The 45,349-nt window shown below is 44.3% G+C and carries 39 protein-coding genes; 17 read left to right on the top strand and 22 right to left on the bottom strand.

The genetic code is table 11. The features are described from left to right. Positions 1–113 precede the first annotated feature (113 nt). Complete coding sequence (locus SWH54_15815; protein ID MDY6792729.1) at positions 114–1,484, bottom strand: sigma-54 dependent transcriptional regulator; 1,371 nt, start codon at positions 1,482–1,484, stop codon at positions 114–116. Between the two features lie 756 nt (positions 1,485–2,240). On the opposite strand from SWH54_15815, the gene SWH54_15810 reads away from it, so the two are divergent. The 7 genes from SWH54_15810 to SWH54_15780 all read left to right on the top strand — a co-directional run bounded on the left by SWH54_15810 (position 2,241) and on the right by SWH54_15780 (position 11,343). Further along, positions 2,241–3,110: a methylenetetrahydrofolate reductase gene (locus SWH54_15810; GenBank protein ID MDY6792728.1), complete on the top strand. Its 870-nt coding sequence runs from the start codon at positions 2,241–2,243 to the stop codon at positions 3,108–3,110. Positions 3,111–3,120: 10 nt separating this feature from the next. Then, on the top strand, positions 3,121–7,563 hold the full coding sequence (locus SWH54_15805) for an FAD-dependent oxidoreductase (protein ID MDY6792727.1): 4,443 nt from the start codon (positions 3,121–3,123) through the stop codon (positions 7,561–7,563). A 10-nt stretch (positions 7,564–7,573) separates the two neighbouring features. After that, a complete protein-coding gene (locus tag SWH54_15800) occupies positions 7,574–8,005 on the top strand; it encodes a hydrogenase iron-sulfur subunit (protein ID MDY6792726.1) in 432 nt (143 codons plus the stop codon). Between the two features lie 156 nt (positions 8,006–8,161). Continuing rightward, the gene (locus SWH54_15795) at positions 8,162–8,830 is read left to right on the top strand and encodes a methylenetetrahydrofolate reductase C-terminal domain-containing protein (GenBank protein MDY6792725.1); all 669 of its coding nucleotides are present in this window, start codon (positions 8,162–8,164) and stop codon (positions 8,828–8,830) included. Further along, entirely contained in the window at positions 8,827–9,759 is a 933-nt protein-coding gene (locus SWH54_15790) for a methylenetetrahydrofolate reductase (GenBank protein ID MDY6792724.1), read from the top strand. Before SWH54_15795 ends, SWH54_15790 begins: the two co-directional genes overlap by 4 nt. 115 nt (positions 9,760–9,874) lie before the next feature. After that, a complete protein-coding gene (locus tag SWH54_15785; protein ID MDY6792723.1) occupies positions 9,875–10,267 on the top strand; it encodes a response regulator in 393 nt (130 codons plus the stop codon). A gap of 35 nt (positions 10,268–10,302) precedes the next feature. Then, positions 10,303–11,343 carry a shikimate dehydrogenase gene (locus tag SWH54_15780; GenBank protein MDY6792722.1) on the top strand — a complete coding sequence of 347 codons (1,041 nt, stop codon included), beginning with the start codon at positions 10,303–10,305 and terminating at the stop codon, positions 11,341–11,343. A 17-nt stretch (positions 11,344–11,360) separates the two neighbouring features. On the opposite strand, the gene SWH54_15775 is transcribed toward SWH54_15780, so the two are convergent. The 12 genes from SWH54_15775 to SWH54_15720 all read right to left on the bottom strand — a co-directional run bounded on the left by SWH54_15775 (position 11,361) and on the right by SWH54_15720 (position 23,488). Continuing rightward, entirely contained in the window at positions 11,361–12,851 is a 1,491-nt protein-coding gene (locus tag SWH54_15775; GenBank protein ID MDY6792721.1) for a response regulator, read from the bottom strand. Next, positions 12,841–14,328 carry an ATP-binding protein gene (locus tag SWH54_15770; GenBank protein MDY6792720.1) on the bottom strand — a complete coding sequence of 496 codons (1,488 nt, stop codon included), beginning with the start codon at positions 14,326–14,328 and terminating at the stop codon, positions 12,841–12,843. The genes SWH54_15775 and SWH54_15770 overlap by 11 nt, the downstream gene beginning before the upstream one ends. A gap of 290 nt (positions 14,329–14,618) precedes the next feature. After that, on the bottom strand, positions 14,619–15,437 hold the full coding sequence (gene mutM / locus SWH54_15765) for a bifunctional DNA-formamidopyrimidine glycosylase/DNA-(apurinic or apyrimidinic site) lyase (protein ID MDY6792719.1): 819 nt from the start codon (positions 15,435–15,437) through the stop codon (positions 14,619–14,621). A gap of 687 nt (positions 15,438–16,124) precedes the next feature. Then, on the bottom strand, positions 16,125–16,622 hold the full coding sequence (locus SWH54_15760) for a ferritin family protein (protein MDY6792718.1): 498 nt from the start codon (positions 16,620–16,622) through the stop codon (positions 16,125–16,127). A 245-nt stretch (positions 16,623–16,867) separates the two neighbouring features. Then, the gene (locus tag SWH54_15755; GenBank protein MDY6792717.1) at positions 16,868–17,284 is read right to left on the bottom strand and encodes a secondary thiamine-phosphate synthase enzyme YjbQ; all 417 of its coding nucleotides are present in this window, start codon (positions 17,282–17,284) and stop codon (positions 16,868–16,870) included. A 152-nt stretch (positions 17,285–17,436) separates the two neighbouring features. After that, positions 17,437–17,916 carry a hypothetical protein gene (locus SWH54_15750; protein MDY6792716.1) on the bottom strand — a complete coding sequence of 160 codons (480 nt, stop codon included), beginning with the start codon at positions 17,914–17,916 and terminating at the stop codon, positions 17,437–17,439. 14 nt (positions 17,917–17,930) lie between these two features. Beyond that, a complete protein-coding gene (locus tag SWH54_15745) occupies positions 17,931–19,034 on the bottom strand; it encodes an FAD-binding oxidoreductase (GenBank protein MDY6792715.1) in 1,104 nt (367 codons plus the stop codon). A gap of 13 nt (positions 19,035–19,047) precedes the next feature. Beyond that, positions 19,048–19,653 (bottom strand): Rnf-Nqr domain containing protein, encoded by a 606-nt coding sequence (locus tag SWH54_15740; GenBank protein MDY6792714.1) that lies wholly within the window; start codon positions 19,651–19,653, stop codon positions 19,048–19,050. Positions 19,654–19,663: 10 nt separating this feature from the next. Continuing rightward, the gene (rsxE, locus tag SWH54_15735) at positions 19,664–20,272 is read right to left on the bottom strand and encodes an electron transport complex subunit RsxE (protein ID MDY6792713.1); all 609 of its coding nucleotides are present in this window, start codon (positions 20,270–20,272) and stop codon (positions 19,664–19,666) included. Between the two features lie 4 nt (positions 20,273–20,276). Further along, positions 20,277–20,957 carry an FMN-binding protein gene (locus tag SWH54_15730; protein MDY6792712.1) on the bottom strand — a complete coding sequence of 227 codons (681 nt, stop codon included), beginning with the start codon at positions 20,955–20,957 and terminating at the stop codon, positions 20,277–20,279. Then, positions 20,954–21,997, bottom strand: a complete 1,044-nt coding sequence (locus tag SWH54_15725; protein ID MDY6792711.1) for an RnfABCDGE type electron transport complex subunit D — start codon at positions 21,995–21,997, stop codon at positions 20,954–20,956. The genes SWH54_15730 and SWH54_15725 overlap by 4 nt, the downstream gene beginning before the upstream one ends. Before the next feature lie 147 nt (positions 21,998–22,144). After that, positions 22,145–23,488 carry an FAD-dependent oxidoreductase gene (locus tag SWH54_15720; protein MDY6792710.1) on the bottom strand — a complete coding sequence of 448 codons (1,344 nt, stop codon included), beginning with the start codon at positions 23,486–23,488 and terminating at the stop codon, positions 22,145–22,147. A 251-nt stretch (positions 23,489–23,739) separates the two neighbouring features. Between SWH54_15720 and hrpA the strand changes: the two genes are divergently transcribed. The 6 genes from hrpA to SWH54_15690 all read left to right on the top strand — a co-directional run bounded on the left by hrpA (position 23,740) and on the right by SWH54_15690 (position 33,393). Continuing rightward, the gene (hrpA, locus tag SWH54_15715) at positions 23,740–27,624 is read left to right on the top strand and encodes an ATP-dependent RNA helicase HrpA (protein ID MDY6792709.1); all 3,885 of its coding nucleotides are present in this window, start codon (positions 23,740–23,742) and stop codon (positions 27,622–27,624) included. Between the two features lie 184 nt (positions 27,625–27,808). Next, on the top strand, positions 27,809–28,663 hold the full coding sequence (locus tag SWH54_15710; GenBank protein MDY6792708.1) for a glycosyltransferase: 855 nt from the start codon (positions 27,809–27,811) through the stop codon (positions 28,661–28,663). Positions 28,664–28,889: 226 nt separating this feature from the next. Next, entirely contained in the window at positions 28,890–29,894 is a 1,005-nt protein-coding gene (locus SWH54_15705; protein ID MDY6792707.1) for a TAXI family TRAP transporter solute-binding subunit, read from the top strand. A 246-nt stretch (positions 29,895–30,140) separates the two neighbouring features. After that, positions 30,141–32,213, top strand: coding sequence for a TRAP transporter permease (locus SWH54_15700; GenBank protein ID MDY6792706.1), 2,073 nt, complete (start codon positions 30,141–30,143; stop codon positions 32,211–32,213). 92 nt (positions 32,214–32,305) lie between these two features. Continuing rightward, the gene (locus SWH54_15695) at positions 32,306–32,800 is read left to right on the top strand and encodes a universal stress protein (GenBank protein ID MDY6792705.1); all 495 of its coding nucleotides are present in this window, start codon (positions 32,306–32,308) and stop codon (positions 32,798–32,800) included. 98 nt (positions 32,801–32,898) lie between these two features. Continuing rightward, positions 32,899–33,393: a DUF1566 domain-containing protein gene (locus tag SWH54_15690; protein ID MDY6792704.1), complete on the top strand. Its 495-nt coding sequence runs from the start codon at positions 32,899–32,901 to the stop codon at positions 33,391–33,393. 75 nt (positions 33,394–33,468) lie between these two features. Here the strand turns inward: SWH54_15690 and SWH54_15685 are convergent, their stop codons facing one another. The 8 genes from SWH54_15685 to SWH54_15650 all read right to left on the bottom strand — a co-directional run bounded on the left by SWH54_15685 (position 33,469) and on the right by SWH54_15650 (position 39,157). After that, positions 33,469–34,659: a cyclopropane-fatty-acyl-phospholipid synthase family protein gene (locus SWH54_15685; GenBank protein ID MDY6792703.1), complete on the bottom strand. Its 1,191-nt coding sequence runs from the start codon at positions 34,657–34,659 to the stop codon at positions 33,469–33,471. A gap of 179 nt (positions 34,660–34,838) precedes the next feature. Beyond that, a complete protein-coding gene (locus SWH54_15680; protein ID MDY6792702.1) occupies positions 34,839–35,051 on the bottom strand; it encodes a dodecin family protein in 213 nt (70 codons plus the stop codon). A gap of 375 nt (positions 35,052–35,426) precedes the next feature. After that, positions 35,427–35,897: a periplasmic heavy metal sensor gene (locus tag SWH54_15675; protein ID MDY6792701.1), complete on the bottom strand. Its 471-nt coding sequence runs from the start codon at positions 35,895–35,897 to the stop codon at positions 35,427–35,429. Continuing rightward, positions 35,891–36,457 carry a hypothetical protein gene (locus tag SWH54_15670; protein ID MDY6792700.1) on the bottom strand — a complete coding sequence of 189 codons (567 nt, stop codon included), beginning with the start codon at positions 36,455–36,457 and terminating at the stop codon, positions 35,891–35,893. The genes SWH54_15675 and SWH54_15670 overlap by 7 nt, the downstream gene beginning before the upstream one ends. After that, complete coding sequence (locus SWH54_15665; GenBank protein MDY6792699.1) at positions 36,454–37,080, bottom strand: RNA polymerase sigma factor; 627 nt, start codon at positions 37,078–37,080, stop codon at positions 36,454–36,456. Before SWH54_15665 ends, SWH54_15670 begins: the two co-directional genes overlap by 4 nt. A gap of 48 nt (positions 37,081–37,128) precedes the next feature. Next, entirely contained in the window at positions 37,129–37,443 is a 315-nt protein-coding gene (locus SWH54_15660; protein MDY6792698.1) for a hypothetical protein, read from the bottom strand. A gap of 228 nt (positions 37,444–37,671) precedes the next feature. Then, positions 37,672–38,592: a hypothetical protein gene (locus SWH54_15655; GenBank protein MDY6792697.1), complete on the bottom strand. Its 921-nt coding sequence runs from the start codon at positions 38,590–38,592 to the stop codon at positions 37,672–37,674. Between the two features lie 397 nt (positions 38,593–38,989). Then, positions 38,990–39,157 (bottom strand): hypothetical protein, encoded by a 168-nt coding sequence (locus SWH54_15650; GenBank protein ID MDY6792696.1) that lies wholly within the window; start codon positions 39,155–39,157, stop codon positions 38,990–38,992. A gap of 246 nt (positions 39,158–39,403) precedes the next feature. On the opposite strand from SWH54_15650, the gene SWH54_15645 reads away from it, so the two are divergent. The 4 genes from SWH54_15645 to SWH54_15630 all read left to right on the top strand — a co-directional run bounded on the left by SWH54_15645 (position 39,404) and on the right by SWH54_15630 (position 44,443). After that, a complete protein-coding gene (locus SWH54_15645; protein ID MDY6792695.1) occupies positions 39,404–40,126 on the top strand; it encodes a hypothetical protein in 723 nt (240 codons plus the stop codon). Between the two features lie 33 nt (positions 40,127–40,159). After that, on the top strand, positions 40,160–40,990 hold the full coding sequence (locus tag SWH54_15640) for a hypothetical protein (protein ID MDY6792694.1): 831 nt from the start codon (positions 40,160–40,162) through the stop codon (positions 40,988–40,990). Positions 40,991–42,039: 1,049 nt separating this feature from the next. Next, the gene (locus SWH54_15635) at positions 42,040–43,926 is read left to right on the top strand and encodes a hypothetical protein (protein MDY6792693.1); all 1,887 of its coding nucleotides are present in this window, start codon (positions 42,040–42,042) and stop codon (positions 43,924–43,926) included. Positions 43,927–43,978: 52 nt separating this feature from the next. Next, positions 43,979–44,443: an MFS transporter permease gene (locus tag SWH54_15630; GenBank protein MDY6792692.1), complete on the top strand. Its 465-nt coding sequence runs from the start codon at positions 43,979–43,981 to the stop codon at positions 44,441–44,443. A 468-nt stretch (positions 44,444–44,911) separates the two neighbouring features. Here the strand turns inward: SWH54_15630 and SWH54_15625 are convergent. Further along, on the bottom strand, positions 44,912–45,349 hold a 438-nt coding region (locus tag SWH54_15625), incomplete at its 5' end, for a PLP-dependent transferase (GenBank protein MDY6792691.1).

The following is a 45,349-nucleotide window of genomic DNA, read 5'->3' as shown; positions in this document are numbered from 1 at the left end:
TGAGCATATGCTCATTTTCGGAACGAATTCGATCCCGACTTTGTACTATTCTGAACCGGCATCTTATTTTGACCTGTCGTTCAGTAGTAAATTTGTCTATTTATGGATCGACACTAGTTAACACCATAGGCCTTTAGTTTTCTTCTAAGTGTGTTCAGACCAATCCCTAACAGTCTGGCTGTTTGAGATTTATTTTGGCCGGTATGGTTATAGGTATGGAGAATATGGTTTTTTTCAATCTGTGAGAGCTTGGCCACTGAGGGTTTTTCAGGCGAATCGGCACAGGGTGACACCGCCATATTTTTTTTCAGATGATCCGGCAGGAAGTTCGCTGAAATCGGCTTTCCCTGAGCCAGGTTCACCGCAGACTGGATGATGGCTTTAAGTTCTCTTATATTTCCGGGATAATCATAATCCATAAGCAGTCGGATGGCTTCTTCCCCAATATTTTGTGAGTTACCTGTTCCGTTGTACTCCTGAAAGAATTTTTTTACCAGCAGAGGAATATCCTCTTTTCTTTCCCTGAGAGGAGGAAGATGAAGCCATCCACAGCGGATTCGGTAATATAGATCCTTACGGAACATCCCCTTTGCCATTAGCTTATCTAAGTCTTCATTGGTTGCAGTGATTAAACGAACATCCGCTGTCTGATGGCTGCTCGAGCCCAGCTTAAAATATTCTCCGTCCTGCAGAACGCGCAACAGTTTTCCCTGGAGTTCAAGGGGAAGATTGCCAATTTCATCTAAAAAAAGAGTTCCCTGGTTTGTGTGTTCCAGGAAACCTGCGCGTTGGTTTTCCGCACCGGTAAAAGCGCCTTTGGTATGTCCGAAAAATTCGGCCTCGAACAGGCCAGTAGTCAAAGAGGCCATATTTACCGGAGTAAATTTAAACTTGGACCTTGGGCTGGTGCAGTGAATCGCCTTAGCCAAAAGCTCTTTGCCGGTGCCACTTTCACCGGTAATCAAAATCGGTACATCGCTTTTTGCATGGAGTTCCGCTTCTTTTAATATCCTGAGCATCTTATGTGACCGGGTGATGATTGGCTTAAAGGTATCGGCGTAAATCAGTTTTGGCAGGGAGGCTTTCTTTTTAACATCCAGAATGTCAAGCAAGCGCTTTCTTTCCAAAGCACGGTGTATCGACAGGACAAGATCTTCTCTTTCAATCGGTTTGACCAGATAATCATAAGCCCCCTTTTTCAGACAGTCCACTGCTACCCTGGCATCGTTTACTGCAGTCACCATGATACATTCAGTGCCGGGCGAAGTGTTTTTTATTCGTTCAAGCAGCTGGATACCATTCAAGTCGGGCATGGACATATCTATCAAAGCCACATCAAAGGTCTGCCCCCTTTCAAAAAGGGAGGCGGCTTTCACCGAATCAACTTCGGTACGTACATTGGTAAAACCGATTCTTTTTAATTTTACTTTTAATATCTCAACAAAATCCGGATCATCATCCACTAAAATGATGGTGTTATCCATTTTTTACCGCCCTCTACATTTTGATAAAAACCACGTTGTTTTGTTTAACATAAATTTTCATGCTCGACTGGGCACAACGAAGCATGAAACCTAAGGTTCGACCGGGAAATCGCCGATTGGCCCGCTACCAGACTTAACAATCTTATCTATAAATGAACGTACGGTCTGCCTGAGGCAGACTTCAATTAGATTTGAGCCAGCCCCAGCGGACAGAATCTCACGGCGGCGTTGATCGTCTCTGCCTGTATCGGTTTAACTGAGAAGATAGGGAGCGTGTACGATACCGACCTCATTTGTTAAGTCTGGTAGCGGGCCAATAGGCGATTTCCCGGTCGAACCGAGCTAAGATTGAAAAACGACCGTTTATTTCTAATGAAGTAATTCAGTAATAGCTCTTTACCACAGTTCATCGCCCATAACTTACAGTCCAGCCTTGTTTCAAGAAGGATGAAATCCTTTTTTTACCGTGAGCTAACAGTTATGAGCTGAAGTATCATCCAATATGGACTATCCCATAATGGCATAGCGTCAGTAACAATTTTAAATTTAAATGTTTTTATTATCACATATGCCAAATCGGCACAACCTTCCGGTGAATTTATTTAAATTTAATTTTGATACACAAAAAAATAAATAAGCGTAACTTACTAAAAAAATAGATTTAATTGACTATTGCCCAATTCTATATCAAATCGGCATAAAAGTTGCTGTAAAGATGGAATCAGCAGATAAAGAAAAAAAGCCGGAGGTAAACTTATGCATTTAAAAAACAAATTTAACGCAGGGGAATTTGCCATCCTTGCAGAAATGGAGCCACCCAAGGGGGTAGATATCACCGGGATGGTTGCCGATGCTCAAAGGGTTAAAGGCGAAGTGGATGCTTTTTTGGTACCGGAAATGAGCAACGCTGTGATGCGGATGAGTTCCCTGGGTGCTGCCATGATTTTGCAGGCAAAAGGGATGGATACGGTCATGCAGCTCAATTGCCGGGACAGAAACAGAATTGCCCTTCAGGCCGATCTTCTTGCTGCCTTTGGCTGTGGTATTACCAATGTAATGGCAGTGAAAGGAGAAGATCCGGGATTTGGAGATCACCATCAGGCAAGATCGGTGTATGACATCGATTTGGAGCAACTGTTGCAGGTCATCAGCGGTCTTCAACAGGGGAAGGATATGGCCGGAATTGATCTTTCAGGTTCTCCGCAGTTTCTGGTCGGTTCCACGGTTGATGCAGGTGCAAAAGGGAAGTCTCCGGATTTGGTACTTGAAGAGATGAACAAGAAGATCAATGCAGGTACCCAATTTTTCATCACCCCGCCTTTATTTGATCTTTCTGCCATCGAGCCTTTCATAAAAAAGGTGAACACTGAAAAGGCAAAGATTATTCCCACCGTGCTGCTGCTTAAATCACTGGGTATGGCCCGCTATATGGTTCGTAACGTGGATAATGTTTTTATTCCCGATTCCCTGATTAAACGGATCCAAAAATCACCCGATAAAGTTCGCGAGTGTACTCTTATTGCAGCTGAAATGGTCGCCACGTTAAAAAAAGAGGGATTCAGCGGGGTTCTTCTATCCACCATCGGATGGGAAAGCAAACTTCCACAAATACTTGAAAGGATTTAAGGAATAAAAAATGAGCGACAAAAATAATAGCAAAGAAATTATTGGATCAGTCATGGTTGTTGGCGGAGGGATTGCCGGAATGCAGTCCGCCCTGGATCTTGCCAACTCAGGATACTACGTTTACATGCTTGAAAAGTCTTCAGCCATTGGCGGAATGATGTCTCAGCTGGACAAGACCTTTCCAACCAACGACTGTGCCATGTGAGTGATTTCGCCTAAACTGGTCGAGGTCGGCCGGCATTTGAACATAGAACTTTTAACCAATACGGAACTTGAAGAACTCAATGGCGATGTGGGACATTTCACCGCAACGGTAACTCAAAAGGCGCGTTATGTGGACATTTCGAAGTGTACCAGCTGTGGCGAATGTATCGGTGTATGCCCCATTGAGGTTCCCAACGAGTATGACAAGGGACTTTCAAAAAGAAAAGCCATTTATAAGCAATACGCCCAAGCCATTCCCGGCGCTTTTGCCATCAGTAAGATAGGAACTGCACCCTGCAAGGCCACTTGTCCGGCCCATGTAAGCATACAGGGCTATATTGCCCTGATCAATGAGGGGAAGTACCTCGAGGCGTTGAAGCTTTTTAAAGAGGATCACCCCTTTCCCGGCATCTGTGGCCGGGTATGCCACCATCCCTGCGAAGAGATCTGTACCCGCAACGACGTGGACCAGCCATTGGCCATTCGTGAACTGCATCGCTTCCTGGCCGACTGGGAATTGGGACAGGATACAAGCTACATCCCGGAAACGGCTGAGCCGCGCAATGAAAAGGTGGCTATTATTGGTTCAGGTCCGGCAGGACTGGCGGCCGCTTATTCTCTGGCAAGAAATGGCTACCAGGTGACTATTTTTGAAAAATTGCCGGTAGCCGGCGGTATGATGGCTGTGGGCATCCCTGAATACCGTTTACCGAGGGATATTCTGCAAAGTGAAATCAGAGTGATCGAAGAAATGGGGGTAACCATTGAAACCGGGATTACCTTCGGCAAAGACATCACCATGAAAAGCCTTAAAAAAGATGGTTTTTCGGCCATGTTTATGGCCATCGGCCTGCACGGCGGGCGCAGTTTGGGCGTTGAAAACGAAGATGGGGAAGGTGTTCTCCAGGGCGTGGATTTTCTCCGCGATAGTGCCATGGGCAAAGATGTGCCTATTGGCGACGATGTCATAGTGGTTGGTGGCGGCAATGTGGCCATCGATGTGGCGCTGACTGCCAAACGCAAGGGGGCCAAGACCGTCACCATGATCTGTCTGGAAAAACGCGAAGAGATGCCCGCCTGGGAGCATGAAATCGAGGAAGCCCTGGAAAGCGATATCAAGATTATTAACAGTTTCGGACCCAAGGCCTTTTTCATAGACAAAAGCAACAAGGTCTCCGGGATAGAGTTTAAGACCTGTACTGCTGTTTTTGACAGCGACGGTCGCTTTAACCCGTCATATGATGAAAACGAGTGCCAACCGGTGTTCGGCGACACGGTGATCATCTCCATCGGCCAGAGCACCGACCTGTCATTCATCAAGGAGCAAGGTATTGCTGTCACGAGGGTGGGCGGTTTGGAAGCCGACCCGGTCACTTTACAGACACCTATTGACTGGGTATTCGCCGGCGGTGATGCATTTTACGGTCCCAAATCGGTGGTGGAAGCCGTTTCATGCGGCAAGGAAGCTGCCGAGAGTATTCACCGTTTTATCAATGGGATGGATCTTAAAAAAGATAGGGAAAAGACCTGGGAATTTGAAAAGCCGGATGTCTCTCTTGAATCCCATAAACCCAGAACTCCGGTTCGCTGTCTGGATCCGGCTGCTCGAGAGTGTAATTTTCTGGAAGTTTCCTACGGCTACGATGAAAACGAAGCGAAAAACGAGGCAGAGCGGTGTCTTAAATGCGGTATTTGCTCAGAGTGTTATCAGTGTGTGGATGCGTGCCTTGCCGGAGCAATTGATCACAGCATGGAAACTGAAAGAAGAGAAATCGAGGTCGGGTCGGTGGTTCTCTGTCCGGGCAACGATGTCTTCGACCCCACCATGCTGCAGGAGTTTTACCATTATAGCAGAAATCCAAATGTAATGACCAGTCTGGAATTCGAACGGATCCTCAGCGCATCAGGCCCCACCATGGGCCATCTGGTAAAGCCGTCGGATAGTCAGGAGCCTAAAAATATTGCCTGGTTGCAGTGTATCGGGTCAAGGGATATGAACCGGTGCGGTAACGGCTACTGTTCGTCTGTGTGCTGTACCTATGCCATTAAAGAAGCGATGATCGCAAAGGAGCATTCCGCGGGTGATCTCGATTGTGTGGTTTTTAACATGGATATCCGAACCTTTGGCAAGGATTATGAGAAATATTATAACCGGGCAAAGGATAGGGAAGGGGTTCGGTTTGTAAAGGCCAGGGTGCATACCATAGATGAAGTTAGGGATACCGGTGAACTGCGTATAAAGTATGTGGATGAAAGCGGTCGTATTCAGCTAGAGGATTTTGACATGGTGGTCTTGTCGGTTGGACTTGAGATTTCGCAATCGACGGTGGAACTTGCCAAGCGGCTTGATGTTAATTTGAACCGATACAGTTTTGCCGAAACTCTTCCTTTTACACCTGTGGAAACCTCGCGTCAGGGTGTTTATGCCTGTGGGACCTTCCAGGGACCGAAAGATATTCCCAGTTCGGTTATAGAGGCCAGTGCGGCGGCCTGTGCAGCCGGGAGAAGTCTTGTTGAAGCCCGAAACACGTGCACCAAAAGCGTTGAGATTCCGGAAGAAATCGACGTGGATGGAGAGGAGTTACGGGTGGGTGTATTTGTCTGTAAGTGTGGTATTAATATTGCCGGGGTGGTGGATATAGAGGCCGTAGAGGAGTACGCGGCTTCCCTTCCACATGTCGTCTATACCAGCAATAACCTTTTTACCTGTTCCCAGGATACTCAGGATCAAATGAAAGAGCAGATTTCGGAACATGATTTAAACCGGATCGTGGTGGCTTCGTGTACGCCGAAAACACATGAAGGTATTTTTATGGATACGCTGGAGGCTTGCGGTCTTAACAAATATCTTTTTGAAATGGCCAACATTCGAAACCAGGATTCCTGGGTTCATTCAGACGACCCGGTTGCAGCCACGGGAAAAGCAAAGGATCTTATCAGAATGGCAGTGGCCAGAGTCGCAACCCTCTTTCCATTGCATGAAAAGAAGATTCCGGTCAACAAGAGGGCTTTGATCATCGGCGGCGGTGTGGCCGGGATGAACACTGCACTGGGTCTTGCCGATCAGGGGTTTGAAACGGTCATAGTAGAAAAAGAAAAACAGCTTGGCGGCCTGGCAAACCGTCTTACCAAAACTATAGACGGAGCAGATGTAAAAAAATACCTGGCAGGGCTGATCGAAAAGGTCACCTCCCACTCTAAAATCCAGGTTTTAACGCAATCACTCATTGTCGGTTTTACCGGATTCAAGGGAAATTTTACCACAGAAGTCCTGGTGGGTCCGGGGATGTACGAAAGAAAAATCAATCACGGGGCTGTGGTGGTTGCAACGGGTGCCAACGAATACCAGCCCGGCGAATACCTGTATGGGGAAGATTCGCGAGTGATGACGCAAATCGAATTATCAGAGCAACTTGAGAAGAACGATCTGGACGATTTGAATCAGGTAGTGATGATCCAGTGTGTGGGCTCAAGAAATGATGAAAACCCCAATTGCTCCCGTGTTTGTTGTCAGAGCGCCATCAAAAATGCCCTTCACATAAAAGAACTGAATCCGCAGGCGGACATCTATATTCTTTACCGGGATATCCGCATGTACGGGCTTTTAGAGGACTATTACACCGAAGCCAGGAAACTCGGAATTATCTTTTCCCGTTACACCCCGGAGGATCCTCCAAGGGTGGAGGCTGCGGACGACGGATTGAAGGTCACCTTTAAGGACCATATCCTGGGTCAGCCTCTTCAGGTCAGTGCGGATCTGCTTGCTCTGAGTGCAGGGGTAAAAGCCGAAGACACCGAAGAGCTGGCCTCCATACTGAAGCTGGCCAGAAATACTGAAGGGCACTTTCTGGAAGCACATGTAAAGTTAAGGCCGGTGGATATGGCCACTGAAGGCATATTTGTATGCGGTACCGCCCACAGTCCCATGCTTCTGTCCGAAGCAATCGCTCAGTCCCTTGCGGCGGTATCAAGAACAACTACGTTTTTATCACAGGATGAGCTTACCTTGTCTGCAATTACGGCCAGGGTCAATACAGATGTATGCGCTTCCTGTCTGGTATGCGTCCGGTCATGTCCTTACGGAGTTCCGGTGATTAATGAAGAAGGCGTGAGTGAAATTGATGACGCTTTGTGCCATGGATGCGGAATTTGCGCGGCTGAATGCCCCGCCAAGGCCATTGAACTTAACTGGTACGAAGACGATCAGATACTGTGCAAAGTCGACGCTTTGCTTGAGGGAGTTATGTAGGAGGAATTTTATGGGAAAAGATTTTGAACCGATCATCATAGCATTTTGCTGTAATTTCTGAGGTTACACTGCAGCGGACCTGGCAGGTTCAATGCGATTGAGTTATCCGACAAACATCAGGATCGTCCTGGTTCCTTGCACCGGGAAGGTGGATATTCTTCATATGCTGCGCGCATTTGAAAAAGGGGCGGACGGTGTGTACGTGGTCGGGTGTATGGAAGGGGATTGTCACTATAACAGCGGCAATTTCAGAGCCCGGAAACGGGTCGAGCAGGCGCAACAAATTCTTGATGCTATCGGTATCGGAGGAGAACGGGTACAGATGTACAATCTGTCGTCAGGGGAAGGTCCTAAGTTTGCCGAATATGCGGTGGAGATGGATAAAAGAATTCAAAAATTGGGTCCAAATCCTATAAAATCGGCCAAGAAAAAGGCAGCTTGAAACAATAACAGTGCTGGATATGTGCCACATTCAGGCAATCCGATATTCAGAAGCCTGGGTGACGGATTGTATGAATGATCCTTTGGCAGGCAGATTTTTCAAAGATCAAATAAATTTAGATTTTCAAATTCCAATTTAGAATGAAAGAGAGGTATTATGATTGTCGCGGATAAAAAGCCGATTGAGGAGATTATTGAGGAAATCAAAGATAAAGAAAAAATCCTCATTTTAGGTTGCAACGAGTGTGTGACGGTCTGCGAGGCAGGAGGAAAAAAGGAGGTGGGTGTCCTATCTTCTGCTCTTAGAATGTATTTTCTAAACCAGGGCCGGGAAGTCAGGATAGATGAAAGGACTTTGGAACGACAATGCGATCACGAATACCTTGAAGAGGTTCGTGATGTGATTGATCAGTACGATGCGGTCGTCTCTCTAGCCTGCGGGGTCGGCGTCCAGTTCATGGCCGAAAAATATCACACCACCCCTGTTTTTCCGGGGGTGAATACATGTTTTATGGGTGTGACTGAAGAACGGGGTGTCTGGACTGAAAGGTGCCAGGGTTGCGGAGAGTGCATTTTAGCACGTACTGCCGGAATTTGCCCGGTTTCCCGCTGTGCCAAAAGGATCCTTAACGGCCCCTGCGGCGGCTCAACAAATGGAAAGTGTGAAATTAATCCGGAGTTGGACTGTGCCTGGCAATTGATCATTGACCGTCTCAAGGCATTGGGAAAACTGGATGACTATGAAAAAATCACCCCTATAAAAGACTGGTCAACTGAAAGGGCCGGTGGGCCCAGAAAAGTGATAAGGGAGGATGTGCAGCAATGAAAGCAAAGACACCGAGTAAACTAGAAAAAATTCTTGCCGCCGGGCATCTTGCCGTTACCTCCGAGTGCGGCCCCCCGCGAGGAAGCGATCCAGAGGTAATTATCAACAAGGCCGATATGATCAAGGATCATGTGGATGCAATCAATATTACCGACAACCAGACATCAGTCACACGCATGTGCAGTCTGGCCGCCTGTATTCGACTTAAACTGATTGGCCTGGAACCGGTGCTTCAGATGGTTACCCGCGACCGGAACCGTATTGCCCTGCAGAGCGACATTCTCGGAGCGGCTTCTTTTGACATAAACAATATTCTCTGCCTTTCAGGTGATCATCAGAGCTTCGGGGACTGCTCCCAAGGCCAGAATGTTCATGATATTGATTCGATGCAACTTATTCAAACCGTCCGGCACATGCGGGACGAAGGAAAGTTCTTAGGGGGAGATGATATCAAGCGTCCTCCGAAGATGTTTGTGGGAGCGGCCGCAAATCCTTTTGCCGATCCGTTTGAGATCCGTGTGCCCCGGCTGGCGAAAAAGGTTGCCGCAGGTGTTGAGTTCATCCAGACTCAGTGCATATACAACCTTGATAAGTTTGAGGAATGGATGAAGATGGTTTGCGACCGCGGACTCCATGAAAAGGTTTATATACTGGCAGGAATGACCCCGATGAAGAATGCCGGCATGGCCAGATATATGAAAAACCGGGTTCCCGGCATGGACGTACCTGACGAAGTGGTTAAACGTCTGGCGGACACCCCCAAGGAAAAACAGGCTGAGGAAGGCATTAAGATCTGTATTGAGGCAATCCAACGACTCAAAGAGGTTGAAGGAGTTCGCGGTTTTCACGTTATGGCCATTGAGTGGGAGGAAAAAGTGCCTGAAATTGTGGAACAAGCGGGCCTGTATCCCAGGCCTGAGGTGGACTAGTATCTTGGCTGTCATTCTGGTGTATTTTGTCGGAAAAATTTCATAGAAAAACAACTGCTTGTTTCCGGTTTTTCCGGATTATGGGTTTAATAAAACAAAAAACAGGGAGGATATCATGAGCGAAAAAAAGAGAATTCTGGTGGTCGATGATGAACCTGATTTCGCTTCCATTGTTCAGGGAAATCTGGAGAAGGAAGGCTTTGAGGTTGAAATCGCCTATAACGGTGTTGAGGGGCTGGAGAAGGTACAGGCCAATCCACCTGATGCCATCGTACTTGATGTAATGATGCCTGAAAAGGACGGGTATGAAATGTGTGCGGATCTGAAAGGGGATGAAAAATACCGTGACATTCCCATTGTCCTGCTGACTGCTGTCGCATCACATGTGACTTCAACACGCTATTCACACGCGGATGGAATGAGTACGGAGGCGGACGACTATATTGCCAAACCGGCGTCTGCAGAAGAGATTACCCGGAGCGTTAAAGATCTACTCGAAATTGAGTAAAAGGTTAATACTGGTTTCTGGATACTGGATGCTCGATGATTGATACTGGATACCCCGCTTTCAGCGGGATTTTCGCTTCGCTCAAACTGGCTTTGCTGAATACTGAATCTTTAAAAGAAGATGCTCGATATTCAATCCAGAATCGACCAGGCTTCGCGCTTTACAAGCTACGCCCTGACAAGACACTGTGGCAAGGCAAACGAGTAACAAGCAACGAGTATCCAACATCGAGCATCCAGTATCGAGAATCGAGTATAATGATGGTTTTTTGCATATTAAGTGATGAGCGGGCTTTTCGTTTAAAATCGCCGGACATGTTTTCCTTGGTAATGAAACGATTAGGTATAAAAGGAAGATATGTACCTTTTGCAGTTAAACCGGAAGACATCGGACAGGCCATTCAAAGTATCCGAATTTTAAATATCGCAGGCGCAAACATCACCGTACCGTATAAAGAGAAAGTCATTCCTTTTCTTGATGTTCTTTCCGAAGGAGCAAATATCATTGGCGCGGTCAATACCATCGTTTGTGACGGAGACATATTAAAAGGTTACAACACCAATGCAATCGGTTTCATGGATGCCCTCAGTGAAGTGGATTTTGATGTTGAAGGCAAGCAGGCTCTCGTTTTTGGCACAGGCGGTGCAGCAAAATCAGTTGTATTTATTTTAAACTGGCTTCGAACAGACTCCATTATGGTTGCAGGCCGAAGAAAAGAAAAGGCCCTGGAAATAGTCGATCGTTTTAGTGGAGACGCGATGCCGATTTACGATTTGCCGAATCGGCCGTTTCCAGCCAATATTGTGGTCAATACCACTTCTGTTTCCAGCATCGATGAATCACCGGAACTGGCTGCAGTTGTGGAAAGGTTGGAAATTCCGCAATGCGAACTTGTGTTGGATCTTAACTATGGCCATACAAAAAATTTTTGGCAGGATATGGCCAAAGCGAGAAATATTCGTTTCATGGACGGTCTTTCCACCCTTGCCTTTCAGGCAAGACGAACCTTTGCTCTCTGGACAGGCACCCAAGTCCCACCGAAGGAGTTTCTCAAAGCACTTGATGAAAATTCGTAAAATTTAAAAGGCCTGAATTACTCTTTTACCGGGAGAAGAACGGTGAAAACGGTTCCTTTTCCGGGAGTGCTTTCCACCTCGATAAAACCGTTCAAAGAATCCACCAGTCCTTTTACTATGGGAAGGCCGAGTCCTGTACCGGTAATATACCTGGTGTTTTCATCTTTGACCCTGTAGAACCTTTCAAATATCTTTTCAAGGTGTTTATCTGCGATGCCAAATCCGTTATCCTTAATCCTTACACGGATGTTTATCCCTGCCAGGTCAACATCTATTTTTATTTTTCCGTTTTTATGGGTATAACTGATGGCATTGGCAATCAGGTTGCCAAATATGCTTTCCAGGGCAATGGGGTCGGCTATCAGTGAAGGAACAGGATCTTTGGGAAGATTCAGGATTAAAGACTGTTTCTTGCTCTTTGCACGGGTTTGCAGAAAATCCACTATATTTTTCAGGGTTTCTTCCAATTTTACCGGTTGCGGCTGGTGACAAATAATCCCTTCCTCGATGCGGGAGAGATCGAGCAGATCGCCTATCAGAGCGATCAATCCCTGGGTCTTTTCCTTGGCACGGGTGAGTATGTGCTGGTCATCCATGGTTGTTTTTCCCACCATGTCCCTGATAACGAGCGCCAGTTGTTCATGGATGGTTGACAGGGGAGATCGAAGTTCGTGGGAAACCTTTGCCACGAATTCCGATTTAAGCTGATCCAGCACCTTCATATCTGAGATATCCATTACATTTACCACCGCACCCAGGCATTCTTGTTTTTCGCCCAGTACCGGCTGGGCTTTTGCCAGAAGATATTTTTTGTCTGAGAGAGCAAACTCATAATCCGGGATATCATCATAATCGATATGTTTGCCCTGGGAAATTTCCTTAACAAGATTGCAAAGGCTTTGGTCCGGCATATAGTCTTCTATGGGGTTACCCGGTTTCAAATCAGAGTCTATTTCGAGGAGTTGCCGAAAAGCCGGATTCATCAGAACCACCTGTCCTCTGGTGTTGGTCACCATGGCCCCATTGGGAAAAGATTCAAGAATGGTATGGATACGGCTTTTTTCGGTGTGCAGATCCAGCAGGGTTCTTTTCCTTTCCCGTTCCAGCTTTTCTGCCTCGCGGGTCAGGCGAATTTTTTCCCAGGCACGGTTCACCACGATACGCATTTGATCCGGGTCAAAGGGTTTGGAAATAAAATCATAAGCCCCCTGTTTCATGGCTTTGGTCGCCGTTTCCACCGTTGCATATCCGGTGATGATGATGACCAGTATGGTTTCATCTATTTCCCTGATTCGCTCCAAAACCTCCATTCCACTCATGCCAGGCATTTTTAGATCGAGAAAAACGATAGATGGTTTTTCTCTTTCCAGGATATTGAGGGCTTCGTCGCCACGGGATGCGGTCACGACTTGGAAACCAATCTTGGAAAGAATTCGCTGAGATCCGTCGCGTATGTCCTTTTCATCATCCACAACCAGTATGTGGGTGGTATCAACACTATCTTTCAATTTGATCTCCTTTATTGCTCTGAGTTGCAATGGGAAACTCGATGATAAAAATAGAGCCCTGACCGGGCTTGTTTTTGGCCATAATTTTTCCACCGTGGTTTTCTACAATTCCGTATACCATACTGAGTCCAAGACCGGTCCCTTTTCCTTCTTCTTTGGTGGTAAAAAAATGATCGAAAATATGGGGTAATATATCTCCGGGTATTCCCGGACCGGTGTCTGATATGGTTATTTTAATCCACTTTTCCTGTCGCGACCTGCAGGTTTCCAAAGTCAGTTTTCCCTTTCCCTCCATTGCCTGGGCCGCATTTATGATCAGGTTCATAAACATATGATTCAATTGCTGGGTATCAGCCATAATAGGAGGAAGTGAAGAAGCCATCTGCTTCTCTATTTCGATATTATGGAAGAGGGTCTGGTTTTCAAGGAGAAAAAGGGTTCTGGAAATAGATTTGTTTATATCGTGGGGCTGCATGACATTTCGAGTCTGTCTGGTAAACTCAAGAAGTTCTTTAACGGTATCGCGGCATCTTTCAGCATCTTTCAAAATGCGTTGCAAATCATCCCTGGCTCCTTCTTCGAGGTCGTATTCCTCCAAGACAAGCTTGGTGAAGAGAGTGATTCCTCCCAAGGGGTTGTTTAACTGGTGGGCCACACCTGCTGCCAGTTTACCGAGGGAAGACATTTTTTCCGATTGCATGAGTTGAAGCTGGATCTTTTCCATTTCGTCTTTTATTTTAAGTTCTTCCCGTAAATCGTGGAAAAAACCGATGGTGGCCACTTCCTTTTTACCTTCATAGACGATTGAAGCATTTAAGCTGATCGGAATGGTTTCGCCGTTTTTAGAGAGCACATTCACCTGATATGATCTGAGTTTTCCCTTTCCGCTGTTTTCAGTGTTTCGGAGTTTTTTCATCACCTCATATTCTAAGTTATCCGGATAAATATCCCTGATATTAAGAAGATTGAGAGCTTCATCTTCAGTGTAGCCAAAAACCTCCGATGCCGTCTCGTTAAAAATGAGGATTTTGCCTTTTTTGTCTGCGGCAATGACACCGTCAACCGCACTGAGGATAAGATTCCGCAGAAGCGCATTGGACTGTTTCATCTTTTCTTCGAGCCCGCCAATGGCCGGCAGATCAAAATCTATACTTACAAAGGCTTCAATGTCTTTTCCGGAATAGATAGGATAGGAATAGTAACATGGCATCCGGCTTAAATCTAGAGAATCGTCCGGTTTGGGCATTAAGGCCGGCTTGCCTGTCTTAGATGCTTCTTTAACGGCACAGTTGATACATGGAGATGAACGATTATGAAAGACCTGGTGGCACTGTTTCCCGATAATTTCAGTTCTGGGTTTTCCATCGGTCCCATGACTGGCAGCCAGGATCTTAAATTCCGGTGAAACTACAATGAGTCTTTTTTGAAATGTATCTATAACCTTAAGGAGATAGTCCTTTTCATTATCGTCCCGCATTAAACCCCTCCATATAGCTTAAATATTTAATAAACATCTTAAAAAAATACAACCCTTAATTATAACTCAAGTTTCGCACCCCTTATCTACGGTGGAGCATAAATTCTTAAAGCGACGGTTGGAGTTGAAGGTGTGAATCGAAACAGTTATATTTTTTTCTGCCGAATCTTGCCCGATTAAATCCGCCTCGGCAAATAAGAAAAAAAACGGCCTGATGGCAGAAATTAGATAAAAAGACCAGACATCTGATTTCAAAATGAAAAATCAGGAGAAAAAAACCAATGTCGGGGTCATCGTTGGCATTGAGGACAGAAAAATGTGCTGCGTTGGTATTGGACGATTCGTTGAATGGGGTGATCGCACTTCGGACACGGCTGAGCTGTTTTACCATATACATTTAAGAAATTTTGAAATTTTCCCATTTTATTATCCACACGTCGAAAGTCAGAAACCGAAGTGCCCTGTAGTTGAATGGCTTTCTTAAGAATTGTTTTTATCGCATGGATAATTTGCTTTCTTTCCATGTGGGTGAGAAACTTTGCTTGGCGTTCAGGATGGATGCCTGCATGGAAAAGAATTTCTGAGGCATAAATATTACCAATTCCGGCAATTTTGCCTTGATCCATTAAAACAGCCTTGATGGGGCGAATGGTTTCATTACAGCATTTGTTAAAGTAGGAAGCATTTAGTTTTTTCGACAGCGGTTCTGGCCCCAGTCGGTTTAATTTTTGGCAGGTTGCTAAATTTTTAACCAATTCCATTTTTCCCAGACATCGAATGTCTTCAAACACCAACAGCTTGTTTTTCCCCAAGGATAACCAAATCCGGTGGTATTTTCCCGGGGATTGCAAGTGATTGGTGAGAATAAATTTTCCGGTCATTCTCAAATGCGCTAACAGGCACAACTCAGGTGTTAAATGAAAAATCAAGTATTTTGCACGGCGCGTCACATCTACAATTTTTCTGAATTCAACCGCCCGAATGAATTCTTTAGCTTTGAGGGGTAGGATCGGAAGGGATCTAAAGATGCTTATGTTACGGATTGTTTCTCCCACCACATGGGGTTTTAATTCCTCAACTAAAGTTTCCACTTCCGGCAGTTCAGGCACAAACAGAATCCTTAAATATCATTTACTCAAGTTTTGCATCCTTGCGTTTATTCAACGGCATAGACGATAAGGGATAAAAATAAATTTTAAAAGCGAAATATACTTTCCGTGATTTTAACGCCGGCGCCCATCCATACATATAACATGGATGCTTAATCCTCTATTCAAACCAATATGTTGTATCTTTAATGCGCCTGATCCAATGTGAGGATTCGTTCGGTGCCGTTTGCAAAATACAGCAAATTGATTTCGCTTTAAAAATGTTATTTTTACCCCTTACCGTCTTAACCACGGCGGAAATCAGGGGTGCGAAACTTGAGTCATTTATAAAATTATCGTTATAACGCACAATCTGGGAATGAATTTTCCAACTCCCTTTAAGTAAAAGCAAAACAAATTACCTGCATAATCAATATGTGCGATGTCTTATTCTATAGTTAAGTCGTTACCAACATTTCTGACCGTGGATTTAATTAACAGTCTGTAGCTGCCAGCGAAATGACTGCTCAAATAAGTTGTGCCGGGTTTCGGCGTATTAGGGTCCAAAATGGTGTTTTCTGTTTTTCAATAAAAGTTGATGCGTTGTTTTAAGGACCAGCATTACACTCAAAGCAGAACTCAGAGGCACTGTTTTTATAGACATCTTTGGTGCCCAAGCATAACTAGGAAGACACTTTTTAGGCCCGGCTATTCGGCCACTATTTTTCTATGAAGGGTGGTCAGCTGTGCGATGTGTTTCCGTTCTTCCCTGATGATATCGTCTATTTTTTCCCGGCCCAATTTCGGGGGTACCATGTCCCTGAGACCCAGGTAAAAGAGGATTGAATTTTTCTCAAGACCGATGGCAATGGATATGATTTCCTCCATGGTTTCTTTACCGGTAAGGGAATCGGCTGCAGCAGGACTACCCTCCCCACCGTGGGAATCTGCCATTGAGGACAGATAAAGTGACAGCTCGCCATGGGGATCGAATACGGTTTGGCTTTTTTCCGCTTCAGTGATACGGTCTTTCATCTCAACGAATGTGACCTTATGGACATCTTCCATGGACGCCAATTTTCCTAAAAAATCTTGGTTGGATGCATCTGCTTGCAACTGGGCAGCTTTACGGTAAAAGGCGGCCCCATTTTCTTCAATTCGAATTGCCACTTCGAAGATTTCAGCGGCATTAAAATCATAGGCCATTTGTTTCCTCCTGTTGGTTCATAGATGGTAATAAGTTGGTAAAAAACTGAAAATAGTATGTGGATTTCACAATTTCACCACAGATCGGAATCCATTCTATTTTACCAAATGTGGTGATCTGTTTTTATTGAAATCATGGGTTTATAACGTTCCGATCACAGTGTATAACTTATTATAATCATTTTAAAATGAATTTCAATAAGCGGCGGTTGCTTTTATTTTACATTGAAAAGCATTGAAGCTTCTCATTCTCCGATTATTTTTACCAGTACCCTTTTTTGCCTTCTGCCATCAAATTCACCGTAAAATATTCTCTCCCAGGTTCCGAAATCGAGTTGGCCTTCCGTTACAGCCACCACCACTTCACGACCCATTATTTGCCTTTTCATATGTGCATCTGCATTGTCTTCACCCACATTGTGTCGGTAGGATGATACCGGTTCATGGGGAGCCAGTTTTTCAAGCCATACATCGTAGTCGTGATGGAGACCCGATTCATCATCGTTGATAAAAACAGACGCAGTGATGTGCATGGCGTTTACCAGTATCAGCCCCTCGGTGATATTGCTTTCTTTCAAACAATCCTCAACCTGTGGAGTAATGTTGATAAACGCCCGTCTGGTGGGTATCTCAAATAACAGTTCTTTTCTATAGGTTTTCATTTTGTTATTCCTTTTTTATTTTTTAGCCACAGATTAACACGAATCTTCACAAATTTTTTTATAAAACAAGTCTTTGATACTGCAATTTGTCTTTAGCAAAATTCAGGAACATTGCTAAACGCATTTGGGTCGCTTTTGAGTGGTTCGATAGATCATTCGAGCTGAGAGTTGGGTGGAATCAATGCAAGCAATTGGGCCGCTAGCTCCGGATTGATGCGATAGCGGCTTCCTACTCCTTGAAAAAAATGATGTTTTTTGATAAGTGCGATTCCCAATTGGGTTATAATCATTCGTTGGCCAGATTTTTTTTCGCAAACAACGGCTTCACCCTTCTCAAAAACACCTTCTCCTTTAAAAGGAGAAGGAACTTTTCCTCTCGACTCGAAAAAGGACGCGAATACGCCGGGTTGAATTTCAATTTCACCCCCCATAGCCTGTTTTGCCTTTTGATAGGCTGATTCTAACGCTTCAACCATAATTTGAATGGAAATGCCCAACTGGTCAAGTTTTCTCAGATCAGCAGAGATAATTTCATCGATGGGCCGGGAATCATGTCCGATAAAACCTTCTGCGGAAAATTTTGACGGCCGCAAATTTTTTAAAAGGGTCTGTTCCTGAGGACTTTTTTTCATATTAAAATCAACACCTAAGCAAATTTATCATAATAAATTTTATTTTCAGGCATTCCCCCCGATTTAAGCACAGAGACGCATGCGTCGATCATACCCGGAGATCCACATAAATACGCTTCGTGCGAGGATGTGTCCGGAAAATACCTTTTCACAATGTCTGTAATTAATCCCCGTTCTCCCTGCCAATCCGAATTTTCAGCCTCTCTTGAGAGAGCGGGTATAAAGGTGAACCAATCCTGTTCGCGGGACAGCTTGTCCAGTTCTTTTGTATAAAACAGGTCTTTCTGGGTGAGGGCGCCAAAGAAGTAACTTGTTTCTCGTTGAATCCCTTTTTCAATCATATCTTGCAAAATGCCCCAGATGGGGGCCATACCGCTTCCACCGGCAATAAAAATAATCGGTGCATCCGTATCCGTCAAATGAAATTCACCATAGGGGCCTGAAAAATATAGATCCTTACCTTCCTTAAGATGGTCAAATACCCAAGTGGTGCATATCCCTTCGGGAACCTTTCGAATCATAATTTCAATGTGCCGGTTATCAGACGGTGCTGAAGAAATGGAATAGGCACGCATGACGGCTTCTCTACCTTTATATTCTTCGGATTCAAGTTGTATATATTGACCCGCCAAGAAATCAATTGTTCGGGGTTCGATGAGCTCGATGCGCAGTCCTACAATATCATAGGTTAGCATTGTTTTGCTGATGAGCCTTGCGCGGTAGTGCCTTACGGAAAAAAGCGCTTCGGGGATTTCAATACGAAGATTATTGCGGATTTTAACCTGGCAGGATAGCCGTACACCTGTTTTTAATTCCTCGGGTGTCAGATGCGGGGCTTCAATCGGCCCGACAAATCCGGCCCCTTCTTTAACCTTCAGTTTACAATATGCGCAGCTTCCTTTTCCACCGCAGGCGGACGGTATATAAATACTGTTTTCAGCCAGGGCGGATAAAAGGGGCACACCGCCTTCCACCGTCAATTGCCGATTACTATCATTGATATCAATTTCACAAGGTCCATAATTAAGAATCTTTTTTTCAGCAATGACCAGCAGAGATGCCAGTAAAGCGCCGCATGTCGACAGAAAAACCACAGATATTATGACTGCATATAGCATATCGCCTGCATGATTAAATTTTGATCATTCCGGAAAATCCCACAAACCCAAGCGCCATGATACCGATAACAATTAAAGTAATTCCCGGACCTTCTAATCCCTTAGGAACAGCGGCTTCGTTTATCCTTTCACGTATTCCACCTACGATGGTAATGGCAATAAACCAACCCAAACCAGCTCCCAAACCGAATGTAAATGCCTCAAACAGGTTATAGGGTTTATTGAGCATAAAAAGTGAGGTTCCTAAAATGGCACAGTTGACCGTTATCAATGGAAGAAAAATACCTAAAGCACTATAAAGCTTCATTGATAGGCGTTCTATCACCATTTCCACAAACTGAACGAAGCCAGCGATAACAATGATAAAAACGATAAGCTTCAAATACGCCAATTCGAGGGGAACCAGCAAAAATTCATACACCAGGAAATTGATTGCTGAAGTACAGGCGGTAACAAAAATGACCGCCGCGCCTAAGCCGATACTGGTATCCACTTTTTTGGATACCCCTAAACAGGAGCACATTCCGAGAAAACGGGCCAGTAAAATGTTATCCGTAAGTGCCGCTGATATGAGAATCAGCAGAAAGTTTTGAAATATGCCTGTGTTTAAAATGTCCATTAATTTGAATTTATGAAATCTCTTCTTTGGGTTCAAATTTTGCTCTGGCAATCCAGGTGACGATAGCCAGCATGAAAAATGCACCCGGCGGCATGACCATAATCGTCCATTGGTGCCACCAGATTTCCTTTCCAGGCAGCGAATAGCCGAGGATGGTGCCAAACCCCAACATTTCACGAACCACGGCAATCGTAATCAATACCATGGAATACCCCAGCCCGCAGGCCATACCGTCCAAGAGTGATGGAAGGGGTTTGTGGCTACTGGCAAATGCTTCGGCACGCCCCATAATAATACAGTTGGTAATGATCAGCCCCACATAAGGGCCGATAAATCGATGGATTTCCGGTGCTAGGGCCTTGATGATGATATCGACCATCATGACATAGCTTGCAATAATGAGAACTTGGACGATCATCCGTATTCTCTGAGGGATGTAATTCCTCAGCAGAGAAACCGTTACATTGGAAAATGTAGTGGTAAAAATGACGCCAAAACACATGAAAAGGGTGTTGGCAAGAAGGTTGGTTACGGCCAGCGCTGAACAAATACCCAAAACCTGGCGATAGATTGGATTGTCGCTAAAAAGACCCTGCGTGAATATTTTTTTTGCGCCCATGGTGTTAGAATTGCTTTTTATCTTTTTTGCTGACTGACTCAAGCCAGCCAGATTTTTCCAGTTTGAATGTACGAATACGTTCCAGTTCCTGGTTTAAAAATCGTTTCAGCGCCATGGAGGTCTGGGTGGCACCGGTAATGGCATCTATCTGATAATCCGTGCTTCCTGCAGAAGCCGCTCCGAAGATTACCCGGTCTGGAACGGCTTTATCCCAGGCAACGCGAATGCCTTTAAATTGATCGGTAAACCATTTTTCCTCAATACGCGCGCCTAGTCCGGGGGTCTCTTTGTGATCAAAAAACTGGATATTGATAATTTTTTCTAAATCCGGCGTAAAAACAATAATGCCGTTGATACGATCCCAAAATCCCATGCCGCTAAAATCAAAGCCCACGGCGACCACCTTGTTTTCAACATCGATTTGTCTATAAAGATTTCTAACCCGGTCACCTTCCAGATTTTGTGCTATCTGAATCTGTTTGGCGATAGCCTCGGCATATGCTTCTGGCGATTCATCCATGGAGGTGATTAAAAATGCCCGGCATATGATTCGGTTCAGATGAAACCTTTTGTTCTTTTCCAGCATGTCCCGGGTGGCATTATGCACCACGGATACACCCGTACCGAAGACCACACAAACCACCACCATGAAGCCTATAATATATAATGGGCTTTTTTTATTCATGGTGCAGAGACCTTTGCTTTATGTTTTTGGTATCGCTTTAACCAGAGATCCAGTGATGGTGCCAGCATGTTCCCCAGCAGGATGGAAAAGGCAACCCCCCCGGCAAACACTGCTTTATACCGAAACAGCACAATCATCATACCGATAAATATGGAGTATATCCACTGAGACGTTTTACTTTTTGGTGCGGAAACCGGATCGGTTACCATAAAGACTGCGGCGTAAAGAAGGGCTCCGGAAAACAGCGTAAACCAGAGAGGGGGGACCTTCTCAAGGCCGAGGATGTTTCTCAACAGGATATTTAAAAACATGGCGCCGATAATGGTGCCGGCGAACAGGCGATACTGAGCGGTTTTTGTATAGAACATGTAGATAGCCGAGAGCAAAATAACAATGGCACATCCCTCACCCGCTGATCCGGCGGCAATCACATATGGGTTACCCGCATGGGAGACAACCTCGCCGATATTGCCGGCAACCAAGTTCATTAGATCCGTGGTAATCCCATAGTCGCGCCTTGACCACATGGGTGTTGCAGCACTAATGGCATCAACCATTTTAACACCCTGTTCGACCAAATAGGTTGGAGTTTTATGCAAGGCAGTAAAGCTCCAGTGGGCAAATCCACCGGGAAATCCGTGAAAAGCCAGCACGAATTGAGAAGTTAATTCAACCGGAAAGCAAACATAAACAAAAGCTCTGCCCACAACGGCCGGATTAAAAACATTTTTTCCGAATCCACCAAAAACTTCTTTGCCAAAAAGGATTGCCACTACTGCTCCCACTGCTGTGATCCAAAACGGTGTGGTCGGTGGCAATGATAATCCATAGAGGCTGGCGGTTACAAAACAGGCATAGCTCACTTTGCCATTTCGATAAGAAGCCATCGTCCATTCGGTCACAAAGGCAAAAATTAAAGAAACCGCCATAATCGCAAGGATCCGCCACCCGAAGTAGTAAATCGCCACCAGAAGCACCGGTAAAAGTGCGTACAACACCCGCAGCATAATCGCTTGTTTCTGGAATCTTGGTTTTTTCATTCTTTTACAAAAGAAATTTCAGGTTTTTTCTAACTGCTTTTAAAATTGGGCGGGAAGTTAAATGTCTTTATTTTTAAAAAAAAACATAAAAATTGTCAAATTATAAATGCCGGAAGAAGATCTTTTCCATTGGTGTTCATTTGTGGCTTAAAATTTTTTAAGCAACTGATTGGCTGTGGTCAGCAAAGGATCCCATACCGGGCTAAAGGGTGGCGCATATGCCAGGTCCGCCTGACCGAACAGTTCGACAGTCATATGGCCGTGAAGCGCCACCGCAGGAGCATTGATTCTATGTGCCACCCCTTCCTTGCCTAACATCTGAACGCCAAGGAGGCGACCGGTTTTTTTGTCTGCTGTCATCCGCAGCCAGATGGTTGATGAACCGGGATGGGCGTGGGCACGGGAACGGGTTTTAATGATAACTTCAACAGGGTCGAATCCGGCCTTTTCGCCCTCTTGCATACTCAGGCCGGTTCGAGCCACTTCTAGCTCAAAAACCTTGAAAACCGATGTTCCGGCAATACCGGGAAGCTGAACATCCTTTCCGCAAACATTATCTGCAACTGCCCATCCCGCGCGGTTTGCCCTTAAAGCCAGCGGAATCCAGGCTTTTCGGTCTGTAACCACATGAAAGGCATCGGCGCAATCACCGGCAGCGTATATGTTTTCATGCGAGGTCCTCAGCCTCCTGTCCACCGCAACCGATTTCTGTATACCAAGCTCTATTCCTGCTCTTTGAGCCATATCACTGTTCGGAGTGACACCGATGGCGACGAGCACCATATCTCCTTCCAGCGTCAGATCAGGGCATACCACCGATAGCCTCCCTGTGGTTGACTGTTCGATTCTTTCCACCTTATGTCCGGGATACATGGCAACCTGATTGGATTCCAACTCCTTTTTTATCACCTGTGCCATCTGTTCATCCAGCCACGGTAAAAAAACGGGGCGAGGTTTCACCATGTCCACTTCAATATCTCGGGCACGCAACGCTTCGGCCATTTCAAGGGCAATATATCCCATGCCGATTACGATCACCTTTTTCACAGAGCGGTCTTTTAAAAACTGCTTGATCTTTCTGCCGTCTTCCAGACTTTTTAAGCCCAGAACGCCGGGGAGGTCAAAACCGGGCAGATCAGGAATAATCGGCGATGCACCGGTGGCAATGAGAAGTTTATCATAGGGAAGTTCAAATCTTTGGTTGTCTTCAGAAACACCGCCCACGGTTTTCCCGGCAGGATCGATATGATCCACACAATGACCGGTCAAAAGGTTAATATCCTGCTTTTCCCTGAAAACATGGGCATGCCTGACCACCAGATCGTCAATTTTCCTGTGCGGTTCGGCAATATTGTACGGCATCCCGCATGCGCTGTATGATACATCCTTGGTTTTTTCCAAAACAGTCACCTTTAAATCAGGCATGGTTCTCTTTGCCCTGCTTGCCGCACTCATACCCGCTGCATCCCCGCCGATAATTACAAAATTCATGATTTTCTCCTTTTGTTTAAAAAATGCTATTTTTTAAGGGATATAATGATAGTCAAATTTAGCACCTCTTTTTACCGAAAATGATGCCCTGATGGCGCCTAACATATAAGATCAGGTGTGAATATAGCCGTCTCTATTCACATCCTCGATACGAATCAACTCATCATTTATTATTGAAAAAAGTGTTGTATTCGACAATAAAAACAGTAAAAATATTGATTATAAGAGATTTTTATCACGAAAGCATGAAAATGAAAAGCCGTCTAAAAAAGTCTAACATATCAATCAAGAAAAGAAAATGGCGGAAACAAAACCTGCCCCGGTTTTCTTATAACCCGTCCTTGCCGATCACGGATAGAAAAGATGACATTATAACTGCCATTTCCAACAATCAGGTGGTGATCATATCAGGTGAGACAGGCTCGGGAAAAACCACCCAGATACCCAAATTTTGTCTTGCGGCCCAAAGAGGCATCACCGGTAAAATCGGCTGTACCCAACCCAGAAGAATCGCCGCTGTAACGGTGGCCCATCGCGTTGCCGCAGAACTGGGAGAAAAAATCGGCAGATCGGTGGGCTATAAAATACGTTTTAAAGATAAAACCCGCCATGATTCTTATATTAAGATTATGACCGACGGCATTCTTCTTGCCGAAACCCTCAGTGACCCGGATCTTAACGAATACGATACCATCATCGTTGATGAAGCACATGAGCGAAGTCTGAATATCGATTTTGTGCTGGGAATTTTAAAAAAACTGGTTAAAAAAAGAAGAAAAGACCTGAAGCTGATCATTACATCGGCCACCATTGACACGGAGAAATTTTCCAAAGCCTTTGATGCTGCACCGGTCATTGAAGTGTCAGGTCGTATGTTTCCTGTTGATGTTCGATATTTGCCGACTGATCTGGAGTTAAAAAAACAAAAATCGGAAGAAAAAAACGATCTCACCCATGTCGAAATGGCGGCAGATGCGGTTGACACAATAAACAAGGAAGGTCCGTACGGCGACATCCTTGTGTTTATGCCGACAGAGCAGGATATCCGTGAAACATGCGAACTGCTTGAAGGAAGAAATTATAACAATGCCTTTATCTATCCTCTGTTTGCAAGACTTCCGGCATCTGAACAGTCAAGAATTTTTTCACGCCCTCCCGGCAGAAAAATCGTGGTGGCAACCAATGTTGCCGAAACTTCAATTACCATACCGGGTATCAAGTATGTGGTCGATACAGGGCTTGCAAGAATCTCACAGTACAGCCCGCGATCCAGAACCACCGCGCTTCCTGTAATGTCGATATCTAGAAGCAGTGCCGACCAGAGAAAAGGCAGATGCGGTCGTGTGGAAAACGGCATTTGTATTCGTCTTTATTCAGAAAAAGATTTTCTTTCCCGTCCCCTCTTTACCCTTCCGGAGATACTCAGATCAAACCTTGCACAGGTCATTTTAAGGATGATTGCTCTGAATCTGGGTGACATATCCGATTTTCCTTTTATCGACCGACCGGCCAAAAAGAGTATTAAAGATGGGTTTGATCTTCTTTTAGAACTTGGAGCAATCAGCAAAGAGCATGGAAGAGGGTATAAAAAAGGCACCCACCGTTTTAATCTCACTGAAAAGGGAACGTTGATGTCTAAGATTCCCATCGATCCCAGGTTGTCACGAATGCTCCTGGAAGCTCAGCTAGAAGGGTGCTTGAAAGAAGTCACTGTTATTGCATCTGTTTTAAGTATACAGGACCCCCGTGAACGGCCGACAGAAAAGGCCAGGGAAGCTGATGAAGCGCATTTGCAATTTACCGATCCAGCATCCGATTTTATAGCTTTCCTGAATATCTGGGAGACTTATCACCGTACCTGGCGGCAAGTAAAAAGTGCCAACCGGATGAAAAAATATTGCAGGGACCATTATTTGTCTTTTAAGCGGATGAGAGAATGGCGAGACATTCATTCACAGATTTCAGCCATCCTGGAAGAAAACCGATTAAAGGGGAAAGACAAAAAGAATGTTTTACCACCAGAGCAGAATAAGCATGGGAAAGACCGGCAGGAGATATTTACTCCTTTTTACAATGCGGTTCACAAATCGATTTTAAGCGGTTTCCTTTCCAATATTGCGCTAAAAAAGGAGAAAAACTTTTTTCAGGCCGCCAAAGGAAAAGAGGTGATGATTTTTCCCGGTTCCGGACTGTTCAACAGGTCGAAAACATGGATCGTGGCAGCAGAAATGGTGGAAACATCCAGACTCTTTGCCAGGACGGTGGCAAATATAGATAACAGCTGGCTGGAAGTTCTGGGCGGAGATCAATGTAAATATACATATCTGAGCCCTCATTGGGAAAGAAATCGGGGTGAAGTGGTGGCCTTTGAACAGGTCAGCCTTTTCGGACTGATCCTTGAACCTGGCAGACCGGTTTCATATGGAAAGGTCAATCGGGAAGAGGCAGCTGAGATTTTTATTCGCAGCGCACTTGTGGAAGGCGACATGAGACGATCTTTTGATTTCATGAAGCATAACCAAAGATTGATTGATGAAATTAAAGACATGGAAAACAGGCTCAGGCGAAGAGATATGCTGGTCGGCGATCAGGAGATAATCGAGTTTTATCAAGAAAGGCTGAGCGGAATATATGATATGCGAACCCTGCGGAAACGATTAAAGAAAAAGGGTGGTGATAACTTTCTGCAAATGAGCAGGGAAGATCTTTTCCTTTATTCACCGGATGAAAATGAACTTTCTCATTTTCCCAATTGTATTGATATGGGAAATAACTCGTTTGAATGTCTTTATCAGTTTAATCCGGGAAAGGCTGATGATGGTGTCACCGTTAAAATTCCCTCATCCATTGCGCCTGTGGTTTCCCCCGAAACTGTGGATTGGCTGGTTCCCGGCCTTTACCAAGAAAAGATCACTGCTCTGATAAAGGGGCTTCCCAAAACATACCGAAAACAGCTTGTCCCTGTGACCGATACGGTTGATACAGTTATCAGGCACATGCCCAAAAGCAATCATTCTCTGATAACCGCTCTCGGACAGTTTATCTATGAGCACTTTGGCGTTGATATCCCGGCTGCGGCATGGGATGAGGATGTGCTTCCTGATCATCTCAAGATGCGCATATCGATTACGGGCACTAACGGCGAAGAACTGGTTTGCAGTAGAGAAAAAACTATTCTCTGCCAAAATTTTGCCGGAAGTATCCGTCCGGATGAACTTGGAACTGCCGGACAAAAATGGGAAAAGACCGGTATCACCAGGTGGGATTTTGGAGACCTTCCGGAAAAAATTGAGGTAAAGATAAAAAACAAGGGGACCTGGACTGCGCACCCGGGACTTGAAATCGATTCCAAAACAGCAAGAAGCGTAAATCTCCGTCTTTTCTACGACCATGATAAGGCGATCAAATTACATAAAGAAGGGGTTGCTGGTCTTTATGCCATTTACTTTGCCAAAGATTTAAAATTTTTAAAGAAAAATCTGGTGATTCCGCCAGAGGCGGTTCATTATGCCGATTATTTCGGTGGCGCAAGGCGTTTTGTAAAAAGGCTATACGCACGCGTGACCAAACAGCTGTTTCAAAAAAATTTGAGGACTGAAAAAGCCTTTTATTCCCATGCCGAAGCAGTAAAACCGGTTATCATTTCAGCAGGCAGGAAATTATTAGAGTCCGCCATACCGGTTCTTGAGGCATATTATAACACAAGATCTTCGATTTACCGCCTTGAAAGAGGCGACAGGATTCATCAAGAGGTCCTTTCTTTTTTAGGCGACTTAAAAGAAGAACTGGCAAGACTTGTGCCGCAAAATTTTTTAGATCTATACGACGCCAAGCGGTTTGTTCATCTGGCAAGATACATAAAGGCGGTAGAAATCCGTGCACAAAGGGCAGTGATGAATTTTGAAAAACAGAAGGCAAAAGCAAAAGAATTAAAGGTTGTTACCGACAGCCTGAATGATCTGCTTAAAGGCCTTTCGCCTTTGGTATCAAAAGAAAAGAAAAAGGCCGTCGAAGAGTACTTCTGGTTAATTGAAGAGTATAAAGTCTCTCTTTTTGCCCAGGAATTGAAAACGGCCATTCCGGTTTCCCAAAAGCGACTTGAGAAGAAGTTAAGCGAGATAGAAAGAATGGTGTAGGATAAAGGGGCATAAGTGACAAGTTATTATTGCACCAGATGGACTGAGGAAGGGTTGCTGAAAGAAAGGAACGTCGAACATCGAACGTTCAACATCGAATGTTGAATAAGGTATTCTACCCATTTATAAGCCAGCCGAGCGAAACGATTTCAGCATTCGATGTTTAGTATTAAAAATCATAATAATGAAGAAAATTGATAATCAAAACCCCACTGTCAGTGTCATTATCCCAACGTACAACAGGGGCTGGATACTTAAAGAGGCCATTGATTCCGTCTTGTCACAGCACTTTGACAATATTGAACTGATTGTGGTGGATGACGGGTCCACGGATAACACCATGGATATCCTTGATGCATATGCCCGGGATATCATCGTGCTCAGGCAGGACAACCGCGGAGTAAGTGCGGCCAGAAATGCGGGGATATCTTGCGCATCCGGGCAGTTGATTGCTTTCCTTGACTCGGATGACCTTTGGTTATCGGGGAAAGTGTCCAGCCAGGTTGATTTTTTCCACTCAAATCCCGCTGCTTTGATATGCCAGACCGAAGAGCTGTGGCTCCGAAACGGCAAGAGGGTAAATCCCAAGAAACGCCACCAAAAATTTTCCGGAATGATTTTTAAACACTGTTTGCCCCTTTGCATCGTGAGTCCTTCTGCGGTCATGATGAGAAAAAGAATTTTTGATAAAACAGGGATGTTTGATGAAAGCCTTCCTGCATGTGAAGATTACGATTTGTGGCTTAGGATAAGCCGGAAATACCCTGTTTTTTTAATAGACACCCCGCTTATAGTTAAAAGGGGTGGTCATGGGGACCAACTGTCAAAAACACCGCAACTTGATAAATACCGGATACGTTCACTGAAAAAAATAATTCAAAGCGGACAGCTTTCAAAGGATCAGCGCATCGATGCAGTGAAAATGCTAAAAGAAAAATGCCAAATATATGCCAAGGGGTGTTGGAAAAGAGGACGCAACGAGGAGTCAAGATACTATTTTGACCTGGCGCAAGCATTTACACCAAATGGCAAAAAATAACCTCAAGAACGGTTGGGCTTTTTAATAATCTGAAATTATTATGATTCATTCACAATTTGCCGGTTTTATAAAACTGTTGCATTGGATAATTTATTTTGATAGACAGGACCAATACTTGAATGAAACTCATTTTATTTAAGTATATGAAGGGGGGGATAAAAAAAGGAAGATGAGAACTTGGGCGTATGTCATTTAAAAAATCTTTAATTAAAAAAAGGAGGTAATGATGAAAAAAATACTCATTTTGGGTGTGGTCCTGATGTTCGGATTTGCGCTTGTTGTCGGGTGTGGGCCTTCAGGTGAAAAACAGGCAACAGAAGAGGCGGCAGCACCAAAAACCACTTTTATAACCATAGGTACCGGCGGGATTACCGGCGTTTATTATCCCACTGGCGGTGCCATTGCCAAGATTGTGAACAAGAAAAAAGATGTGTACGGGATTCGTTGTACGGTGGAATCTACCGGCGGATCGGTCTTTAATGTAAACGCAGTTATGGCGGGCGATCTCCAGTTTGGTGTGGTGCAGTCGGACAGGCAGTATCAGGCCATTAACGGTCTCGCGGAGTGGAAAGACAAAGGCAAGCAGGAAGACTTAAGGGCGGTATTCAGCATCCATCCGGAGTCCATCACCCTGGTGGCTGCGGTTGATGCCGGCATCAATGATATCGCCGACCTCAAAGGTAAAAGAGTAAATATCGGTAACCCGGGTTCAGGCCAGCGTCAGAACTCCATCGATGCCCTGGAAGCGGTTGGAATCGACTACAAGGCAGATATGACTGCCGAAGGAATTAAAGCTGCAGAATCGGCCAGCCTCCTCCAGGACGGTAGGATCGATGCATTCTTTTACACAGTGGGGCATCCCAGTGGGTCAATCAAGGAAGCAACCTCGGGCGCAAGGAAAGTACGCTTTGCCTCAATCACCGGTGTAGACAGCCTTCTGGCAAAATATCCTTACTATGCCAAGGCATACATTCCGGTTAATTTGTATCCCGGTGCTGAGAACACGGAAAATGTGGACACTTTCGGTGTGAAAGCGACTTTTGTCACCTCTGCCAAAGTGCCGGACGACGTGGTATATGCAGTGACCAAAGAGGTTTTTGACAACTTTGACGCTTTTAAAAAGCTGCATCCCGCTTATGCGGTGCTGACCAAAGAGGGTATGCTGGAAGGCCTTTCCGCAGAATTGCACCCTGGTGCATTGAAGTACTATAAGGAAGCCGGCCTTAAATAGTCGTTTTAAAAAATACCTGCCCTTCAGGCAACGGGACCGATATGAATCACCGGTCCCGTTGCCTAATACTGATTTCACCGGCACCATTTCGGCTGTGCTATTTGTACCTGCATTTTTCTTCAACCCATTCTTTATTCAGACAACCAGCCAATGCCGGTAAGCTTTACTCTCTTTAAAATATTCAGGTTTTAAGTATCCAGGCGATGATAAAATCGCCTTCTACTCTTGACTGATTAGGTGATAAATATGAGTAATAATGAAATGATTGAAAAGGATGATGGTCTGGAGTTAGCAAGAAAGATGGCCGAGGAAGAAGAGGGTATCGGGCGAAAGCCCCGGGGACCTTCAAAGTATGTGATTCCCACCATTGCGGTAATCTGGAGCTTTTTTCAGCTGTCCATCGCCAGCTGGCTCATTCTCGATTCCACATTCATCAGGGCCATCCACCTCGGTTTCGCACTTCTTATTGTTTTTCTAAATTATCCCCTGTTTAAGAAAACACATTTCGGCCTTAAATTTCTGTCCACCAAAACAAAAATTCCCATATTCGATTATTTGATAGCGATCCTGGCGGCTTTCTCCGCCCTTTACATTGCCATCGATTATGCAGGCATGACCACCCGTTATGGCTCACCCATACTAAGGGATCTTATTTTTGGAGCCATTCTGGTGATCCTTTTGCTGGAAGCATCCCGCCGGGTGATCGGGCCGGCCCTGCCTTTTATTGCAACGGTTTTTATCCTGTATTCGTTTTTCGGTCCTTATATGCCCGATGTGATCGCATTCAAAGGGGTTTCGCTCAACCGGTTCATGGGGCAGATGACCATGTCCACCGAGGGAATTTACGGTATCCCCCTGGACGTTTCTGCGACCATTGTGTTTCTGTTCGTGCTTTTCGGAGCGATGCTGGACAAGGCCGGCGCAGGCCATTATTTTATCCAGCTTGCCCTGGCCCTTTTGGGTGGGTTTAAAGGCGGACCCGCCAAGGCAGCCATTGTGGGCAGCGGTTTGACCGGAATGGTATCCGGGTCCAGTATCGCAAATATAGTCACCACCGGGACATTTACCATACCGATGATGAAAAAGGTGGGGTATCCACCCACCAAGGCGGCGGCGGTTGAAGTTGCAGCAAGCACCGACGGCCAGCTTGCCCCGCCTATTATGGGTGCGGCGGCATTTATAATCGCTGAATATGTAAATGTGCCGTATATTGAAGTCGTCAAGGCAGCCGCAGTCCCTGCCTTTGCCTCATATGCAGCCCTTTTTTATATCACCCACATAGAGGCATCCAAGCTCGGATTGAGGGGTTTATCCCGCCAAGAGCTTCCTCTTTTCTTCAAAACATTAATCAGTGGCATTCATTTTCTCATACCGCTGGTCATGCTCCTGTTTGAGTTGATTGTGGTCAGACACTCACCGGAGCTGGCCGCTTTTAACGCCATATGGGTGATGGCAATTATCATGTTTTTACAGAACCCGGTAAAGGCATACATTAAAAAAGAACCGATCGGGCCTGCGTTCAAGCAAAGTGTAATTGATATTTTTTCCGCCATGGCTACCGGCGCAAGAAATATGGTATCTGTGGCCCTGGCCACTGCCGCGGCCGGAATAATAGTGGGGGTGGTGGCACTGGGTCTTGGCGGTCTTATTACCCAGATCGTTGAAACCATATCCGGGGGCAATATCTACCTGATGCTCATCATCACCGCAATTGCAAGCCTGGTGATAGGAATGGGACTTCCCACCACGGCCACTTACATCGTTATGGCATCTTTGACGGCACCGGTTATCGTTCATATCGGTGGTGCCGCAGGCTTTATTGTTCCGCTGATGTCCGCCCATCTGTTTTGTTTTTACTTCGGAATTCTGGCGGATGACACCCCACCGGTGGGATTGGCCGCATACGCGGCAGCTGCCATTGCCAAGTCTCCACCGATTCCCACCGGCTTGCAGGGCTTTATGTATGATATCCGTACGGCAATTTTGCCCTTTATGTTTATTTTTAACAGCGATCTGATACTTCATAAAATTACCAGCTGGCCCCAGGGGATTCTTATTTTTCTGATGGCATGTTTGGGGAACTTTGCTTTTGCTTCAGCGACCCAGAGGTGGTTTGTGGCAAAGGTTAAGTTCTATGAGATCCCGTTGCTTTTATCTGTAACTGTGGCCCTTATGCGTCCGGATGCGGTCTCGAGTTGGATTGGTATCCCCCATGACCAGCGTTACTGGGTATATCCCATCGGTCTTGCTATTTTCGGGCTGATATACCTGATACAAAGACCGCGAATTCCCAAACGGGGTAATGTTCCGGCAACCTGACCGGTTGGGTTACCCAATACGTAGTGAATCCGCCGGAGCTTTCCGGTATAAAAAAGGAGAGCCCGGCGGAAGACAAAAAGGAAAAAAGCATTATGGATGGTATAAATAACATACTGGTGGCTTTGGGTTTTTCAGAATATGCTGAAGGTCTATTCGATTATTCGGCGAAACTGGCAAAAAGTCTGGATGCACAACTCATTGTGGCAAATGTGATAAACTCACGGGATGTTGAAGCAGTGGCCTCGGTGGCATCAATGGGTTATGAAGTGGATGGCGATAATTATGTGTCAACGCTTAAGGAAGAACGCAAAACTATTTTGCAAGAAATGCAAAACAAATCCGCCCTTAAAGGCGAAAACCTAAAGGCCATCTTTAGAGTCGGTAATCCCATTGATGAACTTTTAAAAATTATTATCGAAGAAAAAATCGATATGGTGGTTATGGGAATCAAAGGACGTACGGACCTGGAGAGTGTCTTCATCGGGTCGGTGGCAGAAAAAATGTTTCGTCGTTGCCCCGTGACCTGCATTTCTTACCGGGATGAAAAAAATGCCGAGCGGTTAAGAAAGCGTATTCATCTTAAATAGCATTCGGTAAAAAACAACGCTGTGCAACAGACCGGCAGTTCGTTTTTTTGCTGGCCAGTGGGTCATCATACGTACAGGCTTTATATAGGGAGGAAAAAATGTCCCAAAGGATATCATCAGCAATCATTTTTATAGTTGCCATGTCACTGTTCCTTCTTGCTGCTCCGGCTCTCGCCGGTGACCGTTTTACCGATAACGGGGATGGCACGGTTACGGATCATCAGCTGGGTGTCATGTGGGCCAAAACGGATAATCACGGCGATATTAATTGGAAGCAGGCGGAAAAATGGGTAAAATACACTTTTCCGCTCACCCTTGAAAAGAAGTATGACAACTGGCGCCTTCCGACTCTAAAGGAGCTGGAAAGTCTCAGCATTAAAGATAAAAAATATCGGGGTTATGAGACTGCCTGTGGCCAGTGGGTTAAAATAGTGCCTGAGATACGACTTACCTGTGGATGGATCTGGACGTCGGAGGTCAGTGAAATCGGGCCAACCGCCAGTATTTTCAACTTTGACAACGTTTATCACTATACGGTTAGAAAAGCCCACAAGCGCGCTTACCGCGCTCTACCGGTGCGTGATCTTAAATAAACCTGATTTTTATCGATCACCGCCCATCCGGTTTTCAGTGGGTGGGCGGTGCCTTCATGTGAGCAATATCCTCCATTATATTTCACGATAAACGTGGGCTCGTGTCGGTGGCAGTTCATTATTTAGTCCATTGGAGAAAAGAACTTGAAACAGGCGGGTATTCCCATATCTGAATCCCGCAATTGATCCGTTTAAAAACAGACGCCACCGCCTCACAAAAGATTCATCAAACATTTCTCGGACCTTTTCGACATTTTTCTCATAGTTCTCTGTCCAGTGCTCTAGTGTTTTTGCATAGTGTTGGCGCAGATTTTCCACATCGAGAATGGAAAAGCCGGTTTTTCCCATTTCCTGTACAATTTCACTCAAACAAGGAATATATCCACCGGGAAAGATATATTTTAATGTCCAGGGATCACCCGGAGACGGTGTGTCTTTTCCAATGGTATGCAACAGACCCAGCCCTTCACTTTTTAACAAATCCGATACCTTTTTTATAAAAATCGGAATGAATTTTTTCCCCACATGTTCAAACATGCCGATGGAAATAATTTTATCAAATTTTCCGCTTAACTGCCGATAGTCCTTGTATATGACCTTTATTTGATCCTTAAGTCCCAACTCCTCGATTTTTTGATTGGCATATTCATGCTGATTTTTTGAAAGGGTGATTCCAACACCGTTTATTCCGTAGTTTTGAGCAGCATAGATCAGCATCCCTCCCCAGCCGCATCCGATGTCCAGAAGAGATTCACCCGGTTTAAGCAAAAGCTTGCGTGAAATATGTTCATATTTATTGAGTTGTGCCTGGTTAAGAGAATCGTCCTTTTTATTAAAATAAGCGCAGGAATAAGTCATGGTGTTATCGAGAAAGAGGGTATAGAATTCATTACCCAGGTCATAATGATGAGAAATATTTTTCGGTACGCGACGAAGTGTGTCACGATTTAGCAGTGAAATGATAAAAAACCTCAGTTTCTCTACCAAAGAGAGCCTGCTTTCATCAAAATTAATGGAAAATCCCATGTAAAAAAGCTTCAGCAAATCTCCCTTTATTTCAATTGCTTTATCCATATAGGATTCTCCAAACCCACAATAGCCGCTCTTAATGATTCTTTTTACACATCCCTCGTCTTTCAAACGCAGTGTAACACAAGGGGTCTCTCCAAAAGAGATTTTATCCCCGTCCCAGAAGTCTATGGCAAAACATTCATCCGGACAGGAATGATGCATCATTTCAGCAATTTTTTTAAATGTTGTTTTCATAATGAGAATCTTTTAAAAAAATGTAAACCTATCTATGTTACAATTCAAAATAAAAAAAGCCTCCATGGTGATACACAACTTCCATGGAGGCTTTGAATAGAAATATTATTTTTTAATTCTGTCTTACTGCCTCCGGAAAGTTAATTCTACCAGGACAACAAGAATGGTTGGCAGGCTGATTATTCCGTTACGTATTTAAATGAAAGCTGCACTTTTGCGCGAAAGGCTGTCACTTTGCCATCTTCTACTTTCATATCCAGTTTTTCAATCTCTGCGACCCTTAAATCCCGGAGGCTTTTCCCCGCTGTCTCTACTGCGTTTTTTGCCGCTTCTTCCCATGAATTGGGGCTGCTTCCAACCAGATCGATGATTTTATATACACTTTCGCTCATTTTTCCCTCCTTTGTTATTGGTTGAAATTAATGTATGAGTTTCTGCCGCTATCCAGCCCTATCTCAAAGATTAGGGTTGTTAAAACGCAAAAAGCCTCCAAAGGGATAGACTAACCTGAGAAGGCCAATATAGGTAATTTCAAACACTCCTTTCGCATCGTTTTCTCCAAAAGGTTGTTTATTAGTTTTAGTTATACCCTACACCACTAAAAAGGATAAAGTCAAGACAGAAAAGGCAAATAAAAACCATCCTTGCGGGATTTACCAGGGAAGATCAAAAAATATTTAACAAAAGAAATGCCCTGCAAAACAGCCGCTACATTTCACAGGGCAAACAGGCAAGTAAACCGGAAGATGATCACAAGGCTTTTTCCATTAATCGAAGCTGGACCTTTTCTTAGGACGATCCCGCCTAGATCCCAGCTCTTTACGTATCTTCTGACGTCGCAATTGTTTGTATTGTTTCAGTTGTCGGAAACGGTCCAGACCCAAAATCTTTCTTATCTCAAGTAAAAATCTAAACTGTTCATTGGCCAGATCGGTTCGCGCTTGCTGCAATCTGGCAAACTGTTTGACAGTTGCTTTTTCGTCGAGGTGCTCGTTTTCCAGCAGATTGTCGAGTTCAAACTGTTCGCTCCTCAATGCACTTTCAAGCTTTATGAGCTTTCGCCGGCTGTCAACAAATTGTTCGTCCAGCTTGTTTATTTCTTCTTTGCTCAGGTTGAGTTTTTCAGATGCCTGCGGGCGGTGCCACCATTTCCCTAAACCTGTATTTTTTGCGGTGACTGTGGCAGGTGAAATAAGGAAAACAAACAATAGGGCTACATAAAAAACCTTTCTTAACATGGCTTAACTCCTTTCCTCTCCTGATAGTAAGACAGGGAGTCTGTTTCAGTGGATGGAACAACAGATTTAATAAATTCATCGTCTGTGCCTAAGTAAGATTCCTCAATGATATCAAGATAGACCTGGGGAAGAACGTTTTCGGCAAGTGCACTGATTTCTGCCATAAAATTATCGTCCCTCCATGATATCTGCGAGATGATATCGAGTGAATCTTCATCTGGGATTGAGCTTGGTAGCGACAACCAGACTACTATTAAAACCATTGCGGTTGCGGCAGCGGTTGCGGCAACTGCACCGAAAGAAATCCGCCAGTCATGCATCCATCTGTATATTATTGAAGATTTTTCCACAGGCAAAGAGATCTTTCTGTGCATCACAGGGGCCAGTTGCCTTGCTTTTTGGCTCAGGTTGTTCAAATCTTGTTCGATCATTTTGATATCGGCGCGACACCTGGGGCATACTGACAAATGCTTACGAATGGAATCAGGCAGTTTGGTCTCATCAACGATTGCCAACAGCAGCTGGCTTTCATCCGGATGTGGTTTTTGCTTAAAACTCATGCCAATTCTTCCTTAAGTATATGTAATGTTTTCGAATTGTTGCGAAATTTCACCAGCGCACGGTACAGATGTGTTTTTACTGTACTCTCACTTTTTTTTAAAGCCTGGGAAATTTCTTTTATGCTGAGATGGTCCATAAATCTAAGCAGAAAGACTTCCCTTTCCATGGGTGGCAGCTGATCTAAAATCAGGCCGATCTGTTTCCAGAAATCCTGCCTCATCAGTTCGTTGATCGGTTCAGTTTGGTGGTTTATTGGTGTGTCTGTTATTATTTCATTGCTGGTGCCGGTCATTTTAAAAAGCGACCGGAAATGTTTTTTACGATTAAAATCCCTGATCCGGTTGATCGCAATGGAAAAAAGCCAGCTTTTAAACCGCTCAGCCTTTTTAAGGCCAGACAATTTACTAAAAGCCTGCAGGAAAACGTCCTGAGTGATATCTTCCGTATCCATTTGCGTTCGTAGGCGGTAGAAAATCATTTTAAATATATCGTCTTCAAACAGGCCCACAAGTTCGGTAAATGCGCTTCGGCTACCGGCTTTGGCCCTCTTTACCAGAGGGATCCACGGGGGAGCGATTCCATCGGTAAGGGGGCGGCATTTTTGTTGAATCCTCGGAGACATAGGTGCCTATATTAACCGCTGGGCAGGTGTCTGTCCATGATTTCCGTCCTAGTTGTTCTTTTTATTGTGTTTTAAGCGGTAAATATGTTTATTGGCCTTATCTTGCTGATGTTCCAACCGAAATCGTTCTTTTTGTGTCAGTTTACCATCTTTCAATGCCTTCTGTTTTGTTTTTTGAATGCGGCGCTGTTCCCGTTCAAGCCGGAGAGCCTCCTGTTTGGTCAGTTCTCCGCTTTTTAATCCCTGATGGATTCTTTTTTGCTGTTTAATCTGTCTGTTACCCGATATGCCTGCCTGAACAAAATCGATGGTCGCATAAAAAAAGACCGGCATTACTGATATCAATAGGGCTATTTTTTTCATTGCCGTGTCTCCTTTTTCTTATCTTTTAAAACCATAAGACGGATGACCCTTTAAAATAGTTTACAACTCCTATAAAAGAAAAAAGATGTTTTTAAGCCTTTTGAAGCGAGATAGCTGTCGTAGGTTCATCTCCAGATAGGATTGTTAAGTATGGTAACAGGCCCATAGGCAATTCCCCGGCCGAACCTTAGGTTTCATGCGTCGTTGTGCCCAGTCGGGCATGAAAATTTATTGAGAAGTTAGGTTTGGATTTCTATCGGTGTGTTTTAAGAACGGATTTTTTTTCTTAGGAATAAATTCTTTAATAAAGTCTAAAGAATGGAGAATGGAGATTGCTTTTACGAAAAGAATGGCGAATGCATAGATGATCAGAGAAAAAATACCATTTTTATCACCATTGAGTGTATTAAGCCAAGATATCACCAGATAAATTGCGAGGATTGCCTCTGTTAAAGCAGCAATTATTCCCAGAAAATACTGTCGGGTGAAAAAATAGCCACCACCGGGAAATAATATAGAAATGATGACCGCAACAGCGTTTGTTTTAAACTTCAGTTTACAACTTTCGCAGATATAGCTATCAGCAGGAAGCTCATTGGTGCATCGTGGGCAAAGGTGTGTTCTGGTAGAAGTGTCACCCTCTATTGGCTCCCATCGTATGGTTTTGAGCAGTTGTTTGATTTTATTTTTTTCTTTTCCGGCTATACCGATAAATTTATCTTTACTCCCATGTTTTGCGTACCTGACCACGAGGGATTTCCCCTTCATGTATATCGAGTTGCATTGTGAATAAAGGATCTGTGCGATCGAATTTCTGTATGAATAAATCGGAGTGGTCGGTATATGAAAAATGCGCTTGTTGGTGAAAATAAATAAAGATCTTTTTAGATAAATAAAAAGCCAGCCGATAAGGTATTTTTCGATAGTTGAAATCGGTGAATATCCGGTGGTGATCAGAAGTACTCTTTCGTTTTCCTTTATAAAAGGTTTGATAAAGGAAATCTTGACAATCAGCTTTCGCTGCCGCTTCTCAATTTTTTTCTTGTAAATATTTTTAGGGTTGGAAAACAGTATTTTCCGATCAACCGGAATCCCGAAAATACGCTGTCTGATAACACCAAATACCGGAGGTTTTTTTTGCTCTGTCACTAAAAGAGGCTCCTTGTTTAACTTGCTGTTTTTCAAAGATATCAAACCATAAAACAGAATTGGCCCGGATAGCAGAACCATAAAACCATAGCAGGAAAAGCTGATTCAGTAAAGATTTTAAAACAAAAAAGTTTATACAAAAACCAGCCGGGGTTCGCTCAAAAACGATGCTCTCCGCCGCAAGCAGATGAGGTATTCAAAAGATTATATTGACGTTTTTTTTCAATCTAAGCCGGAATGATGTTTTTAGATTGCAAAGATGTAACGTGATATGGTCTTATAAACTGTGTCGTAAGGTTAAGCAATCAATAGTTTTTATCTTGACACTCAAATATAAAAATACTATAATGTTTCAATATATTGCTTTGGCTACCATGCGAAAAAAGCGTTCTATATCCTATCGAAGTTTATATGCTGCTACCTGTTCTGCTGACAAATCATAGCTGTTGGCAGCAACCGGGTATTTTGCTCCATCAACTTCATAAGCGATAAGTCGCAGTGGTTTTTTGCTGGTTGATTTCGGCAGTTTTGAGCGATACGACGGAATCGATAAAAGTGACGCCATCAAATCAACCATGTTGGCTTTAGCAGATGATCTTAAAATCTCATCCCCGAAGGCATCATGTTTAGGGATTCAAGCGGTTGGTTTTGAATCATCAAGTCCATAACTGGTTAGAATAAATTATCCGGGGATGGCGCATATCGGTTCTTAACCTGATCGAACGCACCCAGTATATTTATGACCTCATCATATTATGATATAGTAAAAAGCAATTAAACAAAAACATAACACCAAGGAAAGGAAAGAATTATGGCAAAACAAGAAAAAGATTCAACTACTACAGACCGGGAAAAAATTTCAAGTAGTCAGGGCGTGAAGCAATCCATTTCAGATACAGAAACCAGGGTTCTGCATCAGTTAATGTCTGCGCGAACTGTTGAATCGGTGGAAGCTTCTGTCAGTTATGCGAGATTTCTCAGAATGTCCGGGCTGACTTCTGAAAATTATCCACTGTTTCTGAAAATGCTGGAAATCGAAAATCACTGGGTACTGGATGCCTTGATTGGAGACCAAGATCCTTTTTTGCTATTGTCAACCATTCCACCCAATAATTACTTGGTTTCCAGATGTTTTCGACTGCTAACAAGGTGGCGAGCAGGTGGTATCTATCCGAAGACTCTGGCAATCGTGCTTGGTGTGCTGCAAAACTCGTATAGCTCTCCACGTGATGGATATAAAATTTATCCATTAACTATTTCAGACATCGACAACCTGGGAAAACATCTGGAACAAGAGAAGGGACAGGCCGACCCAAGCAATAGGTGTATTCTGGATATTCTTGAAAAAATTGGGAATCTTGCAGGATTGCAGCTGGATGACAACATGGAACAGGTGGCGAGACAAGCCTTGAAGATTAGAACCGCCCTTTTCGACAATACCAAAATGTTAGAAGACATAATCCCACAGGTTCTGATTGTGCGTGGGGATTACCGTGAAGACGAAGTGCCGCCGCGGTATGTTTTTGCAGACTAATACTGGTGTTTAACAGTACACAAGGAGGAAAAGATGACAGCTTTTGAATATACTGAAAATTGGACGGAAGAACAAATCCAAGAAATTGAAAACAGGCTATTGCAGGGAATTTTCCAATGCAGAACCACTGAGGCGGTTGAAGCCGCAATTACTTATGGCGGTTTTCTTAGCACCGTAGGAATAACACCAGAAAATTGTCCCCTCTTTTTAAAGATCCTCGAGATTGAAAACCATTGGGTGATAGATGCACTGATCGGAGAACGCGACCCGTTTTTGCTGTTATCTGCGGTGCAACCCAACGACTATATCGTTCATCGAATTTTCGGAATGATGACCAAGTGGCACAAGGGAGGTATTTATGAAAAAAACCTTTCCGTCATTCTGGGAGTACTTCAATCCGTATACAGCTCACCGAAAGAAGGATACAGGATTTATCCCCTGACGATTGCCAACCTCAATGCGATGGGTAAGCATTTGGACAAGGAAAAAGGGCAGGATGACCCGCTGAACAGAATCATATTGGAGATTCTCGATAAAATTTCCCAACTTGAAGGCAGCGGCAATTCGGATATGGAGGAAATTTCCATTCATGCCAGTAATATCAGGAATGCGTTTTTTGATGAGCGCTTAAAGATGGATGGAGTTATCCCTCCGGTACTTTTGGTCACTTTTGATGAACGCAAAGAAATTCCGCCCAGAAAACGCAAGAATATTACGGTCGAAGCAAGAAAATCAGAAACAGGCGCCGGAGGATCGGTAAGGGTTGCCGGTGCGACGAGTGAGAAAAAAGAGCCAGCTGCCAGCGCACCGCCTGAGAAAAAAGGACCGGCTGGTGCGGAAAAAGAGAAAGACACTGATAAATAGAAGGGGAGAGACATTCGAAAGATAGAATATTTTCGATCGAACTTCTTCCAATGAGATAAATAAACGGCGTTCTCCAACGGGAGGCCTTAAAAAGGTAGCCCAAGGAGGACGCTAAGGAGGAATGGCCAAGTATTGTTCATGTTAAATGGGCAGGAAGAGTGCTGATTCCCAAGGAAGGCGCATCCAAGCCAAGCAGACACGGAAGGCAAGTTGCGGTTGAATCTGATCGCAGGCCAAGTTTAAAGACAAGGTGCGCCCACTTGCTCCAAAAAACAACTCGTTGTCGATGTAGCAAAAGTGCATTATAGGCCCTGGTGGAGACTCTTCCAGGTAAATACACGAGAATTGAAGTTTTGCAAAGATCTCACACCGCTTTTATAGAAGCAGTGCCCGATTGGTACAGGAGTTGCTCACATTAAAATATATGATTTTGAAAAACCAGAGAAAATGACCAACTCCGGGGGCTCATTGCTAAAACTGGAGTTAAGTGAGATGCAGCAAAAGGTGTTGTTAAAAGCCTGTAAAATTTATCGTGCAAAAATGCCAAGTTATTTGAGTTCAAAACAGGCAGAATTGCAGCTTGTCGACGAGTTGATTGAAAAACTCACATAAACACGGTTGGACAAGACCGTCGGGTTCGTTTTTAGCTGTAAATTACCCTGCAAAAACGCCGGGGGTTTTGAAATTCACTGCCGTTATATCACCAAAGACTTTCAGTCTGGCTGATTACCGGTTGGCGTGGGTAGTAAAGATGCAGCGAGTATAACGAAAGAGCAACCGGTGTCGCTTTCAATGAAGCCAGGCAATGCCCTGCATCATCTTAATCGGCATCCACATCGAATAAACAACCCAGCGGTCTCTACCTGCCAAAAGCACTTCAACGCCCCATTAACATACGAAAGTACTTATAATCGACTCATCTTCAAGATTGGAAGGCTACAGGTTTAGGCTGAATAAATTTTTACAGCTTTGGCAGGATGTTTACCTGTATGCCATGCGTAGATAATTTTTTAGTCCGGGTTGGGATCATTTTTTGAGGGAGCATTTAGATGACCGATCGCCGCGTTATGGTCATGGATAACAACAATGACCTCATTGAAATAATACGAAATACATTGATGCCGTACGGGTATGAAGCGCAATTGGTGGAAGCCGGTGAAAACGGCATTCATATCGTTAAATCACTCAAGCCCACAGCGGTTTTTGTTGCCGCACGACAATCAGATAAATCCAGCCTGGCACTTTGCAGCAAAGCCAAAAAAGTGACCGGCAGTCAAATACCGGTTATTCTGATTTCTTCCAATATTCCCCAATCAGATCTTAATCTGCATGGGAAACAAAGATATCATGCAGATGCCTATATTAATGAAACGGATTTTTTCAATGGCGCATTCGTTGAAAAAATATCCACGCTGATCGATTTAACGCCTGCCGAACAAGTGGATGCAGTGCCAATATCCGATCCGCCCGCAATGGATGCCGCAGCAAAAAATCTATCAGGGAATGCAACTATTGATGGACCCCTGGATGCACTTGACGATGAGCCGGAGTGGCTGGCCGAACTTTATAAAGAAAATATCGGTGGCGAGACTATCGATCCAGACGACGACTCGTCGCATACCGAAAATGATTCGGATCGGTATGTTGCGGAGGAATCATATACCGATGATGACTTGGAACAACGCCTTCATCAGCAAGAAATAGAAATTGCCGGCCTGCAGGCTAAGATTGAAGAAACGCAACGCGAGGCACGAAGCTCGCCGTTTTCGAGAGACTATTTAAACCTTCGTGAAAACTTGGCGAGAAGGGAACGGCAGATTGTCCAGATTACTGAACAGCTTGGGAAATACCGTTACAAGGCTTTAACCGGTGATGAACGGCTCAAAGAACTGGCAAAGCGCATGCTCAACCTCAAGGCTGAATTGGAACAGAGTCAAGCCCGAGAGAAAGAACTGTCCCTTCGCTATGAGGCAATGCCCGCCGAATTGGCCAAACTGAAAGCGACCCTTGATGAATCAAAAAAGCACTACGATTCAATCATCGATAAGATAAATAAGGAGCACGAAGATTCGGTAAAAAAGCTAGCTGAAACGCACGAGGAAGCGGTTGTTTCTTTAAAAAACAAACTGAAACAGGAAAAAATCAATGCCAAAGCTCTGGCAGAAAGTGATTATCAGCAAAAGTTTGACAAACTACAGCTCGAACATGATGCCAAGATCGACTCTTTAAGAGAACAAGTTGAAAAAGAAAAAACCAAAGCCGTCAATGAGTCAGACATTAAATGGCAGCAGAGAATCGAAAAGAAGCAGCATGAATTTGACGAAACAATAGCGCAGTTGAAAAAAGAGCACCAGAATGAGCTCGGAAGTTTCAAATCAGGAGTCGACGGCGTTCAGGGCCTCCTTGATACTGAAATAGACGCTCTAATGGACGAAAACAAGGCAACGGTTGATCGCTTAAAAGAAGAACACCAAAAAACGGTTGACTCGTTAAAAAAACAGATTGAGAAAGAAAAGGAAGAAGCTAGAGCCAAGTTCAAGGCCATACTCGAGTCACATGAGGAGTTCCAAAAATTAGAGAAAGGACGTCATGACCTTATCCCCAAACTGGAAAAAAAGCATGCTGAAGAAATTACACGGCTCAATGCCGAACATAAAAAAGCCATCAAAAAGTATCAGGAGGAATTAAAGACCCTCGATAAAAAATATAAGCAAGATCTGCATGAACTCGATAAAAAGTATTCTTCAGAAATTGGCGGAATTAAACAGAAAAAAAGTGCCGAGATTGATGACCTCAAAAAGAAACTGGCCAGAGACGCTGAAAAGAATGCCGAATTACTTGAAGAGGAGAAAAAAGCACACAAGGAGACGCGTATTCGGTTGGAATCCAAGATAGCCGAACAACTAGTCACCAAGGCCAAGCAGGGTTCTGCATAATGTTTTTCCACCAGCGGGGAGACAGGTTTGATCCAGGCAATGGAAAAGTATCATGAAAAAACAGCCTAAAGAAATTGTGATTTCCAGCGATAAGGCTGTATTCTGGCTTGACTCAAATGGCCGCTGGCACAATAAACATGGAGAGTTTGAGCACAAAAAAATAATCGATTTCTTTCATTCGTCAATCAGAAAAGATAAAGACGGCTACCATGTTGCCCAGGCTACGGACAGTTATACTGAGAAGGTTTATTTCAAATATGAAGACACCGCTTTATTCGTGTTTAATATTTTCACCAAAGAAGATATTTACCTTTTATTGAACACCAAAAAACAAATCAGACTGAACCCTGAAGAGCTTTTTATAAAAAAAGACCGTTTATATGCCAAGGATGGAGAAGAGCTGGTAAAATTTACCGAACAAAGCATGATAAAGATATCAAAGTTCATGGAAAATGATAATGATGTTTACTTCATCAAGATAAATGATAAAAGATATCACATACCGGTAATACGATAATAATTGATCGAGGGGTCGGGGAGTTTTTTATCAATAGCCTTTTTTTGTGAACCGTTTGAGATTTAATGCTTGTGAGTGGTTCGTCCCGAGAAGCGCCCATTTGCCCGTATCCGCCTTAACAAATAAGTCCAGTACTCTGTACACGCCCCCTATCTTCTCAGTTAAATCCATACAGGCAGAGACGATCAACGCGGCCGTGAGATTCTGTCCCCTGGGGCTGGCTCAAATCGAATCTCAGTCCGCCGCAGGCGGACCGTACACCAGTTTCTCAAAATTATTGTTAAGGCGGATACGGGCAAATGGGCGCTTCTCGGGACGAACTGAGTAGGGATTGAACCCCCCCGACCCCTTGTATATAAATTAAAGATTTAAAAAACAAATTACCGAGGATAGAATCAATTAATCATAGTTTTATTTTAAAAGCCATGTCCTTGGCCATTTAATGTTCGATGCTGAATATCCGTATATTTAGTCCAATGCCTGCTTGAAATCTTCAATTAAATCTTCGGTTGCTTCGATACCGACGGAGAATCGAATTAAGTTGTCTGAAATTCCAAGTTTTTTCAGATCTTCCTGGCAAAGACCGGAATGAGAAGTGGTCACCGGCCGGGTGATTAGCGATTCGATGCCCCCAAGACTCGGGGCAACAATCGGCAGGGCGGTGTTTTGCATAAAACGTTCTGCAGCTTCCACACCACCTTTTAGCTCAAAACTAAGCATACCGCTGAAGCCATCAAACAATTCGCAGGCACGCTGATGGCCGGGATGGCTTTCAATACCCGGATAGTTAATTACAGAGCTAAACCCCCAGCTAAGCTGGGGAGAATGGCAAAAGCTATGCTGAGTATTTAAAAAATGCTCCTTTTGGATTAAAGGTAACAGCGCTGATTCTGTGACCAAAATCCA

Source organism: Thermodesulfobacteriota bacterium, from assembly GCA_034189135.1.
GTDB lineage: Bacteria > Desulfobacterota > Desulfobacteria > Desulfobacterales > JAUWMJ01 > JAUWMJ01.
Note: the sequence above shows the minus strand (reverse complement) of the source record. Positions and strands in the feature narration are given on the sequence as shown.

What these genes read in the sequence shown, in the direction of transcription:
- SWH54_15770 (MDY6792720.1), bottom strand. Translation starts at nt 14,328, where the DNA reads ATGCGGGACGATAATGAAAAGGACTATCTCCTTAAGGTTATAGATACA.
- SWH54_15640 (MDY6792694.1), top strand. Translation starts at nt 40,160, where the DNA reads ATGACAGCTTTTGAATATACTGAAAATTGGACGGAAGAACAAATCCAA.
- SWH54_15730 (MDY6792712.1), bottom strand. Translation starts at nt 20,957, where the DNA reads ATGAATAAAAAAAGCCCATTATATATTATAGGCTTCATGGTGGTGGTT.
- rsxE (MDY6792713.1), bottom strand. Translation starts at nt 20,272, where the DNA reads ATGGGCGCAAAAAAAATATTCACGCAGGGTCTTTTTAGCGACAATCCA.
- SWH54_15815 (MDY6792729.1), bottom strand. Translation starts at nt 1,484, where the DNA reads ATGGATAACACCATCATTTTAGTGGATGATGATCCGGATTTTGTTGAG.
- SWH54_15645 (MDY6792695.1), top strand. Translation starts at nt 39,404, where the DNA reads ATGGCAAAACAAGAAAAAGATTCAACTACTACAGACCGGGAAAAAATT.
- SWH54_15810 (MDY6792728.1), top strand. Translation starts at nt 2,241, where the DNA reads ATGCATTTAAAAAACAAATTTAACGCAGGGGAATTTGCCATCCTTGCA.
- SWH54_15740 (MDY6792714.1), bottom strand. Translation starts at nt 19,653, where the DNA reads ATGGACATTTTAAACACAGGCATATTTCAAAACTTTCTGCTGATTCTC.
- SWH54_15700 (MDY6792706.1), top strand. Translation starts at nt 30,141, where the DNA reads ATGAGTAATAATGAAATGATTGAAAAGGATGATGGTCTGGAGTTAGCA.
- SWH54_15785 (MDY6792723.1), top strand. Translation starts at nt 9,875, where the DNA reads ATGAGCGAAAAAAAGAGAATTCTGGTGGTCGATGATGAACCTGATTTC.
- SWH54_15665 (MDY6792699.1), bottom strand. Translation starts at nt 37,080, where the DNA reads ATGTCTCCGAGGATTCAACAAAAATGCCGCCCCCTTACCGATGGAATC.
- SWH54_15755 (MDY6792717.1), bottom strand. Translation starts at nt 17,284, where the DNA reads ATGAAAACCTATAGAAAAGAACTGTTATTTGAGATACCCACCAGACGG.
- SWH54_15690 (MDY6792704.1), top strand. Translation starts at nt 32,899, where the DNA reads ATGTCCCAAAGGATATCATCAGCAATCATTTTTATAGTTGCCATGTCA.
- SWH54_15725 (MDY6792711.1), bottom strand. Translation starts at nt 21,997, where the DNA reads ATGAAAAAACCAAGATTCCAGAAACAAGCGATTATGCTGCGGGTGTTG.
- SWH54_15795 (MDY6792725.1), top strand. Translation starts at nt 8,162, where the DNA reads ATGATTGTCGCGGATAAAAAGCCGATTGAGGAGATTATTGAGGAAATC.
- SWH54_15680 (MDY6792702.1), bottom strand. Translation starts at nt 35,051, where the DNA reads ATGAGCGAAAGTGTATATAAAATCATCGATCTGGTTGGAAGCAGCCCC.
- SWH54_15745 (MDY6792715.1), bottom strand. Translation starts at nt 19,034, where the DNA reads ATGCTATATGCAGTCATAATATCTGTGGTTTTTCTGTCGACATGCGGC.
- SWH54_15790 (MDY6792724.1), top strand. Translation starts at nt 8,827, where the DNA reads ATGAAAGCAAAGACACCGAGTAAACTAGAAAAAATTCTTGCCGCCGGG.
- SWH54_15720 (MDY6792710.1), bottom strand. Translation starts at nt 23,488, where the DNA reads ATGAATTTTGTAATTATCGGCGGGGATGCAGCGGGTATGAGTGCGGCA.
- SWH54_15630 (MDY6792692.1), top strand. Translation starts at nt 43,979, where the DNA reads ATGAAAAAACAGCCTAAAGAAATTGTGATTTCCAGCGATAAGGCTGTA.
- SWH54_15695 (MDY6792705.1), top strand. Translation starts at nt 32,306, where the DNA reads ATGGATGGTATAAATAACATACTGGTGGCTTTGGGTTTTTCAGAATAT.
- SWH54_15660 (MDY6792698.1), bottom strand. Translation starts at nt 37,443, where the DNA reads ATGAAAAAAATAGCCCTATTGATATCAGTAATGCCGGTCTTTTTTTAT.
- SWH54_15650 (MDY6792696.1), bottom strand. Translation starts at nt 39,157, where the DNA reads ATGGCGTCACTTTTATCGATTCCGTCGTATCGCTCAAAACTGCCGAAA.
- SWH54_15710 (MDY6792708.1), top strand. Translation starts at nt 27,809, where the DNA reads ATGAAGAAAATTGATAATCAAAACCCCACTGTCAGTGTCATTATCCCA.
- SWH54_15670 (MDY6792700.1), bottom strand. Translation starts at nt 36,457, where the DNA reads ATGAGTTTTAAGCAAAAACCACATCCGGATGAAAGCCAGCTGCTGTTG.
- SWH54_15685 (MDY6792703.1), bottom strand. Translation starts at nt 34,659, where the DNA reads ATGAAAACAACATTTAAAAAAATTGCTGAAATGATGCATCATTCCTGT.
- SWH54_15705 (MDY6792707.1), top strand. Translation starts at nt 28,890, where the DNA reads ATGAAAAAAATACTCATTTTGGGTGTGGTCCTGATGTTCGGATTTGCG.
- SWH54_15780 (MDY6792722.1), top strand. Translation starts at nt 10,303, where the DNA reads ATGATTGATACTGGATACCCCGCTTTCAGCGGGATTTTCGCTTCGCTC.
- SWH54_15675 (MDY6792701.1), bottom strand. Translation starts at nt 35,897, where the DNA reads ATGTTAAGAAAGGTTTTTTATGTAGCCCTATTGTTTGTTTTCCTTATT.
- SWH54_15760 (MDY6792718.1), bottom strand. Translation starts at nt 16,622, where the DNA reads ATGGCCTATGATTTTAATGCCGCTGAAATCTTCGAAGTGGCAATTCGA.
- SWH54_15635 (MDY6792693.1), top strand. Translation starts at nt 42,040, where the DNA reads ATGACCGATCGCCGCGTTATGGTCATGGATAACAACAATGACCTCATT.
- hrpA (MDY6792709.1), top strand. Translation starts at nt 23,740, where the DNA reads ATGAAAAGCCGTCTAAAAAAGTCTAACATATCAATCAAGAAAAGAAAA.
- SWH54_15750 (MDY6792716.1), bottom strand. Translation starts at nt 17,916, where the DNA reads ATGAAAAAAAGTCCTCAGGAACAGACCCTTTTAAAAAATTTGCGGCCG.